General features: G+C 71.1%; 33 protein-coding genes and 2 tRNA genes. 10 read left to right on the plus strand and 25 right to left on the minus strand.

All coding sequences use genetic code 11. From position 1 onward, the window contains the following. Nucleotides 1-134: 134 nt before the first annotated feature. Together AB0G50_RS32480 and AB0G50_RS32485 are read right to left on the minus strand one after the other, a co-directional pair. Nucleotides 135-1,202 carry a D-alanine--D-alanine ligase family protein gene (locus AB0G50_RS32480; RefSeq protein ID WP_360116614.1) on the minus strand — a complete coding sequence of 356 codons (1,068 nt, stop codon included), beginning with the start codon at nt 1,200-1,202 and terminating at the stop codon, nt 135-137. 9 nt (nt 1,203-1,211) lie between these two features. Further along, nucleotides 1,212-2,597: a PLP-dependent aminotransferase family protein gene (locus AB0G50_RS32485; protein WP_360116617.1), complete on the minus strand. Its 1,386-nt coding sequence runs from the start codon at nt 2,595-2,597 to the stop codon at nt 1,212-1,214. Between the two features lie 67 nt (nt 2,598-2,664). On the opposite strand from AB0G50_RS32485, the gene AB0G50_RS32490 reads away from it, so the two are divergent. Further along, entirely contained in the window at nt 2,665-3,312 is a 648-nt protein-coding gene (locus AB0G50_RS32490; RefSeq protein WP_360116620.1) for a pyridoxamine 5'-phosphate oxidase family protein, read from the plus strand. Here AB0G50_RS32490 and AB0G50_RS32495 read toward each other — a convergent pair. From AB0G50_RS32495 to AB0G50_RS32515, 5 genes are all read right to left on the minus strand, one after another. Next, nucleotides 3,296-3,763 carry a cysteine dioxygenase family protein gene (locus tag AB0G50_RS32495; RefSeq protein ID WP_360116623.1) on the minus strand — a complete coding sequence of 156 codons (468 nt, stop codon included), beginning with the start codon at nt 3,761-3,763 and terminating at the stop codon, nt 3,296-3,298. The genes AB0G50_RS32490 and AB0G50_RS32495 overlap by 17 nt on opposite strands. Before the next feature lie 237 nt (nt 3,764-4,000). Next, the gene (locus tag AB0G50_RS32500) at nt 4,001-5,431 is read right to left on the minus strand and encodes a hypothetical protein (RefSeq protein ID WP_360116709.1); all 1,431 of its coding nucleotides are present in this window, start codon (nt 5,429-5,431) and stop codon (nt 4,001-4,003) included. Nucleotides 5,432-5,708: 277 nt separating this feature from the next. Next, nucleotides 5,709-6,770 carry a cystathionine gamma-lyase gene (locus tag AB0G50_RS32505; protein ID WP_360116626.1) on the minus strand — a complete coding sequence of 354 codons (1,062 nt, stop codon included), beginning with the start codon at nt 6,768-6,770 and terminating at the stop codon, nt 5,709-5,711. Next, on the minus strand, nt 6,767-7,774 hold the full coding sequence (locus AB0G50_RS32510; protein ID WP_360116629.1) for an NAD(P)H-dependent glycerol-3-phosphate dehydrogenase: 1,008 nt from the start codon (nt 7,772-7,774) through the stop codon (nt 6,767-6,769). The genes AB0G50_RS32505 and AB0G50_RS32510 overlap by 4 nt, the downstream gene beginning before the upstream one ends. Nucleotides 7,775-7,778: 4 nt before the next feature. Continuing rightward, on the minus strand, nt 7,779-8,480 hold the full coding sequence (locus tag AB0G50_RS32515; RefSeq protein ID WP_360116632.1) for a lysophospholipid acyltransferase family protein: 702 nt from the start codon (nt 8,478-8,480) through the stop codon (nt 7,779-7,781). Between the two features lie 82 nt (nt 8,481-8,562). Here AB0G50_RS32515 and cofC point away from each other — a divergent pair, with 82 nt between their 5' ends. Next, nucleotides 8,563-9,171: a 2-phospho-L-lactate guanylyltransferase gene (gene cofC / locus AB0G50_RS32520; RefSeq protein ID WP_360116634.1), complete on the plus strand. Its 609-nt coding sequence runs from the start codon at nt 8,563-8,565 to the stop codon at nt 9,169-9,171. A 25-nt stretch (nt 9,172-9,196) separates the two neighbouring features. Here cofC and AB0G50_RS32525 read toward each other — a convergent pair whose 3' ends face one another. Both AB0G50_RS32525 and AB0G50_RS32530 read right to left on the minus strand, forming a co-directional pair. After that, on the minus strand, nt 9,197-10,744 hold the full coding sequence (locus AB0G50_RS32525) for a hypothetical protein (RefSeq protein ID WP_360116637.1): 1,548 nt from the start codon (nt 10,742-10,744) through the stop codon (nt 9,197-9,199). 108 nt (nt 10,745-10,852) lie between these two features. Then, a complete protein-coding gene (locus AB0G50_RS32530) occupies nt 10,853-11,788 on the minus strand; it encodes a hypothetical protein (protein WP_360116640.1) in 936 nt (311 codons plus the stop codon). Between the two features lie 95 nt (nt 11,789-11,883). Between AB0G50_RS32530 and AB0G50_RS32535 the strand changes: the two genes are divergently transcribed. The 3 genes from AB0G50_RS32535 to AB0G50_RS32545 are packed head-to-tail and all read left to right on the plus strand — an operon-like array spanning nt 11,884 to nt 15,328. Next, nucleotides 11,884-12,078: a hypothetical protein gene (locus tag AB0G50_RS32535; RefSeq protein WP_360116643.1), complete on the plus strand. Its 195-nt coding sequence runs from the start codon at nt 11,884-11,886 to the stop codon at nt 12,076-12,078. A gap of 59 nt (nt 12,079-12,137) precedes the next feature. After that, nucleotides 12,138-14,402, plus strand: coding sequence for an RNA degradosome polyphosphate kinase (locus AB0G50_RS32540; RefSeq protein WP_360116646.1), 2,265 nt, complete (start codon nt 12,138-12,140; stop codon nt 14,400-14,402). Continuing rightward, nucleotides 14,399-15,328, plus strand: a complete 930-nt coding sequence (locus tag AB0G50_RS32545; RefSeq protein WP_360116649.1) for an NUDIX hydrolase — start codon at nt 14,399-14,401, stop codon at nt 15,326-15,328. The genes AB0G50_RS32540 and AB0G50_RS32545 overlap by 4 nt, the downstream gene beginning before the upstream one ends. A 1,227-nt stretch (nt 15,329-16,555) precedes the next feature. Here AB0G50_RS32545 and AB0G50_RS32550 read toward each other — a convergent pair. The 3 genes from AB0G50_RS32550 to leuC form a co-directional block, all read right to left on the minus strand. After that, the gene (locus tag AB0G50_RS32550) at nt 16,556-17,251 is read right to left on the minus strand and encodes an HU family DNA-binding protein (RefSeq protein WP_360116652.1); all 696 of its coding nucleotides are present in this window, start codon (nt 17,249-17,251) and stop codon (nt 16,556-16,558) included. A 211-nt stretch (nt 17,252-17,462) separates the two neighbouring features. Beyond that, nucleotides 17,463-18,065: a 3-isopropylmalate dehydratase small subunit gene (leuD, locus tag AB0G50_RS32555; protein WP_360116655.1), complete on the minus strand. Its 603-nt coding sequence runs from the start codon at nt 18,063-18,065 to the stop codon at nt 17,463-17,465. Between the two features lie 14 nt (nt 18,066-18,079). Beyond that, nucleotides 18,080-19,483: a 3-isopropylmalate dehydratase large subunit gene (gene leuC, locus AB0G50_RS32560; RefSeq protein ID WP_360116658.1), complete on the minus strand. Its 1,404-nt coding sequence runs from the start codon at nt 19,481-19,483 to the stop codon at nt 18,080-18,082. A 69-nt stretch (nt 19,484-19,552) separates the two neighbouring features. On the opposite strand from leuC, the gene AB0G50_RS32565 reads away from it, so the two are divergent. Next, complete coding sequence (locus AB0G50_RS32565) at nt 19,553-20,254, plus strand: IclR family transcriptional regulator (protein WP_360116661.1); 702 nt, start codon at nt 19,553-19,555, stop codon at nt 20,252-20,254. Nucleotides 20,255-20,361: 107 nt separating this feature from the next. On the opposite strand, the gene AB0G50_RS32570 is transcribed toward AB0G50_RS32565, so the two are convergent. From AB0G50_RS32570 to AB0G50_RS32585, 4 genes are all read right to left on the minus strand, one after another. Next, nucleotides 20,362-20,434, minus strand: a tRNA-Glu gene (locus AB0G50_RS32570). Between the two features lie 81 nt (nt 20,435-20,515). Beyond that, nucleotides 20,516-20,587, minus strand: a tRNA-Gln gene (locus AB0G50_RS32575). 102 nt (nt 20,588-20,689) lie between these two features. Then, entirely contained in the window at nt 20,690-21,427 is a 738-nt protein-coding gene (locus AB0G50_RS32580; RefSeq protein WP_360116664.1) for an HAD family hydrolase, read from the minus strand. Between the two features lie 104 nt (nt 21,428-21,531). After that, on the minus strand, nt 21,532-22,986 hold the full coding sequence (locus tag AB0G50_RS32585) for a glutamate--tRNA ligase family protein (protein WP_360116667.1): 1,455 nt from the start codon (nt 22,984-22,986) through the stop codon (nt 21,532-21,534). 89 nt (nt 22,987-23,075) lie between these two features. Between AB0G50_RS32585 and AB0G50_RS32590 the strand changes: the two genes are divergently transcribed. Further along, complete coding sequence (locus tag AB0G50_RS32590; RefSeq protein WP_360116670.1) at nt 23,076-24,317, plus strand: FAD-dependent oxidoreductase; 1,242 nt, start codon at nt 23,076-23,078, stop codon at nt 24,315-24,317. Here AB0G50_RS32590 and AB0G50_RS32595 read toward each other — a convergent pair. The 9 genes from AB0G50_RS32595 to AB0G50_RS32635 form a co-directional block, all read right to left on the minus strand. Further along, complete coding sequence (locus AB0G50_RS32595; RefSeq protein WP_360116673.1) at nt 24,314-25,084, minus strand: fumarylacetoacetate hydrolase family protein; 771 nt, start codon at nt 25,082-25,084, stop codon at nt 24,314-24,316. The genes AB0G50_RS32590 and AB0G50_RS32595 overlap by 4 nt on opposite strands. 190 nt (nt 25,085-25,274) lie before the next feature. Next, on the minus strand, nt 25,275-26,876 hold the full coding sequence (cimA, locus tag AB0G50_RS32600) for a citramalate synthase (RefSeq protein ID WP_360116676.1): 1,602 nt from the start codon (nt 26,874-26,876) through the stop codon (nt 25,275-25,277). Nucleotides 26,877-27,482: 606 nt separating this feature from the next. Continuing rightward, nucleotides 27,483-28,523 carry a 3-isopropylmalate dehydrogenase gene (locus AB0G50_RS32605; protein ID WP_360116679.1) on the minus strand — a complete coding sequence of 347 codons (1,041 nt, stop codon included), beginning with the start codon at nt 28,521-28,523 and terminating at the stop codon, nt 27,483-27,485. Between the two features lie 261 nt (nt 28,524-28,784). Continuing rightward, complete coding sequence (locus AB0G50_RS32610; RefSeq protein WP_360116682.1) at nt 28,785-32,108, minus strand: S8 family serine peptidase; 3,324 nt, start codon at nt 32,106-32,108, stop codon at nt 28,785-28,787. A 290-nt stretch (nt 32,109-32,398) separates the two neighbouring features. Beyond that, nucleotides 32,399-33,988, minus strand: coding sequence for a phosphoglycerate dehydrogenase (serA, locus tag AB0G50_RS32615; RefSeq protein ID WP_360116685.1), 1,590 nt, complete (start codon nt 33,986-33,988; stop codon nt 32,399-32,401). Nucleotides 33,989-34,673: 685 nt separating this feature from the next. Beyond that, complete coding sequence (locus AB0G50_RS32620; RefSeq protein WP_360116688.1) at nt 34,674-34,943, minus strand: DUF397 domain-containing protein; 270 nt, start codon at nt 34,941-34,943, stop codon at nt 34,674-34,676. A 69-nt stretch (nt 34,944-35,012) separates the two neighbouring features. Beyond that, on the minus strand, nt 35,013-36,026 hold the full coding sequence (gene ilvC / locus AB0G50_RS32625) for a ketol-acid reductoisomerase (protein WP_360116691.1): 1,014 nt from the start codon (nt 36,024-36,026) through the stop codon (nt 35,013-35,015). 31 nt (nt 36,027-36,057) lie between these two features. Beyond that, the gene (gene ilvN, locus AB0G50_RS32630) at nt 36,058-36,564 is read right to left on the minus strand and encodes an acetolactate synthase small subunit (RefSeq protein WP_360116694.1); all 507 of its coding nucleotides are present in this window, start codon (nt 36,562-36,564) and stop codon (nt 36,058-36,060) included. After that, nucleotides 36,564-38,402 carry an acetolactate synthase large subunit gene (locus AB0G50_RS32635; protein ID WP_360116697.1) on the minus strand — a complete coding sequence of 613 codons (1,839 nt, stop codon included), beginning with the start codon at nt 38,400-38,402 and terminating at the stop codon, nt 36,564-36,566. Before AB0G50_RS32635 ends, ilvN begins: the two co-directional genes overlap by 1 nt. 286 nt (nt 38,403-38,688) lie before the next feature. On the opposite strand from AB0G50_RS32635, the gene AB0G50_RS32640 reads away from it, so the two are divergent. From AB0G50_RS32640 to ilvD, 3 genes are all read left to right on the plus strand, one after another. Next, nucleotides 38,689-39,084, plus strand: a complete 396-nt coding sequence (locus AB0G50_RS32640) for a PH domain-containing protein (protein WP_360116700.1) — start codon at nt 38,689-38,691, stop codon at nt 39,082-39,084. After that, nucleotides 39,081-39,518, plus strand: coding sequence for a vitamin K epoxide reductase family protein (locus tag AB0G50_RS32645; protein WP_360116703.1), 438 nt, complete (start codon nt 39,081-39,083; stop codon nt 39,516-39,518). The genes AB0G50_RS32640 and AB0G50_RS32645 overlap by 4 nt, the downstream gene beginning before the upstream one ends. An 84-nt stretch (nt 39,519-39,602) precedes the next feature. Further along, complete coding sequence (ilvD, locus tag AB0G50_RS32650) at nt 39,603-41,447, plus strand: dihydroxy-acid dehydratase (RefSeq protein WP_360116706.1); 1,845 nt, start codon at nt 39,603-39,605, stop codon at nt 41,445-41,447. The last annotated feature ends 262 nt before the right edge of the window (nt 41,448-41,709 follow it).

Consider the following 41,709-nt stretch of genomic DNA (forward strand, 5'->3'; position numbering starts at 1 on the left):
TGTGGCGCCCCCGTGCCAAATGCGGTTGGGCTTCGCCCAGGCCATACGGGGAGAACACGAGGCCCCGGCGTTAAGGCAAGCGCGCCTTCGGCGCTTAAGGCCGGGGTGTCGGGTAGGACCGGGGTGTTGGGGTGTCAGCGTAGGCCGGTTCCCCTGGCGATTGCGGTTTCCACCAGCGTGGTGAGCAGGGTCGGGTAGTCGATTCCGGTTACCGACCACATTCTCGGGTACATCGAGATCGGCGTGAAGCCGGGCATCGTGTTGATTTCGTTGATGACCAGCTCGTCGTACTCCGTGACGAAGAAGTCGACTCGGCTCAGCCCCTGGCAGTCCAATGCCCGGAAGGCTTCCACGGCCATTTCCCGGAGGTTCTTCGCGACGCCCTCGTCCAGTTTTGCCGGGATGTCGAACTCGCACACGTCGTCCAGGTACTTCGCGTCGAAGTCGTACCAGTCGACCGCTCCGCCGACGACCCTCAGCTCCGCCGGCAGGGACGCCTCGAGCCGGCCGTCCGGGAACTCCAGGACGCCGCACTCCACTTCCCTGCCCGTGACGGCCGCCTCGATGATGACCTTCGGGTCGGTCTTCCTCGCCAGGGCCACGGCGCTGTCCAGGTGGGCCCAGTCCACGACCTTCGAGATGCCGACCGACGAGCCCGCGCGCGCCGGCTTCACGAAGACCGGCAGGCCGAGGGATTCCCTCTGGGCCCCGGTCAGCGTCTCCTGGTCGCGGCGCAGCACGACGAACTCGCCCACCGGCAGGCCGGCGGCCTTCAGGACCTTCTTGGTGAACTCCTTGTCCATCGCCATCGCCGACGCCAGCACGCCGGGTCCGACGTAGGGCAGGTCGGACAGCTCCAGCAGCCCCTGCAAGGTCCCGTCCTCGCCCCACGCGCCGTGCAGCACGGGGAAGACCACGTCCACGTCCGCCAGCACCTCGGACGGCGCCACGGGCACCAGCTCGGAACCCGACACGGGGACGAGGGAGTTCACGCTCGGCAGCTGACGGTCCCTGACCTCCAGCGCCTTCACGTCGTCGGTGCCGATCACCCACCCACCCTCCTGGGTGATTCCGACCGGCACCACGTCGAAGCGGTCCCGGTCGAGGTGGGAGAGGACGCTTCCGGCGGACAGGCAGGACACCGTGTGCTCGGTGCTGCGCCCGCCGAACACCACGGCGACCTTGGTCTTGCGCTGAGTCATGCGGCGACCCTACCCGGATGGCGTAACCCGGCGGAGGAGTCGCTCCAGCACCGGCAGCGCGCCCGTCAGCTGTTCCCGCGAGCACGCGCCGTACCCGATCAGCACGCCGTGCGTCCGCGCCCGGCCCGCGTGGTGCCGCGCCAGGCCGTCCAACCGCAACCCGACCTCCTCCGCCGCCTCCAGCACCTCCCGCTCGACCTGCGCCGACGGCAGCGGCACCACCACGTGCGCGCCCGCGTCGTCGCCCAGCACCCGCACGCCGGCGTCGGACAGCCGCGAGGAGATCAGCGCCCGGCGCTCGGCCATCTCCCGCCGCAGCTTCCTCAGGTGCCGGCCCAGGTCGCCGTTGCGGGCCAGTTCCACCAGCACCCGCTGCCCGGCCGCCGACGGGCTGGTCCCGGTCCGGTCCCGGTGCGCCAGCACCTCCGTCGCCACCGACTCCGGCGCGACCATCCACCCCGCGCCCAGCGTCGGGGTCAGGATCTTGCTCGTGGTGCCCAGGTGCACCACCACGTCCGGCGCCAGCGCGGCCAGCAGGGGCAGCGGCGCGACGTCGTACCGCAACTCGCCGTCGTAGTCGTCCTCGACCACCAGCCACCCCTCCTCCCGCGCCCGCTCGACCAGCGCCACCCGCCGCGCCGCGGACATCCGGCCGCCCATCGGGTACTGGTGCGCGGGCGAGCAGTACACGCCGCGCACGCCCGCGGGCACGCCCTCGACCAGCAACCCCTCGGCGTCCACCGGCGCCGGCACGACCCGCACCCCGGCCGACCGCAGCGCCCACACCGCCCGCTGGTACCCCGGTTCCTCCACCGCGACCGCGTCACCGGGCCGCCACACCGTCGCCGACAGCTCCACCAGCGCGGCCGTCGTGCCGCCGGTCGCGAGCACGACCTCCTCCCGCAGCACGGCCAACCCCCGGTGCCGCAACAGGTGCTCGGCCACCACCGCGCGGTACTCCGGCAACCCGGCCCGGTGCGGCCGGAACAACGGCAGCGAGTCGGCCGCCGCGCGCCACGCCCGCCGCCACGCGGCCCGGTCCAACCCCTCGGCCCACGGCGCGCCGGGCGCGAAGTCCACCACCTCCACCACCGGCGGCGTGGGCGCCGGCCGCCGACCCTTGCCCCGCACCGATCCCGGCGGCGTGGTCGTCACGTAGGTGCCGGAACCGTGCCGGCCCGCGATCCACCCCTCGGCGTGCAACTGCTCGTAGGCCGCCGCCGTCACGGTGCGGCTCACACCCAGCCGTTCGGCCAGCGCGCGCGTGGAGGGCAGCCGGTCGCCGCTGCGCAGCCGCCCGTCGGCCGCCGCCGCGCGCAGCGCCTCGGCCACCTGCACGGCCAACGGCTCGGTCGAGGACCGGTCGAGTGACACCGGCAACGCCGTCTCGGACAAGTGGTCTCCCGAAATACCCCAATAATTGGTACTTGTCGGATGCCACTTTACCCGAGAGGCTGACCGCATGACGTTGTCACCGACGCCCCGCAGCACCATCAAGCGCGGCAAGAACCGCGCGGTCACCGAACGCGAGGCGCTGCACGCCGTGCTCGACGCCGGAATGGTCTGCCACCTGGCCGTCGTGGTCGACGGCGCGCCGCTCGTCGTGCCGACCGGCTACGGCCGCCACGAGGACACGCTCTACCTGCACGGTTCCACCGGTGCCCGCAGCCTGCGCGAGGCCGCGACCGGCGTGCCGGTGTGCGTCGCGATCACCCTGGTGGACGGCGTGGTCTACGCGCGCTCGGTGTTCGACCACTCGATGAACTACCGCTCCGCGATCGTCCACGGCACCGCGCTGACCGTGACCGACCCCGACGAGAAGTCGCTCGGCCTCCAGGTGCTGACCGAGAACATCGCGCCCGGCTCGTGGGACTACGCCCGCCCGCCGTCGGTCAAGGAGCTCGCCGCCACCAGCGTGCTGAAGCTCGACCTGGCCGAGGCGTCGGTGAAGATCCGCAGCGGTCCTCCCGGCGACGAGGACGAGGACGTCCTGGCGGGCGAGCGGTGGGCGGGTGTGCTGCCGCTGCACACGTACTGGGGCACGCCCGAGCCGGACCCGACGCTCGTCGGCGACTGGGACGTGCCCGAGCACGTCAGCGGGCGGAAGTAGTCCCCTCGACCGGGTCGAAGCGCACCGGCCTGATGGTGCGCCCGCCGTCGCGGTAGACGTGGATCGTGACGGCGGGATCCGGTCCGTCGTTGCGCACCTGGTGCGCGTACGAGGGGCCGAACACCCGCGACTGCCCGGTGGTCAGGTTGTTGAGCACCTGGTGCCCGCCGGACGCGACCACCTCGGTCAGCGCACCGCTGACCACCGTGAACGCGCCTGTCGTGCGGCCGTGGTCGTGCAGGTCGGTGGACTGGCCGGGCAGCCAGGACATCAACCAGATCTCCTGCTGGTCGGTCCGCTCGACAAGAGCGGAGAAGCGGTGGTCGGGGTCGTAGCGCAGCAGGTGTGCCCAGCGCTCGCGCCGTGCCGCGACGTCCACCGCGATCCGCACCGGGTGCAGGACGGCGTGCGTCTGGGGCAGGGCGATCGTGTTCTCCGGAACGGCGAACATGGTTCCTTCTCGGGATGGCGATGCGGTGTGCGGGCGTCAGAAGCCCGTCGGACGCAGGTCGATCACCGAGAGAGACAGAGCGCGCTGGCGACCAGGCCGAGGTCGATGTGACCCCGCCCGGTGGACATGGCGCGGAAGGACATGGCGCGAAGGGTGGCAGTCGCCGAGGAGCCCTCGCAACCGCGTCCCACCCAGTGGACCCCTGCCCGGGAGCGGGGTCCACCGGGCGGGTGCGGGTCAGCCGGTGGCCGTGGTGATCACGGTGAACGTCGAGCCCTGGCCCGCGATCCGGGCGTCGAGCTCCTCCAGGATCGTGTCGATCGGCACGTAGTTGTTCTGCTCGCCCGCCCAGCAGGCACCGCCGCGCGACTGGAGGCTGCCCTCCAGGATGCCCAGCGCGGTGTGGTCGACCTGGCTGAACAGCGGGCTTCCGCTGTCACCCGGCCGCGCGCACAGGTCCGTGTTGATGCCCACGTCGGTGGACAGCACGCGGCCGCACCGGGTGCCCGGCAGGTAGCCGACGCCCGACCCGCTGTCGACCGAGTCGGGGTAGTTCGTCGCGTTCGAGCCGGAACCCGAGGCGCACACCACCCAGCCCGCCTTGACGTCGGCCAGCGGGTGGATGCCGGTGATCAGCTCGTCGGTCGACGTGGCCTGCGCGCCGCACGGGGTGTCCGCGTTGCTGTCCGTTCCACCGTTGCGGCAGTACTTGAGCACCCGGTTGTGCCCGGTCTGCGAGTTCAGCCAGGAGTTCTCGTCGGCCTGGGTGAGGTACCCCAGCGCCGCGTAGTCGTACGGGTAGGCGTTCTTCTCGATGCCGTGCTGGTTCACGACGCCGACGCCGTTGTGCCGGATCGGCGTGTTGTTGGTCTTGCCGACGACGCAGTGGCCCGCCGTGAGCACCCACGCCTTGCCCGGGAAGCCGCCGCCCGACGAGCGCAGGTTGAAGCCCGAGGTGCAGCCGCCCCAGGTCCCGTTGTCCCGCTGGACGTCCAGCCGCAGACCGCCGCGCCACGGGCCGTGCTGCGTGCAGTACAACGGGTGGCAGTAGCCCCAGTCCACGTTCGGGGTGCTGTACGGCGTGGGCAGCGCCAGCGGGCGCACCTCGACGTCCGGCTGCGCCGCGACCGCCGCGCGCGCCTTCGCGTCCTCGGCGCCCGCGGTGAGCGAGGTCTGCTTCACCCAGCCGCGTTCCCACACGACGACCTTGTTGTCCCGCTCGCTGACCGCCGGCAGGTACACCGCGTCGGGACCGGCGCCGACCTGCGCCGAGATCCGCGCCTCGGTCGCCCGCAACGACGCCAGCGAGTTCCGCACCACCTTCGTGCGCACGTGCGCGCGGTCCGGCAGCCGGGCCAGGAACGGCTCGACCGCCGCGGTCTTCGTGGCCTGCACGACGAGCACGCCGCCGGCCTCCTGGTCCAGGTACATGCCGCCGTACGCGGTCGACCCGCGCAGCGCGCCGTCGAGCGCGACGGCCGAGCGCTGGAGGTCGAGCCGGCGCAGCGCCTCCTGCTCGGTCACGCCGTACGTGCCGACCAGGTAGTCCACCGAGTCGCGCACCCCGTCCGGCACCGCGGTCCGCGCGGGCGCCGCCTCGGCGACACCCGACACCAGTCCCGCGCCCAGCGCCGCCGCGACCAGCGCGACCGCGATCTTCGTTCCCACCCTCGTCAAGACTCGCCCCTCCGTAGTCCGGACGACCCCCCGCCCGAATCGCACCCAATCCCTTTGCGCGATCCGGGATGAGGCCGACAACGACCCCGATGCTAGCGCCGGAACACCGGTCGCGGGAGTTGTCCGGTCGAACCGGAAAATTCCGCCCGAAATGTCCACAACCTGCCTGACCTGCCCGGGAGGGGCCGAATAGCAGATTCTTCCGACCTCCGCCGGCGCATTCCGGGCAGTTGAGTGGAAATACTCGGCCAACCTTCTCCGGGTGCGGTCAGAGCGCGCCGAGCACGTCCGCGACGAGGTCCGCGGTGTCCTCGCAGCCGGCCGAGAGGCGGGCCAGTCCGGGCGGCACCGGGTCGCCCCACTGCGCGCGCCGGTCGAGGCTCGTGTGCAACCCGCCGAAGCTCGTGCTCGCCGCGACGAGCCTCGACCGGGACAGGAAGGCCTCCACGGCGTCCACTCCGGCCAGTTCGAACGTCAGCACGCCGCCGAACCGGCGCATCTGCCGCGCCGCCACCGCGTGCGCCGGGTCCTCGGGCGCGCCGGGCCAGCGCAGCCCGGACACCGCCGGGTGCGTCCTGAGCACGTCGTACAGCGCGGCCGCGTTCTCCGCCTGCCTGGCGAGCCTCAGGTCCAGGGTGCCCAGCCCGCGGTGCGCGAGCCACACCTCGAACGGGCCCGGGATCACGCCGGACACGGTGCGCTCGGCCAGCAGCAGCTCCGCGAGCCCGGGGTCCGAAGTGGACACATGCCCCAGCACCACGTCGCTGTGCCCGGCGACCGCCTTGGTGTCACTGCTGAGCACCGCGTCCGCGCCGAGCTCCAACGGCCGCTGCCCGAGCGGGGTCGCCGTCGTGTTGTCCACCGCCAGCAACGCGCCCGCGGCGTGCGCGGCGTCGGCCAGCACGGCGATGTCGCACACGTCGAGCCCGGGGTTGGACGGCGTCTCCAGCAGCACCAGCCGCACGCCCTCGAACGACGGGTACGGCCCGGCGGTCGGCGCCTCCACCACCCGCACCGGCCGGCCCTTGATCAACTCCCGGACCAGGAAGTAGCCGTCCGACGGCAGCACCACGGTGTCGCCCGGCCGCAGCACCACCCGCAGGAACGTCGAGATCGCGGCCATCCCGGAGGGGAACAGCACGGTCGTGCCGCCGTCCAGGCCGCCCAGCGCGGCCTCCAACGCGCGCCAGGTCGGGTTGTGCGACCGGCCGTACACGTCGCCGCCGCCCAGGTGGTACGGCCCGGCGAACACCGGACCGGCCAGGAACGGCTCGCCCGGCACCGCCGGCGTGGAGTGCACCACGCGCGTCCCGTCGCCCCACTCGCTCACTGCCGTTCCGCCTTCCGCTCGCGCCCGAGGAGCGCCGCGGTCAGCTCCCGCGGGTCCAACCCCTCGTGGCACACCTGGTGCACGCCGTCGGTGATCGGCATGTCCACGCCGACCCGCGCGGCCAACGCCCGGATCGACGAGCAGGACTTCACGCCCTCGGCCACCTGGCCGTGCGCGGCCTCCTGCGCCCGCGCGAGCGTGTCGCCGCGTCCCAACCGCTCGCCGAAGGACCGGTTGCGCGACAACGGCGACGCGCACGTGGCCACCAGGTCGCCCAACCCGGCCAACCCGGCGAACGTCAGCGGGTCCGCGCCCAGCGCCGCGCCCAGCCGCGCCGTCTCGGCCAGCCCGCGGGTGATCAACGACGCCATCGTGTTGTCGCCGAACCCGAGCCCGGCCGACATGCCGCAGGCCAGCGCGATCACGTTCTTGCACGCGCCGCCCAGCTCGCAGCCGACCACGTCCACGTTGGTGTAGGGCCGGAAGTACCCGTTCGAGCAGGCGCTTTGCAGGTCGACGGCCCGGTCGTGGTCGGTGCACGCGATGACCGTCGCGGTCGGCTGCTCGGCGGCGATCTCACGCGCCAGGTTCGGCCCGGACACCACGGCCACCCGGTCCTCGGGCACCTCGGCGACCTCGCGGATCACCTCGCTCATCCGCTTGAGCGTGCCCAGTTCCACGCCCTTGGCGAGGCTCACCAGGGTCGCGCCGGAGGGCAGCGCGGGCCGCCACCGGGCCAGGTTCTCCCGCAGCGTCTGGCTCGGCACGCCGAGCACCACCGCGTGCGCGCCGTCCAACGCCTGCCCGGCGTCGCTCGTCGCGCGCAGGTTCGCCGGCAGCACGACACCCGGCATGTACCCGGAGTTGACCCGCGAGCCGGAGATCTCCTCGGCCACGTCGGGCCGCCGCGCCCACAGGACGGTGTCCGTGCCGGCGTCGGCGAGCACTTTCGCGAACGCGGTCCCCCAGGAGCCGGCGCCCATCACCGCGACCTTGACCGCCATCCGGTCAGGCCTTCTTCGCGTAGAAGCCGTCGGGCGCCTGCTCGCCGCGGACGTCCGCGAGCAGCGTCTTCACCTCGCCCATCAGCAGGTCGGTGACCTCGCGCAGCACCGCGATGTTCTGCGGGCGGTCCCGGTAGGACGAGAGGTCCACCGGTTCGCCCACCTTCGTCACCACGGTCTTGCGCGGGAACGGCCGGAACTTCTTCCGGTAGTGGTCGTAGAGGTCGCGGGTGCCCCAGCGGGCGGCGGGGATCACCGGCACGTCGTGCGCCAGCGCGAGCCGCGCCACGCCGGTGCGGGAGGTCATCGGCCAGCCGTCCGGGTCGCGGGTGATCGTCCCCTCCGGGTAGATCACCACGATCAGCCCCTGCTCCAGCGCGTCGTGCGCGGCGCGCAGGCTCTGCTGCGCGTCGGCGGTGCCCCGGTAGACCGGGATCTGCTTCGCGCCGCGCAGCACGGTGCCGAGCACCGGCACGTTCCACAGGCTGTGCTTGGCCAGGAAGTGCGGCACGCGTCCGAGCCTGCGGGTGAACACCGCGTCGTAGACCGGGTCCAGGTGGGACACGTGGTTCATCACGACCAGCGCGCCGCCCGTCCTCGGGATCCGCTCGCCGCCCTCGCCCCGCCGCCGCGCCATGAGCGCGGTCGTCGGGTAGAAGATCGCCGCGGCGAACCCGACCCAGAAGCCGCCCTTCTCCTTGGCCACCTGTTCTCCCTCTCGTCCGTGGACCTGGAGTCTTCCCCGGAGCCACCGGCCAGGTCCAGCCGGCATCGGGGAGTATGGCCGGGTGCGCACCGACGTGGACCTGGTGGTCCCGGTCAAAACCCTGGTCCGGGCGAAGTCGCGGCTGGTCGGCGTCACGGACGACCGTCCGGCGCTGGCGCTGGCATTCGCCCTGGACACCATCGCGGCGGCGCTGCCGGTCGTGCGGACCGTGATCGCGGTCACCGACGACCCGGCGGTGACCGCGGAACTGGCGGCACTGGGCGTGGAGTCCGTGCCGGGCCCCGAAGGGCTGAACGAGTCGCTGCGGCACGGCTTCGGTGTGCTGCGGGCGCGCGACCCGGGCTCGGTCGTCGGCGCGCTCCAGGCTGACCTGCCCGCGCTGCGGACGGCCGAGTTGGCCGCGGCGCTGGACGGGGTGCGCGGTCGCGCGTTCTGCCCGGACCGCCAGGGCACCGGCACGACGCTGCTGCTGTCCGCGCCCGGCGAGGACCTGGCGCCGTCGTTCGGGACGGGGTCGGCGGCGGCGCACGCGGCGTCGGGCGCGCGGGCGCTGCTCGGGCCGTGGCCGTCGCTGCGGCACGACGTCGACACGGCGGAAGACCTGGAACTGGCGTGCGCGCTCGGTCTGGGCGTGCGCACGGACTCCGTGCTGAACCCGGTGTGCGGCTGACCACCCGCACACCGGGTTCCGGCCGCTAGCAGCAGGCGGAGCCGCCCGCGCAGTCACGGCCCGCGAGCATCGGGCAGGCGTACCCGTAGTCCGGGTCCGGCGCGAGCGGCAAGCGCTTGCGCGGACCGTCGGTCGAGGACACCGACGCCGCGACGGGCGTCGTCCGGAGCTGCACGTTGGTGTGCGACGCCTGCGCGTCGTACGCGTCCTTCGTCAGCTTCAGCACCTCGACGCCGCGCGCGTAGTCCGCCACGAACACCCGGTCGCGGTGGAAGTACGGCGCCCACGACACCGCGCCGTCCGGACGCCAGTAGGCGACCTGGATCGGGTGCGCGGGGTCGGAGATGTCCAGGAACCGGGTGCCCTGCTCGTACCAGGAGTAGGCCACGATCCGCTTCCGCACGTCGAAGTAGTGCGCCGAGCAGAACGCGTCCGGACCGGTGTCGGTGCCCTCCTGGTCGTCGGGGCTCCACACACCGACCGTCTTCAACGTGAACGGCTTGTCCGGCGTGGCGCGCCACGACTCGCCGTCGGTCGAGCCGTCCAGCGACGAGATCACGAACCGGCCCTGGTCCTTGCACGTGGACGAGCCGAACGACTCCTCGGTGTGCAGCAGCAGGCTGCCCGCCGGGTGCTCGCGGGTCGGCTTCGGACCGTCGGCCAGCGTGCGGCCGACCGGGCGGAACGAGTTGTGCGAGAACGACGTCGGCATGTCCAGCTTGGGCACGCCGCCGCCCGCGTACGGGATCGGGTCGGTCGCGGTCGCCTGCCGGGTCTTCCCGGTCAGCGGGTCCTTGTGCCACCCGCGCGTCCAGTACCCGCGCGTCCCGCCGGTGCCCGCCACCCAGGCCACGCCCGCGGCGTCCACCTGGACGTCGTGGGTCATGTGCGTCTCGCCCTGGTCCCGGCCGAGGTCCACGTAGGTGGGCGAGGTCTTCGGGTTGCGCGGGTCGCGGATGTCGGTGACGAACACCTTGCCGGACCGGCGGTAGGTGTCCGGGTCGGTGGACGGCGTGCCGTCGTAGCCGGTCGTCCACAGGTACTGGCAGTCGTTGACGCACGTGGTGATGTGCCCGGTGCCCAGCGACACGAAGGTCAGGTTCTCGAGCCGGCCCGGGTCCTTCGCGGACACCACGTACACGCCGGTCGGGCGCTCGTTGCCGGGCTGGCGGCCCAGCGCGCTGCGCTCGCGCGCGAGGAACACGAGTTTGCGCACCGGGTCGACGGTGACGTCCTCGTTCTCCCAGAACCGCTGCGCCGGGTCGTCGCCGGGCAGCGCCAACTCCTCCTTGGTGAGGTGGTCGAGCAGCTTGGGCTGGTCGGTCCTCGTCACGTCGTAGGTCTTGAGCCCGAACGTGCCGCTGACGAACATCACGTCCTTGCGCCCGTACTGGACGAAGTTGATCGAGATGGCGCCGACGGTGTCCGGGATCAGCGACTTCAGCTCCACGTTCTTCGACGCCGCCTGGAAGCCGGCCTTCGGCGCGTCCGGGGTCTCCGGCTGCGCCTGCGCCGTGCTCTGGCCGGTGAAGCCGAGCAGCAGCGCCGCCACCACCCCTGCCAAAACCCTCATGCCCCACTCCTTCCGGTAGGCCCGGGGGCCATCGCGGAGCGTCGCAGGGTGATCACGCTCCGCACCACGGCCGATCGGAGGGGGCACCGGTCCGTCCCACATCGCGGGTCACCGGCACCGCAGCGGGCCGCCGCTCCTGGCGTCGGTGCCCAGCACGGTCCCGTCGTCGTCGATCGCGAGGTTGTAGACGTCCGTGCGGTCCAACGAGCGGACGCCGCCGTAGCCGTAGGGCAGCACGACGACCTCGCCGGTCTCCCGGTCGACGCCCACCCAGGTCTCGTCCGCGTTGTGGTCCTCGATCTCCACGCCGATCGTGCCCCAGGCCAGGTAGCCGCCCGCCGGGTCCCACGCCACCTCCACCAGGCCGACGTAGCCGAGCAGGAGCCTGCCGCGCAGCGTCTTCGTGCCGACGCGACCGGAGAACGTGCCGGTCGGCAGTGCGTCCCACCCGCCGCCGGGCAGTCGCACGAACCCCTTCGAGTGCAGGAAGTCCGGGTGACCGACGCCGACCAGCGTGCCGTCGTCGGCGTAGTCGGTGAGGTCGCTGTCCGGCAGCGGCGGCGCCACCTCCTCGAACCGGCCCGGGTCCTCGGCGGGCCAGCGCAGCCAGCGCGCGCCGTCCGAGCCGACGACGTCGCCCGCCACGCCGACCCGCAGCGCGGTCCGGTTCGCGGCCCAGCCCGCGGGTGTGGCCAGCGCGTGCCAGCCGTCGGCGCGGTGCACCACCGGCAGGTCGCCCGCCTGCGCCACCACGACGCCGGACCGGTTCACGTCGTGCACCCGGACGTCGCCGCCCGGCGTGCCGAGCCACCGCACCGCGCCGTCGTGCCAGAGCACCGCGCCCCGCCCCGTCGACCCGACCGCGTCACCCGCGTACGTGCCCTGCCCGGAGCCGACGACGAACCGGGTGCCGGTGACCCCCGGCGGTGTCGGCAGGTTCTCCCACGTGCAGAGCGGTTCCGGGGTCGGGTCGGCCGACGCGCTCGGCGCCACCACCAGACCCGCCGTCACCAGAACCGCCGCGAGCACGACTGTGCGACGCATGTGCGCCCCCCACTGCGTTCGTCCGAGCATCTCGACGTTCCCCCTGAACGCCACTGCGAACGTAGCGAGTCCGAGCATGGCTTAGCTTGGTGCGCATGGCCGAACAGGCGACCGTCTCGATCCACCACCCGGACGGCTCCGCGACCGTGCTGCGCGACGACGGCGTGCTGCTCGACGCGACCGCCGACGCGGTTGCCGCAGGGGGGTGGCGGACGCTGCGCGCGGGGCAGCGCGTCACGGTTGTCCGGAATCCCTCCGGCGCGGTGGAGGCGCTGGTCCGGCCGGTGTGACGCGGAGTTCACCTTCTCGACGGGCGCGATCGGGGCGAACCCGGCGGTTGTGGGGAACAATGCGGAATGTGAGCACGGATAACAACCCCGAGCAGCCGAAACGACGCACCAGGACGCCGCGGTCCACCCCGTCCGCGAGCGCGCCCCGGCGTCGCCCGCGCCCGGCCGTGCGCCGCGGCAGCACCCCGGAGGCGCCGCCCGCCGCCGAACCGCCGCAGCGGTCCTTCCCCAGTTCGCCACCCGCCGCGACCGTGGCGGACGCGCCGGCGGACCTGCCGGACGACCGGTACTTCAACCGGGAACTGTCCTGGTTGGACTTCAACGCCCGGGTGCTGGCGCTGGCCGAGGACGCCTCGCAGCCGCTGCTCGAGCGGGCCAAGTTCCTGGCGATCTTCGCGTCGAACCTGGACGAGTTCTACATGGTCCGGGTGGCGGGTCTGAAGCGCCGCGACGACACCGGCCTGACCGTGCGCAGCGCGGACGGCCTGACCCCGCGCGAGCAGCTGGCGGGCATCGTCAAGCGGACCAGGGAACTCGTGGAGCAGCACGCGCGGGCGTTCCTCGACCACGTGCAGCCGGAGTTGGAGAAGCACGCGATCGCGATCGTGTCGTGGTCGCAGCTGACCGACTTCGAGCGGCTGCGGATGTCCAACTACTTCAGCGACCAGGTGTTCCCGGTGCTGACGCCGCTCGCGGTGGACGCCGCGCACCCGTTCCCCTACATCTCCGGCCTGTCGCTGAACCTGGCCGTGACGGTGCGGGACCCGGAGGGTTCGGCCGAGCGGTTCGCGCGGATCAAGGTGCCGGACAACGTGCCGCGGCTGGTGCGCGTCGAGGACGACCGGACCAGCCCGACCGCGACGTTCCTGCCCGTGGAGGAGCTGATCGCGGCGCACCTGGGCGAGTTGTTCTCCGGCATGGAGATCCTCGAGTGCCACGCCTTCCGGGTGACCCGCAACGCGGACCTGGAGGTCGAGGAGGACCGCGACGAGGACCTGCTCCAGGCGTTGGAGCGGGAACTGGCCCGCCGGCGGTTCGGTCCGCCGGTGCGGTTGGAGGTCGCCGACGACATGACCGAGAACATGCTGGAGCGGCTGCTGCGGGAGATGGAGGTCGACCCGCACGACGTCGTCCAGGTGCCCGGTCTGCTCGACCTGTCGTGCCTGTGGCAGCTGTACAGCGTGGACCGCAAGCAGCTCAAGGACCCGCCGTTCGTGCCGGCGACGCACCCGGCGTTCGGCGAGCGGGAAACCCCCAAGAGCATCTTCGCCACGCTGCGCGAGGGCGACGTGCTGGTGCACCACCCGTACGACTCGTTCTCCACGTCCGTGCAGCGGTTCATCGAGCAGGCCGCCGCGGATCCCCGGGTGCTCGCGATCAAGCAGACGCTGTACCGCACCTCCGGCGACTCCCCCATCGTGGACGCGCTGATCGACGCGGCCGAGGCGGGCAAGCAGGTCGTCGCGCTGGTGGAGATCAAGGCGCGGTTCGACGAGCAGGCGAACATCAAGTGGGCGCGCGCGCTGGAGAAGGCGGGCGTGCACGTGGTCTACGGCCTGATGGGGTTGAAGACGCACTGCAAGACCTCGCTGGTGGTGCGCCAGGAGGGCTCGCGGATCCAGCGGTACTGCCACATCGGCACCGGCAACTACAACCCGAAGACGGCCCGGCTGTACGAGGACATCGGCATCCTCACCGCCGAGCCGACGATCGGCGCGGACCTCACCGACCTGTTCAACGTGCTGACCGGGTACGCCCGGCAGGACCACTACCGGAGCCTGCTCGTCGCGCCGTACGGCGTGCGCCGCGGAATAGTGGAGCGGATCGAGCGCGAGATCGAGCACGCGCGCGCCGGTGAACCCGCCGGGGTGCGCATCAAGGTGAACTCGCTCGTGGACGAGCAGGTGATCGACTCGCTGTACCGGGCGTCGCAGGCGGGTGTCCAGGTGGACATCGTGGTGCGCGGGGTGTGCGCGTTGAAGCCGGGCATCAAGGGCCTGTCGGACAACATCCACGTGCGCTCGATCCTCGGCCGGTTCCTGGAGCACTCGCGGGTGTTCCACTTCGTCGGCTGCGACGAGCGGTGGATCGGCAGCGCGGACATGATGCACCGCAACCTCGACCGGCGGGTGGAGGTGCAGCTGCGGGTGACGGACCCGAAGTTGGTGGCGCAGTTGGACGCGATGCTCGACTCGGCGCTGGAGCCCACGACGCGGTGCTGGGAGTTGCAGCCGGACGGCGAGTGGGAGGCGTGGCCCGCGGACGGTTCGCGGGTGCGGGACCACCAGACCGAGTTGCTGCGCTTCCACAAGGCGCTCGGGTGACCGTTCGCGCGGCGGGGGCCGTGGTGTGGCGCGGCGACGCGGTGGCGGTCGTGCACCGGCCGCGCTACGACGACTGGTCGCTGCCGAAGGGGAAGCTGGACGCGGGCGAAACCCTGCCCGCGGCGGCCGTGCGGGAGGTGCTGGAGGAGACCGGTTTCCGCGTGGAGCTGGGCCGGTTCCTGCGGCAGGTCTCGTACGAGGCGTTCGGGAAGCCGAAAACCGTGGACTACTACAGCGCCCGCGCGGTGTCGGGTTCGTTCGCGCCGAACGACGAGGTGGACGAACTGCGCTGGCTGCCGCCCGCCGTGGCGGCGGACCTCGTGACGAGGGACACCGACCGCCTGGTGCTGGCCGATTTCGCCGCCGCGCCCGCGGACCTCGCGACGGTCCTGCTGGTCCGGCACGCGAAGGCGGGCAAGCGGGAGGGCTGGGACGGCGACGACGACCTGCGCCCGTTGAGCCAGGCGGGTCTACGCCAGGCCGAGGGCCTGCGCGCCCTGCTGCCGCTGTGGTCGCCGACGCGGGTGCACTCGGCGCCGCGCACCCGATGCGTGGAAACCGTGCAGGCGGTGGCGGACGACCTGGCGACGGGCGTGCTGCTGGAGCCGAGGCTGTCCGAGGAGGGCTACTGGCCCGACCGCGACGCGGGTCTGGTCCGACTGCTGGAGATCGCCGACGGCCCGGGCGTGGCCGTGGTCTCCAGCCAGGGCGGCGTGATCCCGGACGTGATCGCCACCCTGGCGGGCCTGGCCAACTCCGGCCGGCCGACCTCGGCGCTGCCCGCGGACATCCCGTGCAAGAAGGGCAGCACCTGGGTCCTGTCGTTCCTCCGACCGGCGCCCTCGTGGTCCACTTCGGACTCACCGCTGTCCTGGCCGCGCCTGCTTTCGGCGCACTACCTGCCGACCCCACTGCCCGCGCCGTAACCGGCGGGTCCGCCACTCGGACAACGACGAGTACTCCGGTCCGGCACCCCGACTGCGCCACTCGGGGTGCCGGCCCCGTTCGACACCCCGAAATTCCGCCCCACACGCCCGTCGGCGGCCGAACCGCGGGCCCGGGCGCCTCTTGCCTCAAAGCCGCCGAGTGGCCGTCTCCGGGTGCCCGAACGCGCGATTCGCGACAACTCCTCGACCTCCGCCGAAGACAACCGCGACACTCACTTTCCGACCCGCGCGCGAACCGGCCGAGGCCGAACGGCGGCACGAAGCAGGGCGCCGCACCACCCGGGCCACCTCGCCCCGATCGCCTCGACCCCCCGAAGTGCCGACGCGACAGTGGTCCGGGAACACCCGGCTTTTCGCCCCTGGACGAGCGCGGCACGCCTGCACACACGATGACCCAGGCGCACAGGCGCTCCGGGCACGCGTGGTTTCCCTGGCACACGGGTGTCCACGCCGGCCCAGCGGCTCAGGCACGCCCCGGCCTCCCGGACGAACCGGATGGCCCAGGCTCGCACGGTTCTCCTGGCACACGCGGCGCCCGTGCCTGCCCAGCGGCTCAGGCAGGCCCGGGTCTCGCGGGCACACCCGATGCCCCTGGTGCACGCGGGCGGCCAGGGGCTCGCGGTTTCCCTGGCACACGCGGCGTCTACGCCTGCCCAACGGCTCAGGCAGACCCCGGTCTCCCGGGCGTGCCCGATGCCCCAGGCGCACACGGCGGTCCGGCAGCACGCGATTTCCCCGGCACACGCGGCGTCCGCGCCTGCCCAGCGGCTCGGGTAGACCCCGGCCCCCAGGCGCGCCCGATGCCCCGAGCGCGCGCGGCGGTCCGGCAGCACGCGATTTCCCTGACACGCGCGGCGTCCGCGCCGGCCCACTGCCCTCAGCCACGCCCCGGTCTCCCGGACGAACCCGATGGCCCAAGCGCACACCGCGGTCCGGCAGCACGCGGTTCCCCTGACACACGCGGCGTCCGCGCCGGCGCACTGCCCTCAGGCAGGCCCGGGTCTCCCCGGACGAACCCAGTGGCCCAAGCACACGGCGGTCCGGGAGCACGCGGTTTCCCTGGCACGCGCGGCGTCCGCGTCGGCCCAGCGCCCTCGGCACGCGCACTGCTCCGGGCATGCCTAGGCCCCGGTGCGCGTCCGCACCGGGGCCTGAGCCGAGTGGCTGTCGCCTGTGATTCCTCGCCGGTAGCAAGCCGGCTTCGGGTCACTTCTTCTTGGCAGGCGCCTTCTTGGCGGCGGGCTTGGCCGCTGCCGTCGTGGTCGCCTTCGCCGCGGTGGCCTTGGGGGCCGCGGCCTTCTTGGCGGCGGCGGCCTTGGGGGCCGCCGTCGTGGTGGCCTTCGCCGCCGTCGCCTTGGTGGCGGTCGCCTTGGCCGCGGTGGCCTTCGGAGCCGCCGCCGTGGTGGCGGTGGTGGCCGTGGTGGCCTTGGCCGCCGTGGTGCGACGCGTCGTCGGCGCCTTGGTGGCCGCCGCGGCCGCACGCGTGGTGGTGCTGCGCGTGGTGCGCGGCGCCGTGGTCGCGGCGGTGCGGGTCGACGCGGCGCGCGTGGCCGGGGCCTTCGCGGCGGCCGGCTTCGCGGCGGCCGCAGCCGTCGCGGGCTTGGCGGCCGTGACGCGCGGCAGCTTCTTCGTGCCCGAGATGACGTCCTTGAACGTCGAACCCGCGCGGAACGCCGGAACGTTGGTCTTCTTGACCTTCACGGTCTCGCCGGTGCGCGGGTTCCGAGCGGTGCGGGCCGCACGGGCGCGCTTCTCGAAGACGCCGAACCCGGTGATGTTGACCTTCTCGCCCTTGTGGACGCTGCGGACGATGACGTCGACGATGCCATCAACGGCGGCAGCGGCGTTCTTCTTGTCGCCAAGGCGCTCGGCGAGCGCCTCGATGAGCTGGGCCTTGTTCACCTTCAGTCCCTCCCAGGACGCTCACGGCCCTTAGAGACGGGCCGACTGAAGGCCACGGTAAGCCCATATGCAAGGAAATACCAATCGCCACGCCATATTTTTCGTTGTGGCGTGGGCAATTGCGCCCTGTCGAGGGACACCGCGGGGGCCGGTCCCGACCGGGCGGGGGCCGGATTTCCGCTGATAGAGGCGAAATCCGACCCCCGTGGGGTCACGTCGCGGGCACCGGATCGGTGGTGGGCAACCAGGAGGGCCGCCGCTCCTCGAACGAGGAGATCTCATCGGCGTGCCGCAGCGTCAGGGCGATGTCGTCCAAACCCTCCAGCAGCCGCCAGCGGGTGTACTCGTCGATGGTGAAGCGGGCGGTGAAGTCCTTGGCCACAACCGTGTTCGCGGTGAGGTCGACGGTCACCGCCGTGCCGGGCTCGTTCTCCAGGATCTTCCAGAGCAATTCGACATCGGACTGCTCCAACTGAGCGGCCACGAGCCCCTGCTTGCCCGCATTGCCGCGGAAGATGTCGGCGAACCGGGAGGAGAGGACCACCCGGAAGCCGTAGTCCATGAGCGCCCACACGGCGTGCTCGCGCGACGAGCCGGTTCCGAAATCCGGCCCCGCGACGAGGACGCTGCCCGCCTTGAAGGGCTCCTGGTTCAGCACGAAGTGCTCGTCGCCGCGCCACGCGGCGAACAGCCCGTCCTCGAACCCGGTGCGGGTCACGCGCTTGAGGTAGACCGCCGGGATGATCTGGTCGGTGTCCACGTTGGACCTGCGCAGCGGCACGCCGACACCGGTGTGGGTGGTGAACGCTTCCATCTTGGTGATCTCCCTCAGACCAGGTCGGCGGGCGAGGACAGGGTGCCGCGCACCGCCGTCGCGGCGGCCACGAGTGGCGAGACGAGGTGGGTGCGGCCACCCTTGCCCTGCCTGCCCTCGAAGTTGCGGTTGGAGGTGGACGCGCTGCGCTCGCCGGGCTTGAGCTGATCCGGGTTCATGCCAAGGCACATCGAGCAGCCGGCCTGCCGCCACTCGGCGCCCGCCTCCAGGAACACCTCGTGCAAGCCCTCGGATTCCGCCTGGGCGCGCACGCGCATCGAGCCGGGCACCACGAGCATCCGGACGCCCTGGGCCACCCGGTGGCCCTTCAGGATGTCCGCGGCGGCGCGCAGGTCCTCGATGCGGCCGTTCGTGCAGGAGCCGAGGAACACCGTGTCGACGTGGATGTCCCGCAGCGGCGTGCCGGGCTCCAGCCCCATGTACGCCAGCGCCTTCTCGGCCGCCACGCGCTCGTTCTCGTCCACGATCGCCTCGGGGTCCGGCACGGACGCCGCGAGCGGCAGGCCCTGGCCGGGGTTCGTGCCCCAGGTGACGAACGGGGTCAGCTCGTCGGCGTCGAGCACGACCTCCGCGTCGAACTCCGCGTCGTCGTCGGTGCGCAACGTCTTCCAGTACTCGACCGCGGCGTCCCAGTCGGCGCCCGACGGCGCGTGCGGACGGCCCTCGAGGTAGTCGAACGTGGTCTGGTCCGGCGCGATCATGCCGGCGCGCGCGCCCGCCTCGATCGACATGTTGCACACGGTCATCCGCGCTTCCATGGACAGCGCCTCGATCGCCGGGCCGCGGTACTCCAGGACGTAGCCCTGACCCCCGCCGGTGCCGATCTTCGCGATGACCGCGAGGATGACGTCCTTGGCGGTGACACCGGGCTTCAACGAGCCCTTGATCGTGATCGCCATGGTCTTGAAGGGCCTCAACGGCAACGTCTGGGTCGCCATCACGTGCTCGACCTCGGAGGTGCCGATGCCGAACGCCAACGCGCCGAACGCGCCGTGCGTCGACGTGTGGCTGTCGCCGCACACCACGGTCATGCCGGGCTGGGTCAACCCGAGCTGCGGGCCGACCACGTGGACGATGCCCTGCTCGAAGTCGCCCATGGGGTGCAGCCGCACGCCGAACTCGGCGCAGTTCTTGCGCAGCGTCTCCACCTGGGTGCGCGACACGGGGTCGGCGATCGGCAACTCGATGTCGACGGTCGGGACGTTGTGGTCCTCGGTGGCGATGGTGAGGTCCGGTCGGCGCAGCGGCCGGCCGGCGAGGCGCAGGCCGTCGAACGCCTGCGGGCTCGTGACTTCGTGCAGCAGGTGGAGGTCGATGTAGAGCAGATCGGGCTCCGCGCCACTGCCGTGGCGCACGGCGTGCGCCTCCCACACCTTCTCCGCGAGCGTGCGGCTCATCCCAACTCCCAGGATCTGGACATCCGATAGATCTGGACTTCCCAGACAGTGGGAAGTTAGTATCGGCTTGTGGGACAGCATAGCGGGATCGGCGTGCTGGACAAGGCAGTGGCTGTCTTGAACGCCGTCGCAAAGGATCCGTGTGGCCTCGCCGAGTTGTGCAACCGGACGGGATTGCCCCGTGCGACCGCGCACCGGTTGGCGGTGGGCCTCGAAGTGCACCGGTTGCTGCGACGGGGTTCCGACGGCCGCTGGCGTCCTGGCGCGGCGTTGGCGGAGTTGGCGGGCGGGGCCACAGACCCGCTGCTGGACGCGGCGTCCTCGGTGCTGCCGCGCCTGCGCGACATCACCGGGGAAAGCGTGCAGCTGTACCGGAGGGACGGCACACAACGCATCTGCGTGTCTTCGGCGGAACCACCCAGCGGTCTCCGGGACACCGTCCCGGTGGGCGCGCGCCTGCCGATGACGGCGGGCTCGGGGGCCAAGGTCCTGGCGGCCTGGGCGGACCCGGGAACGCAACGCGCGGTCCTGGCGGACGCCGTGTACGGCGAACGAACCCTCCTGGAAGTCCGCCGCCGCGGTTGGGCCCAATCGGTAGCCGAACGCGAGCCGGGCGTGGCCAGCGTCTCGGCCCCGGTCCGCGACTCCACCGGAGCCGTGGTGGCCGCCGTCTCGGTCTCCGGCCCCATCGACCGCATGGGCAGACGCCCGGGCGCAAGGTGGGCCGCAGACCTCCTGGCAGCCGCAGAAGCCCTCCAGTCACGCCTGTAAGCACAATGAACAAAGGGGGCCACCCACGGGTGGCCCCCTTTCTGCACACACGATCACGCCGGACAAAAGAACAGAGCCGGGTGCAGGTGCACCCGGCTCTGTCTCTGTAGCCCCGATGGGATTCGAACCCACGCTACCGCCTTGAGAGGGCGGCGTCCTAGGCCGCTAGACGACGGGGCCAGGATCTTGGTATTCAATTCTTGTTTCTTACTGTCCTGCGTTGCTCCGGTAGTCTAGCACATCTCTTTCCTACCGTTGCAGCTGGGGTACCAGGACTCGAACCTAGACTAACTGAACCAGAATCAGTCGTGCTGCCAATTACACCATACCCCATTGGCGTTCCCGATCAACTTCTCTCAGCCGGGGCTTCGAGGGGCTGTCCGTTCCGCCGGGAGGAATACTAGACCACGAGCCCGGCGGAACGGAAATCGGGGGTTACACCCTGGCCGCGGACAGCTCGCACACGAGGAGTTCGGGCAGCTCAGACAGGCTGCTGATGGCGGAGATGCCGGTCGGCAGACCACCCGTGCAGGGACCCTGGCGGTTGAGCCAGACGCCCTTCATGCCGGCGTCGCGCGCGCCTATCGCGTCCGCGTGGAGCCGGTCTCCCACGTGGACGGTGTCGCACAGCGGCACACCGAGGTCCTCGCACGCGGTGTCGAAGATCACCCGGTCCGGCTTCATCGCGCCGACCTCACCGGCGATCAGGACGGTGTCGAAGTACTGCGCGAGCCCGAGGTTCGCGATCTTCACCCGCTGGTGCCTACCGGAGGCGTTGCTCACGGCGGCGAGTGGCAAACCGGTGGCGCGCAACCACTCCAGGCAGGGCACGACGTCCGGGTACAGCCGCCAGCTCGCCGCCAGCACCTCCTGGCGCCGCAGCTCCCGACGCGTCGCCTCGTCCTGGTCCAGCTCCTCGCCGAGGGCGGCGAAGAACGCGCGCGTGCGTATGTTGCGCATGCTCTCGTACTGGAGTTCGCCCGCGAGCAGGCGCGAGCAGTGCTCGTCGGTGATGCGCTGCCACAACGGGAACGAGTCGTCGTTGCCGACCATCGCGGCCAAGGCGGCCCGGGACGACGTGCTGTAGTCGACGAGCGTGTCGTCCACGTCGAGGCACACCGCGCGGATCTCGCCGGTTCTCCGGGGGGTGAAAGTCGGGGCTGCGGTTGTCACCCAGTGAGGCTAGGTGCGCCCACCCCTCCGCCGACTCGACCAAGGAGGTGATATCTGAGGGTCCTTGCACGATCAAGCAGTACCGGACCCCCCGATAGCACCACTCAGATTGCGCCGAGCGCCCGACGCAATCGGCCGATCGAGCGGTCCCGACCCACCAGTTCCAACGATTCGTACAGCGGAGGCGAGACGGTACGGCCCGTCACGGCGACCCGCACGGGTGCGTACGCCAGGCGTGGTTTCAGTCCCAGTCCGTCCACAAGGGACGCCCTCAGCGCTTCCTCGATGGCGGCGGCATTCCAGTGCGCGACGCCTTCCAGCGCGGCCGCGGAGGCCTCCAGCACGGGCCGTGCCCCGGCGCCCACGACGGCCGCCGCCTCGTCCTCCGGCGCGAAGTCCTCTTCGGCCGCGAACAGGAACCTGACCATTCCAGACGCCTCGGACAGCACGACCAGGCGTTCCCGCACCAGCGGCGCCACGTCGGCGAGCAGGGCCAGCTGCGCGTCGGTCGGCACGGCGGGCAGCACGCCGTCGGCGATCAGGAAAGGCCGCACCCGCGCGACGAACCCGGCGACCGGCAACGCCCGCAGGCGTGCCGCGTTGACCGCCTCGGCCTTCTTCTCCGCGAACCGCACGGGGTGGGTGACGATCCGGTCCGGCGTGAATGCGCGGATCATTTCCGCCGCGCCGACCGCGTCCCGATCGTCCGGCGTGGACCATCCGAGCGAGGCGAGCGCGTCGCGCATTCCCTCGGGCAGGAATCCGCGTTCCCGATAGCGCGCGAGAAGGGCGACGGGATCGCGCTCGGACAACGGCCGACCGCCTTCGCCGAGCACCGGCGGGAGATGTCCGAACGACAACGGGGAATGCCCGAGCCCGATTCCGCGCAACGCCGCCGCGACCGCGAGCCGGCGCGGTGTCGAGGCCAGGAACTCCTCGTCCCGCAGCACGTGCGTCACGCCCAGCGCCGCGTCGTCCACCGCGTCGGCGAACGCGGGCGTCGGCTCACCGGTGGCCCGCACCACGACCGGGTCGGTCAGCACGCCACCGTCGACCGGACCGCGCACCAGGTCGACCCACTCGGTCGCCCGCTCCGGCATCCGCAACCGCAGCACGGGCTCCCGCCCCTGTGCCCGCAGCGCGGCCCGCCACGCGTCGGTGGAGTCGCGGTCGAACCCGTCGTAGCCGAGCTTGGCGTCCTGCCCGGCGGCCCGGCGGCGCGCCCGGACCTCGGCGGGCGTGGAGAACGACTCGTAGAGCGCGCCCGACTCGAGCAACCGCCGGGCGGCGTCGGCGTAGAGCCCGGTCCGCGCGGACCGCAGGTACGGCCCGTTCGGCCCGCCGACACCGGGGCCCTCGTCCCAGTCCAGCCCCAGCCAGCGCAGCAGGTCCGGCCACGCCGGGTCCGCGTCGTGCGTGACGAGCGACACGGCGCCGCCCGCGCTCCGGGCCAGCGCCCAGCCGAACAGGGCCGTGCGCGCGAGCCCGACGTGCGGTTTCCCGGTCGGGCACGCGTGCAGCCGGACCCGGACGTCCGACGGTGTCACCGATTCGCTCATGACCCGATCAGCCTATCCGCCTTGACCGCGCGCACCGCCCGGAGCATGCTCAGCTTTATTCAACTACCGTTGAAAACGAGGTGGGGATCATGGAGAGGACCACGGTCGCGGTCGTCGGCGGCGGACCGGCCGGGATGGTGCTGGGGCTGCTGCTCGCCCGGGCGGGCGTCGAGGTGACCGTGCTGGAGAAGCACGGCGACTTCCTGCGGGACTTCCGCGGCGACACGGTGCACGCGTCGACGTTGACGCTGCTGGACGAACTGGGCCTCGGCCCGTCGTTCGCCGAGGTGCCGCACCAGTTGGTGGAGCGGATGCAGGTGCTGCTGGACAGCGGGCCGCAGACGGTGGCCGACCTGACCCGGTTGCCCGGGGCGCACAAGCACATCGCGTTCGTGCCGCAGTGGGACTTCCTGGACCTGCTGGCCGACGCGGGCAAGCGCGAGAAGGCGTTCGCGCTGCGGATGAACACCGAGGTGACCGGGGTCGTCCGGCAGCACGGCAAGGTGACCGGCGTGCGCTACCGCGACGCCGACGGCGAGCGCGAACTGGCCGCGGACCTGGTGATCGCGGCCGACGGGCGCGGCTCGCGGGTGCGCGCCGAGGCCGGCCTGCCGATCCGCTCGTTCGGCGCGCCGATGGACGTGTGGTGGTTCCGGTTGCCGCGCCACGAGGGTGAGCCCACCGGCGGCCTGGGCCGGTTCGGTCGGGGCTCGGGCGTGGTGCTGCTGCCGCGCGGCGACTACTTCCAGGTCGCCTACCTGATCCGCAAGGGCAGCGACGCGGAGCTGCGCGCGGAGGGCGTGGCGGCGTTCCGCAAGCGGATCTCGGACCTGGTGCCGTGGCTGGCCGAACGGCTGGAGACGGTCGCGGAGCTGGAGGACGTGAAGCTGCTCGACGTGAAGCTGGACCGGTTGCGGCGCTGGCACGACGACGGGGTGCTGTGCGTGGGCGACGCGGCGCACGCGATGTCGCCCATCGGCGGGGTGGGCATCAACCTGGCCGTGCAGGACGCGGTGGCCGCCGCCCGGATCCTGGCCGCGCCACTGCGCCGCGGCGCGGTCACGCCGGCCGAGCTGGCGAAGGTGCGCCGGCGCCGGTGGTTCCCGACCGCGGTGACCCAGGGGATCCAACGCCTGGTGCAGGACCGCTTCCTGCGGCCGACCCTGGCGGGCGCGGCCGGTCCGGCGAAGGCTCCCGCGCCGATCCGCCTGCTCCAGCGCGTGCCGCTGCTCCAGGTGGTGCCCGCGTACCTGGTGGCGATCGGGTTGCTGCCCGAGCACGCGCCGGCGTTCGCACGGCGCGCGCCCGAGCGGATCGAACGCGGTGACTAGCGGTTCGCGACCGTGTTGGTCAACGTCCCGAGCCCCTCGACGGTGACCGACACGGTCTGGCCGGCGGTGAGCGGCCCGACACCGGCGGGCGTACCGGTGAGGATCACGTCCAGCGGCCGCAGCGTCATCACCGCCGAGATGTACTCGATCAGCTCGGCGATGTCGTGCAGCAGCAACGAGGTCCGCGAGTCCTGCTTGAGCACGCCGTCGACCTCGGTGCGGATCGCGACGTCGTCCGGGTCGAACTCCGTCTCCACCCACGGGCCGAGCGGGCAGAACGTGTCGAAGCCCTTCGCGCGCGTCCACTGCCCGTCGGTCTTCTGGAGGTCGCGCGCGGTGACGTCGTTGGCGATGGTGTAGCCGAGGATCGACTGCCGCGCCTTGGCGGCGGGGATGTCCCGCCCGCCGACGCCGACGACGACCGCCAGCTCACCCTCGAAGTCGACGCGCTCGGACACGGCGGGCAGCCGGATCTCCGCGTTCGGCCCGATGACCGCGGTGTTGGGCTTGAGGAACATCAGCGGCGCGTCGGGCACCTCGTGCCCGAGCTCCGCCGCGTGCTCCGCGTAGTTCCGACCGATGCACACGATCTTCGGCGGCAGGAACGGCGCGAGCAGCCGCACGTCGGCGAGCGGCCACCGACGACCGGTGAACGTGGGATTGGCGAACGGGTCCTCGGCGATCTCGACGGCGGTGAGGTCGTCACCGGAGCCTTCGATCGCGGCGAAGGCAAGACCGTCCGGCTGGGCGATTCGGGCGATGCGCACGACAATCACCCTAACCGCAGCCCACCCACCCGGCCCCCCGCGCCCGCCGGAAGCGGACGCGGACCCACACCTCACAACCCGACCTCAGCCCACACCGTCACCGACCCGACGCCCGACTCCACCGTCACACACCGGCACCCGAACGACGAACCCACACCCGAACCGCCCAACCCGACGCAACACCGTCCGCCTACCCCGCCTGACCCCTCGTCGTCTCCCTCATCGCCTTGTGCACCAGCGCGTCGCACAACGCGAGCCAACTGGCCTCGACGATGTTCCCGTGCACACCCACGGTGGTCCACGCCCGCTCGCCGTCGGTCGACTCGACCAGCACCCGGGTCACCGCGTCGGTCCCGTGCTGATCGGTCAGGATGCGCACCTTGTAGTCGTTCAACTGCACGCTGTCCAACCAGGACAGGTGCGGCAGCAACGCCTTCCGCAGCGCCGCGTCCAGCGCGTGCACCGGCCCGTTGCCCTCGGCGGTGGCGATCACCCGCTCCCCCGCCACGTGCACCTTGACCGTGGCCTCCGACCCAATGCCACCGTCCTTCTGGTGGTCCAGCACGACCCGGTAGGACTCCAGGGTGAACGGCGGGTTGTCCAATTCGGACAGTTCGTCCTTCAGCAACAGCTCCAACGACGCGTCGGCGGCCTCGAAGGACCAGCCCAGCGCCTCCAGTTCCTTCACCTTGCGCACCGAGTTGGTCAGCGCGTCAGGCCGGCGGGTCAGGTCGATCCCGAACTCACGTCCCTTGAGTTCGAGACTGGCCCGACCCGCCATCTCGGTGACCAGCACCCGCATGTCGTTGCCGACGGTCTCCGGAGCGATGTGGTTGTACAGCTCCGGATCGACCTTGATCGCGCTCGCGTGCAACCCCGCCTTGTGGGCGAAGGCCGACGACCCGACGTAGGCCTGGTGGGAGTCGGGTGCGATGTTGGCGATCTCGGCAAGGGCATGGGAGACCCGGGTCAGCTCGGCCAGCGACTCGCGCGGTAGCACGGGAAGGCCGAGTTTGGTCACGAGGTTCCCCACGACGGCGAACAGGTCCGCGTTGCCCGCTCGCTCGCCGTAACCGTTGGCGGTGCACTGGACGTGGGTAGCCCCGGCCTGCACCGCCGCGATGGTGTTGGCCACCGCGCAGGACGTGTCGTCCTGGCAGTGGATGCCGACGCGGAAACCCGTGCGGGCCACCACGTCGGCGACGGTCTCGGCCAACTTCAACGGAAGCTGACCACCGTTCGTGTCACACAGCACGACGACGTCCGCGCCACCCTCCACAGCGGACTCCAACGTGCGCAGCGCGGTGTCGGGGTCGAACGCGAACCCGTCGAAGAAGTGCTCGGCGTCGAGGAACACCCGACGCCCCTCCTCGACCAGGAACCGCACGGTGTCCCGCACCATCGCGAAGTTCTCCGAGACCTCGGTCCGCAACGCCCGCTCGATGTGCCGCCGATCGGACTTCGCGACCAACGTCACCACCGGCGCCTGGGAGTCGACCAACGCCCTGACCTGCAAGTCCTCGTGCACCTTCACACCGGCCTTGCGAGTGGCCCCGAACGCGACCAACCTGGCGTGCTTCAACACCAACTCCCCAGCCGCGGCCCGGGCGAAGAACTCGGTGTCCTTGGGCAACGCCCCAGGCCACCCGCCCTCGACGAACCCGACCCCCAACGAGTCCAACAACCCCGCCACAGCGATCTTGTCGGTGACGGAGTAGGAAATCCCCTCCCGCTGCGCCCCGTCCCGCAGCGTCGTGTCGTAGACGTGGAAGGAATCGCCGAGCGTGGTCACGATGGTCTCCTAGGAAGTTTCCGAACAAACAAAAAGACCCCCCGCAAGGTGCGAGAGGTCGGCGCGCCGGGTGCTTGGGGAAGCACTACCCGACGCGCTGGGAAATAATGACAACGGCATGGAGAGCCATACCTCGATGGTGCCACACCGCCGCCGGAGATACCAAGCCCCGGACCAACCTTCCCACGATCCGGTCACACTTAGCGCTCACTAGCAACGCACCGCAAACCCCCGATCACCCCACCAAACCCTCCACAAAGGACACACAGCCACCACCACCGGGGCGCAGCCCCACAGCCCAAGCCTGGCGTGCTCTCCCCGTATGGCCTGGGCGAAGCCCAACCGCATGTGTCAAGGGGGCGCATTAAGCGCTACCGCCGGCCGAAGAACGATCCGCCCCCTTGACGCATGTGGTTGCCTCAGGCAGGCCATACGGGGAGAGCACGCAACGCCCTTCCTCCCCGGAGGCGCTGCCCGTCCGGCGAGGACGCTTTTACGCCCTGAACCCAACCCACACCCCACCCCCAGCACCCAAAAAACAACGCCCCCGGAGCCAAAGCTCCGAGGGCGCCGCACCGGGCCAAACCCAGCCAAACCAGCCCAACCTCAGGACACAGTCCGAACGTTGGACGAAACCAACGCAGCCAACCGATCCCCCACCGCGTAGGTGGCCCCGGGCGAGGTGTGATCCCGAGTGGCCAGATCGAAGGCCACCGAAGCCTCGATCCGCCGAGCAGCCTCCGACTCACCCAGGTGATCGAGCATCAACGCCACCGACAACACCGCCGCGGTCGGATCCGCGATCCCCTGCCCGGCGATGTCCGGCGCAGACCCGTGCACCGGCTCGAACATCGACGGGTTGCGCCGGGTCACGTCCAGGTTCCCGGACGCCGCCAACCCGATCCCACCGGTCACCGCCGCGGCCAGGTCGGTCAGGATGTCCCCGAACAGGTTGTCGGTCACGATCACGTCGTACCGGGCCGGGTCCGTCACCAGGTGGATGGTCGCCGCGTCGACGTGCTGGTACGCCACCGTCACGTCGGGGTGCTGCAACGACACCTCCTCCACGACCCGCGACCACAACGACCCGGCGTGCGTGAGCACGTTGGTCTTGTGCACGAGCGTGAGGTGCTTGCGGGGCCGGTTCGCCGCCCGGGCGAACGCGTCCCGGACGACCCGCTCCACGCCGAACGAGGTGTTGATCGACACCTCGGTCGCGATCTCGTGCGGGGTGTCCTTGCGCAGCAGACCGCCGTTGCCCGCGTACAGGCCCTCGGTCCCCTCGCGCACGACGACCATGTCGATCTCGGGCGGATCCGCGATCGGGCTGCGCACACCGGGGTACAACCGCGCCGGGCGCAGGTTCACGTGGTGGTCGAGCTCGAACCGGAGCCGCAGCAGCAGGCCACGTTCCAGGATCCCGCTGGGCACCGACGGGTCGCCCACGGCGCCGAGCAGGATCGCGTCGTGCTGGCGCAGTTCGCCCAGCACCGACTCCGGCAACAGCTCACCTGTGGCGTGCCAGCGCGCTGCGCCCAGGTCGTAGCGGGTGATCTCCGCCGCCGGGACGACCTCGCCGAGCACCTTCAGGGCCTCGGCGACGACCTCGGGCCCGATCCCGTCTCCTGGGATCACTGCGAGCCGCATCCACACACCTCCCAGGTATCAGTCCCATTGCACGGGACTTGTTTTCCTTTGCGAAAGGCTACCGGCACCGAGCCCGTGAACCGCACTCGGAACACCCTTGAGAGGGCGAATCTCCCGGACTGCGGGACACCCGATCGGTCCAGTGCCCCCGATCAGGTGCCACCCGAAGGGCTTAAACGGCTCTGGCCGGCGGGGCAACCCCCCACCGGCCAGAGCGATCAAGCAGTGCCCACGCGCCGATCACGCGTGGAATCCGGCGGATCAGCCGGCCGAACCGGTGGCCTTCGGCCCCTTCACCTTGACCACGTCGGCGCGCTCGCCGGTGGCGTTGTGGTGGTTCAGCACGAGCAGACTGTCCGACTTGTCCAGTGCCAGCGCGTCCGCGTCGCGGTTGACCACGAGCGCGGTGCCCGGACGGGCCGAGTAGGACAGTGCCGGGTCGCCGCCGCCCTGCGCCCACAGGCCGGGCTTGAGCGGGTCGAACGACACGTCGGTGCCGAGCGAGTCGACCAGCGACGCGCCGGGCGCCTTGTAGAAGCCCGACACGCCGGCGGTGTACTTCAGCCGGGCGGTGGACCCCGACGGGTCGATGCCGAGCGCCGACAGCAACACGGGGAGCACGACCACGTTCGTGTCGAACACGTTCGTGTCGACGTCGCCGAACTGGCCGTTGACGCCCTGGATGTCCACGGTCGCCCCGGTCGCGAGGTCGACGGTGGTGGCCACCAGCAGGTCGGTGTCGGTCAGCTTGGACGCGTACGTCTCGTAGTCGTACTTGCCGTCGCCGTTGGTGTCGATGTCGATGAACGGCACAGTGTTGTTGCCCAGGTTGTACCAGTTGCCCCAGGTCGCGACACCGAACGCGAGCAGCGCGTCCGCGGGCTTGCCCTGCGCCTTGGCCAGCGGCGCGGTGGACGTGGCGCCCACGTAGCGCAGGTCGCCGCCCTTGGCGGTGTCGTTGATGGTGCAGTCGGTGGTGACCCGGCGGCCGCACTCGCGCAGCTTCGGCGAGGTCGCGCCCAGCTCCAGCACGCTCACGAGCGACTTGTAGGCACCCTGGTCGACACCGCGACCGGTGAGGTTGAGCACGCCCTGCTTGGCCTTGACGGTGATCGTCGAGGCCACGTTGATGTCCGACACCGGCTTGGGCGCCGAGTACACCGGCACCCGCAGCGCCACGGTGGCGCCGCTCTTCGGGGTCAGCACCACGCGACCGGACGCGTCGGCCAGGAACTGGCGCGGCACGTCGAGCTGCAACGGCACGATCGTCGGGTCGACGGTCTTGCGCAGCGCGGCCGGGTTGGCGATCTTCAGCGTCACCTTGACCTTGGCGACGCCGCGCGGCGAGAGCCGGACGGTGTCCGCCGACAGCTGGTACTCCACGCCCGGGATCGACGTGATGGCCTCGTAGCCGACCTTGTAGTCCACCCACTTGGTCGACTTGTTGACCACCTTGATGGTCTTGGTCAGCGACACCGGCTTGGCCACCTCGACGGTGCCGAACGACGCGGACACCGCGCCCGGGTCGTCCTGCACGTAGGCGAGCACCTGGTTGTCCAGCGCCGCCTTGCCGTCGACCCGACCCGCGCCGACCCGGTTGGGGCCGTAGGTCTTGCCGTCCTGCTTCACGTCGGCGCCCGCGCTGTTCATGATCGCGGCCTTGACCTCCTCCGGCTTCCAGTCCGGGTGGGCCTCGCGCACCAGCGCGACGATGCCGGTGGTGTGCGGGGTGGCCATGGAGGTGCCGCTGATCACCAGCGTCTTGTTGCCCGAGCCGACCAGCGCCGAGGCGATGGTGTCACCGGGCGCCGCGACGTCCGGCTTCACGATCGGGCCGCGCACGCCGCGCGAGGTGAACGTGCTGGGCGTGTCGGAGATCGAGTTGTCGTACGTCGGCAGCGCGGTGCGCAGCTCGCCCGCCTGGCGGACGACGAGGGTGCCGGCGGCGAGCGCCGGGCGCAGGGCCGCGGTGGCCGAGCCGGTGAACTGGAACACCGGGATCACCGGGCTGCCCGAGATGCCCGCGTTGAAGTTCTCCAGCGCCGAGGAGAAGACCGCGCCGGCCGCACCGGCGGCGACCGCGTTGCCCGACCGGCCGGCCGAGCCGCAGCGACGCGTGGCGTCGTTGTCGTCCCACTCCAGCCAGACGAACTTGCCCGCCACGGCGGCGGCGTCGGCGGCCGAGAACGGCAGGCAGCCGTCCTTGTTCGCCGGGTCGGACAGCGCGACGACCGGCTTGGTCACGTCGACGCCCTGGTAGTTGAAGCTCTGGCTGTACTGGCCGGGCTTGCGGCCGGCCGCGGCACCCGGCGCGGTGACCTCGGCGGCGTCCCGCAGCACGAACGAGTCGCGCACGCTGGCGACGGTCAGCGCCTCGGGCGTGGAGCCCGGCGAGCCGCCGACGTCGTACAGGTCGCCGCCGTTGCCCGCGGCGAACACCGTGACGATGCCGCGCTGGTTGAGCTTGCGCACGAACAGGCTGTCGGGGTCGTCCGGTGCGCCGTAGTCGGAGCCGAGCGACAGGTTGACCACGTCGAGGTGGTCGGAGAAGTCGCCGTCGCCGTCGGGGTCGAGCGACCAGTCGAGCGCCTGCGAGGTGACGTTGGTCGAACCCTCGCAGCCGAACACCTTCAGCGCGTACAGCAGGGCCTTGGGCGCGGTGCCGGGACCGATCCGCAGCGCGTTGAGCGCCTCGGGGGTCAGCTTCGTGTAGTCGCCCTTGAACGTGCTGCCGTCGGCGTTGACGCCGAAGCCCGCCGTCGTGCCCGCGACGTGCGTGCCGTGGCTGTTGCAGTCGATCGGGTTCGGGTCCGGCTTGGGGGTGTTGACCGCCGGGTCCTTGCTGTCGCCGTCGTAGCCGTTGCCCACGAAGTCGTAGCCGCCGACCACCTTGGCGGTCGGGAAGTAGGACTTGTCGACCTTGGTCTCGTCGATCGCCTCGAACGCCTCGACCGTGCCGGGACCGCCGAAGTCCGCGTGCGTGTAGTCGATGCCGGTGTCGATGACGCCGACGCGGATGTTCTCGCCGAGCTTGCCGTACTGCTGCCACGCGTTGAGCGTCTTGGTCAGCTGCACCGCGTTGGAGTTGGTGCGGGACTTCGGGACCACCGTGCGGATGGACTTCACGTCCGAGCGGTCGGCCAGCTCGCGCAGCTTGGCCGCGTCGGCCTGCACCACGACGCCCGGCACGCCGTTGGCGGTCCGGTAGACCTCCTTGGTGCCCGAGTCCTTGCCCTTGAGCGCGCCGACGACCTGGTCGGTCACCTTGGTCGTGTCGGCCTTGGTCGCCTTGGCGGCGTCCTTCGCCTGCTGCTTGGTCGCGCCCTGGTCGGTCTTCTCCTCGAACGTGTCGACGGCCGGCTTGGCCTCGAGCTCCACGAACGCGGTGACCTTGCCCTCGGCGGCGGAGAGCCGCTTGGCGACCTTGGTCTGCAACCTGCCCGCGTCCAGCCCGTGCGCAGCGGCGACGGACGGCGCGAGTGCCGGATCTTCGGCGGCCAGCGCGGTACCGGCGGTGGAACCCGCGACGAGAATCGCGGCCAGCACCGGTACGGCGGATCTGGCGACAACGCGAGATCGACTCACAACGTGCCCCAAATGAGGTCGGATTCGACCCGGACGGGCAGCGTCTTCATGCGGTAGGGGGACGTGCCCGCGTGGTGCCGTGCCCTCTACGGCACCGGGTCAACCTCGTGGGGGAAACCTAATCGAGTGAGCTTCGCGATCAATTAGGCCAAATGAGTGACGACAACCACAGATTTGACACTCAACCGTCAACCATTACAGCGCCGGGACCTGCGGTGATGGTGCATCCGCAGGCCCCGGGGCCAGGTTTGTCCTCGTTCGGGGTGTTGTGCCCCTGGGTTACCGAGCCGTCACTCGAAGTCGACCGCACGCACGGTGTGGGCACCCACGGACGCGCCGATCGGGTCCAGCACGGCGTTGTCGACCGGGCGGTCGACGCGCAGCAGCATGAACGCGTCCGCGCCGTCCTTGGTCTGGCTGATCTGCGCGGCCTCGACGTTCACGCCCGCCTCGCCGAGCAGGGTGCCGACGGTGCCCATGACGCCCGGGCGGTCCGGGTACTCCAGCAGCAGCACGTTGCCCTCGGCGCGCAGGTCGAAGCTGCGGCCGTTCACGCCGACCACCTTCTGGACCTGGTCCAGACCCGTGAGCGTGCCCGAGACGGTGATGACCGCGCCGTCGTGCTGGACCGCGCGGACGGTCACCAGGCTGCGGTGGTTCGCGCTCTCCGGCTCCTTCACCAGGTCCACAGTGACGCCGAGCGAGGTGGCGAGCGCCGGCGCGTTCACGAACGTCACCTGCTCCTCCACGACGCTCGAGAACACACCGCGCAGCGCGGCGAGCGGGAGCACCGCGACGTCCTCGTTGGACAGTTCGCCGCGGACCTCGACCGTGACGCTGGTGGGCGCCTTCGCGCTGAGCGCCGCGACGACCGTGCCGAGCTTCTGCACCAGCGGCAGGTACGGGCGGACCTCCTCGCCGACCACACCGCCGCCCTGCACGTTCACCGCGTCCGGGACGAAGTCGCCCTGGAGCGCGAGCAGCACCGAGCGGGCCACGTCCGTGCCGGCGCGGTCCTGGGCCTCGGTGGTCGACGCGCCCAGGTGCGGCGTGACGACGACGCCGGGCACGCCGAACAGCGGGCTCTCGGTCGTGGGCTCGGTGGAGAAGACGTCGATGCCGGCGCCGCCGACCCGACCCTCCCTGACCGCCTCGGCCAGCGCGGCCTCGTCGATCAGACCGCCGCGGGCGGCGTTGACGATGATCACGCCGGGCTTGACCTTGGCCAGCTGCTCGGCGCCGATCAGGCCCTTGGTCTCCGGGGTCTTCGGCAGGTGGATGCTGATCGCGTCGGCGCGCTCCAGCAGCTCCTCCAGCGTGACCAGCTCGATGCCCAGCTGCGCGGCGCGCTGCGGCGACACGTACGGGTCGTAGGCGATCAGCTCGGTGCCGAACGCGGCCAGGCGGGCGGCGAACAGCTGGCCGATCTTGCCCAGGCCCACGACGCCGACGGTCTTGCCGTTGAGCTCGACGCCGTTGAACTTGCTGCGCTTCCACTTGTGGTCCTGGAGCGTCTGGTGCGCGGCCGGGATCTGGCGCGCGACGGACAGCAGCAGGGCCACGGCGTGCTCGGCGGCGCTGACGATGTTGGAGGTCGGCGCGTTCACGACCATCACGCCGCGCTCGGTGGCGGCGGGCACCTCGACGTTGTCCAGGCCGACACCCGCGCGGGCGACGACCTTCAGCTTCGTGGTGGCCTTGAAGACCTCGGCGTCGACCTTGGTGGCGGAGCGGACCAGCAGCGCGTCGGCGTCGGCGACTGCTGCGAGGAGCGCCGGACGGTCGGTGCCGTCCACGTGGCGGACCTCGATGCCATCACCGAAGACGTCGAGAACGGACGGTGCGAGCTTCTCGGCGATCAGGACAACGGGCTTGGTCACGGACGTCGCTCCCGGAGGTGTGTTCGGGTGGGGAGCGCGGGCGGCCTGAGTGCAGCGGGATACCCGCGCCGCCCGGCCACGGCGATGTGTCCGGGTTGTTAACGAGCATAGTCGCGGTGGGTGGGACTCCCGCCACCTGGGTGCCCCATCCCACCTGCTGGTTTGCCCGGTGACCGCTTTGTCCGGGCGCGTCCTGGGTCTGCCGCTTGGGGGGTGGGGGCGGGTGGGTTGTCCACTTGCGAAGTTCGTGAGGCGGTGTGTGGCTGTGGGGTGCGGCTGTTGGGCGTGGCTCGCGGGTGGGGTGCGGCTGTTGGGGTGTGGCTCGCGTGTGGCGGGTGTCTGTTGGGTGTTGGCCTGCGTTTAAGGCGTCCTCGCCGGACGGGCAGCGCCTCCGGGGAGGTAGGGCGTCGTGTTCTCCCCGTATGGCCTGCCAGAGGCAACCACATGCGTCAAGGGGGCCGTTTCGTAGTTTGGCCTGCGGTAGCGCTGAATGTGCCCCCTTGACACATGCGGTTGGGCTGCGCCCAGGCCATACGGGGAGAACACGAGGCCACCGGCTTGGTCGGCGCGACCATGGCGCTGGGCTGCGTGCCCTGCGGTGTGTGGGTGGCGCGGGGGGCGTGTGTGGGGCGGGTGCGCTTGCGGGGGTTGGGGTGGGGCGGGTGAGGCTGCTGGGACTGGGTGGTCACCAGGGCTCGTCGAACTCGCCGTCTTTGACGCCCAGGATGAAGGCTTCCCATTCGGCCGGGGTGAAGACCAGGACTGGGCCTTCCGGGTGGGCCGAGTTGCGCATCGCGGTGTACGTGATGCCGTCCGTGTGTTCCACGAAGGCGATTTCCACGTGTTCTTCCTCGTCCTCCGCGCCCTCGTCGCTTCGGATCCAGGTGGCGGCCGTCAGGTCCAGGTTGCCACGGACGTGGGCCTTGTCGTCGTAGATCGGCGCGCTCTCGGTCATGGCTGATAGGTATACCGGAGTGTGCGGCGTGGTGGTACACCGCACACCCCGGTGGGAAAACCGCTGGTACTAAGCGGTTTCGGTGATCGGGCGGTCGACCCAGGACATCAGGCCGCGCAGCTTCTTGCCGACTTCCTCGATCGGGTGCTGTTCGCCTTCCTGCTGCAACTTCTTGTAGTTGCCGCGGCCGGCGTCGTCCTCGTTCACCCACTCGGTGGCGAAGGTGCCGTCCTGGATCTCGCCCAGGATCTTGCGCATCTCCTCCTTGACCGACGGCGTGATCACGCGCGGGCCGCGGGTCAGGTCGCCGTACTCGGCGGTGTCGGAGATCGAGTAGCGCATGCGGGCCACGCCGCCCTCGTACATCAGGTCGACGATCAGCTTCAGCTCGTGCAGGCACTCGAAGTACGCGACCTCGGGGGCGTAGCCCGCCTCGGTCAGCACCTCGAAGCCCGCCTGCACCAACGCCGACGCGCCGCCGCACAGGACTGCCTGCTCGCCGAAGAGGTCGGTTTCGGTCTCTTCCTTGAACGTCGTCTTGATGACGCCCGCGCGGGTGCCGCCGATGCCCTTGGCGTACGAGAGCGCCAGCGCCTGGGCGTTGCCCGAGGCGTCCTGCTCGACCGCGATCAGCGCCGGCACGCCCTTGCCGTCCACGAACTGGCGGCGGACGAGGTGGCCCGGGCCCTTCGGGGCGACCATCGCGACGTCCACACCGGACGGAACGGTGATCAGGCCGTAGCGGATGTTGAAGCCGTGGCCGAAGAAGAGGGCGTCGCCCTCCTTCAGGTTCGGGGCGATCGACTCGGCGTAGATGTGCCGCTGCGCGGTGTCCGGCGCCAGCACCATGATCAGGTCGGCCCACTCCGAGACCTCGGCGGGGGTGCCGACGACCAGGCCCTCCTCCTCCGCCTTGGCGCGGGACTTCGAGCCCTCCTGGAGGCCGATCCGCACCTCGGCGCCCGAGTCGCGCAGGCTGAGCGCGTGGGCGTGGCCCTGGCTGCCGTAGCCGATGACCGCGACCTTGCGCCCCTGGATGATGCTCAGGTCGGCATCGTCGTCGTAGAAGATCTCGACGCTCACTGGTGGTTCTCCCTTTCCTACGAACGAAAACTCAGCGCACCGCGGTCGCGGTGATCGAACGGGCGCCACGGCCGATGGCGACCATGCCGGATTGGACGATCTCGCGGAGACCATAGGGCTCCAGCATGCGCAGCAGCGCGTCCAGCTTCTCCGACGTGCCGGTGGCCTCGACCGTCACCGCTTCGGGCGACACGTCGACCACCTTCGCGCGGAAGAGCTGCACGGTTTCGAGGACCTGGCTGCGGACGGTGGCGTCCGCGCGGACCTTGACGAGGAGGAGCTGGCGCTGCACCGCGGACGACGGCTCCAGCTCCACGATCTTGATGACGTTGATCAGCTTGTTCAGCTGCTTGGTCACCTGTTCGAGGGGCAGTTCCTCGACCGACACCACGATCGTCATCCGGGAGATGTCCGGGTGCTCGGTGCGGCCGACCGCCAGCGACTCGATGTTGAAGCCACGACGGGAGAACAGGCCCGCCACCCGCGCGAGGACACCGGGCTTGTCCTCGACCAGAACGCTCAGCGTGTGCCTTGTCATCACTCGTCCTCGTCGAACAGCGGGCGGATGCCCCGCGCGGCCATGATCTCGCTGTTGCCGGTGCCCGCCGCGACCATCGGCCACACCTGGGCGTCCTTGCCGACCACGAAGTCGATGACCACCGGGCGGTCGTTGATCTCCATGGCCTGCGCGATGACCTGGTCGACCTCGTCGCGCGACTCGGCGCGCAGCCCGGCGCAGCCCATGGCCTCGGCCAGCAGCTTGAAGTCCGGGATGCGGTGCTTGTGCGTGCCCAGGTCGGTGCTGGAGTAGCGCTCGCCGTAGAACAGCGTCTGCCACTGCCGGACCATGCCCAGGTTGCCGTTGTTGATCACCGCGACCTTGATCGGGATGCCCTCGATGGCGCAGGTGGCCAACTCCTGGTTGGTCATCTGGAAGCAGCCGTCGCCGTCGATCGCCCACACCTGGACGTCCGGGACGCCCGCCTTCGCGCCCATCGCCGCCGGCACCGCGTAGCCCATGGTGCCGAGGCCGCCGGAGTTGATCCAGGTGCGCGGCGACTCGTACTTCACGAACTGCGAGGCCCACATCTGGTGCTGGCCGACGCCCGCGGTGTACAGGGTGTCCGCCGGGGTCAGCGCGCCGATCCGCTCGATGACGTACTGCGGCGACAGCGTGCCGTCCTCCGGCCAGTCGTAGCCGAGCGGGAACGTGTCGCGGATGTCGTTCAGCGTGTCCCACCACGGCGCGAGGTCGACCGTGCGCGTGGAGTTCTCCTTCTCCACCCGCACCGCCTCGATCAGCTCGGTGATGATCTCCTTGCAGTCGCCCACGATCGGCACGTCCGCGCGGCGGTTCTTGGAGATCTCCGCCGGGTCGATGTCCGCGTGCACGACCTGCGCGTCCGGCGCGAACGACGACAGCTGGCCGGTGACCCGGTCGTCGAACCGCGCGCCCAGCGCGACCAGCAGGTCCGCCTTCTGCATCGCGGCGACCGCGCCGACCGTGCCGTGCATGCCGGGCATGCCCATGTGCTGCGGGTGCGAGTCCGGGAACGCGCCGCGCGCCATCAGCGTGGTGACGACCGGGATCCCGGTGGACTCGGCCAGCTCCAGCAGCTCGGGCGAGGCGTCGGCCTTGATCACGCCGCCGCCGACGTAGAGCACGGGCCTGCGCGCCGCGGCGATCAGCTTCGCGGCCTCGCGGACCTGCTTGCCGTGCGGCCGGGTGGTCGGCCGGTAGCCCGGCAGGCGCAGCTCCGGCGGCCAGGAGAACGACGTCATCTCCTGGAGCACGTCCTTGGGGATGTCCACCAGCACCGGACCCGGCCGGCCCGTGGACGCCAGGTGGAACGCCTCGGCGATCGCGCGCGGGATCTCCGCGGCGTCCGTCACGAGCACGTTGTGCTTGGTGATCGGCATCGTGATGCCGCAGATGTCGGCTTCCTGGAACGCGTCGGTGCCGATCAGCGGCCGGGACTGCTGGCCGGTGATGGCGACGATCGGCACGGAGTCCATGTTGGCGTCGGCGATCGGCGTGACGAGGTTCGTCGCGCCCGGGCCGGACGTGGCCATGCACACGCCGACCTTGCCGGTCGCCTGCGCGTACCCGGTGGCCGCGTGGCCCGCGCCCTGCTCGTGGCGGACGAGGATGTGGCGCACCTTGGTGGAGTCCAGGAGGGGGTCGTACGCGGGCAGGATCGTGCCGCCGGGAATGCCGAACACCACTTCGCAGCCCACCGCTTCGAGCGAGCGGACGAGGGACTGCGCACCGGTCACGCGGACGGGGGCGCCGCTCGGCGGGGCCGGTTTCGGCCGCGGTCCAGGGCGGGGCGACGGCGGCTCACCAGGGGCCGGTCGCGAGGTTGCGCTGGTCATCTGTCTGCCTCGTGGGTAAGGAGAATGCACGGTCCGGGCACGAAAAAACCCTCGTCAACCCGAATGGGTCGCACGAGGGTCGCGCGTCGACGCAAGCTCGCTTGCTCAGGCGTCGACGCGCCGGCGAAGTACGAGAACGAGGTTGCGCTGCATGGCCGTGACGTTAACCGTCAACTACGCCGAGCGTCAACTGTGCGGGACGGCACTCCCGGATCGTGGACACCCGGTCCTGCGTGGACACCGCCCCGGATCACCTGCCCGAGGGAGCGGTGGCAGCATCTCCCACGTGCCGAAAGTCGTGTTCCGGATCCCCACCCCCGCCCTCCTCGCCGCGGCCTCCGTCGTCGTGTGCGCCACCCCGGTCGCCTGGGCCGCGCCCGGTCTCCAGGTCATCTACCTGCTACCGCTGGGTTACGCGTACTGGGTGCTGCGCAACCGGACCGTGGTCGACGGCGAGCGCATCAGGGCGCGCGGCACGTTCGGCGCGCGCGAGGTGCCGTGGACGGACGTGAAGGCCGTGAAGGTCGTCACGAAGGGGTGGTTGAGCGTGCAGCTGAACGACGGTTCACTCGTTCGACTGCCCGCCGTGCGCGCCGGCCACCTGCCGATGCTGGCCGCGGTGTCCAACGGCCGCGTGCCTGACCCGAACGCAACACCCGACTCCGTAGAGTCCGACGAGTGAGCACCGACACGCAGGTACGCCCGTGGGTCAAGGTCACGAGCCTGGTGCTGGCGCTGGCCGGCCTGGCCGTCTCGGCCTACCTCACCGTGACGCACTTCTCCGCCGAGGCGCTGCTGTGCTCGGAGGGCGCGGTCCTCGACTGCGGCACCGTCACCACCTCCGAGCAGTCCACGCTGCTGGGCGTCCCGGTGGCGATCCTGGGCCTGGTGTTCTTCGTCTTCGTCACCGCCCTGTGCCTGCCGTTCGCGTGGCGGGACCCGCGACTGCGCTGGCTCCGCCTCGGCTCCGTCGCCGTCGGGGTGCTGTTCGTGGTGTACCTCGTCACGGCGGAGTTCGCCCTGATCGGCAAGATCTGCCCGTGGTGCACCGTCGTGCACGTGGTCACGCTCGCCCTCGCCGGCGTCCTGGTCACCGCGGAGTTGCGACGGGGGTAATCTGAGGGGCACCGCTCCCGCCTCTCCCGGCGCCCACGACAGCGCCGTTCGCGAACACCTGCGACACCCGATCTTGGAGGAGCCGTGCCACCGCTCCGTTCCCGCACCACGACCCACGGCCGCAACGCCGCGGGCGCCCGAGCCCTCTGGCGTGCCACCGGCATGACCGACTCGGACTTCGGCAAGCCGATCGTGGCCATCGCCAACTCGTACACCCAGTTCGTGCCTGGTCACGTGCACCTGCGGGACCTCGGGGACATCGTGGCCGAGGCGATCCGCGAGGCGGGTGGCGTGGCGCGCGAGTTCCACACGATCGCGGTGGACGACGGCATCGCGATGGGCCACAGCGGCATGCTCTACTCGCTGCCGTCCCGCGAGATCATCGCGGACTCGGTCGAGTACATGGTCAACGCGCACCAGGCAGACGCGATCGTGTGCATCTCGAACTGCGACAAGATCACCCCCGGCATGCTGAACGCCGCGATGCGCCTCAACATCCCGGTGGTCTTCGTCTCCGGCGGTCCGATGGAGGCCGGCAAGGCGGTCGTCGTGGACGGCGTCGCGGTCGCCCCGACCGACCTCATCACCGCCATCTCCGCCTCCGCGTCGCCGAACGTGGACGAGGCCGGCCTGGCCGAGGTCGAGCGCTCCGCGTGCCCGACGTGCGGCTCGTGCTCCGGCATGTTCACCGCGAACTCGATGAACTGCCTGACCGAGGCGCTGGGCCTGTCGCTGCCCGGCAACGGCTCGACGCTGGCCACCCACGCCGCCCGCCGCGAACTGTTCTCCGAGGCCGGCCGCACCGTCGTCGAACTGTGCCGCAAGTACTACGCCGAGGACGACGAGTCCGTCCTCCCCCGCTCGATCGCGAACCGCAAGGCCTTCGAGAACGCGATGGCCCTGGACATGGCGATGGGCGGCTCGACCAACACCGTCCTGCACGTCCTGGCCGCCGCCCAGGAGGGCGAGGTCGACTTCACCCTGGCCGACATCGACGCCCTCTCGCGCCGGGTGCCGTGCCTGTCGAAGGTGTCGCCGAACTCGGACTACCACATGGAGGACGTCCACCGGGCAGGCGGAATCCCCGCCCTGCTGGGTGAACTCTGGCGAGCGGGCCTGCTGAACGAGGACGTCCGCACCGTCCACAGCGAGGACATCGCCTCGTGGCTCGGCACCTGGGACATCCGCGCGGAGTCCCCGTCGGAGAAGGCCGTGGAACTCTTCCACGCCGCACCCGGCGGCGTCCGCACCACGCAGGCCTTCTCCACGGAGAACCGCTGGTCCTCCCTGGACACCGACGCCGCGGGCGGCTGCATCCGCGACGTGGCCCACGCGTACACGAAGGACGGCGGCCTCGCCGTGCTGCACGGCAACCTCGCCGAACGCGGCGCCGTGATCAAGGCAGCCGGCATCGACGAGGACCTCTGGCACTTCGAGGGCCCGGCGAGGGTCGTGGAATCCCAGGAGGAAGCCGTCTCGGTCATCCTGAAGAAGGAAATCCAGCCAGGCGACGTCCTGGTCGTCCGCTACGAGGGCCCGGCCGGCGGCCCGGGAATGCAGGAAATGCTCCACCCCACCGCCTTCCTGAAGGGCGCGGGCCTGGGCAAGAAGTGCGCCCTGATCACCGACGGCCGCTTCTCCGGCGGAACCTCGGGCCTCTCGATCGGCCACGTCTCCCCGGAAGCCGCAGGCGGCGGAGTCATCGGCCTGGTGGAAGACGGCGACAAAATCGTCATCGACATCCACACCCGCCGCCTGGACCTCCTGGTCAGCGACGAGGTCCTGGCAGAACGCCGCGCCAAAATGGACGCCACGGAACGCCCCTGGCAACCACAGGACCGAGTCCGCCCAGTGACCGCAGCCCTACGCGCCTACGCCAGAATGGCCACGGACGCCTCAACGGGCGCAGTCCGAGACGTCAACAAGTAACACAATTGCCACAAAGGCCCCCCGACCACACCGGTCGGGGGGCCTTTCAGCGCGCCAGGCGCGCACGCCTAACGCAGCGGCCTCGTGTTCTCCCCGTATGGCCTGGGCGAAGCCCAACCGCATGTGTCAAGGGGGCACATTCAGCGCTACCGCCGCCCAAACTCAAAAACCGCCCCCTTGACGCATGTGGTTGCCTCCGGCAGGCCATACGGGGAGAACACGACGCCCTAACCCCCGGAGGCGCTGCCCGTCCGGCGAGGAC

Origin of the sequence: Actinosynnema sp. NPDC020468 (assembly GCF_040642015.1) — a bacterium.
GTDB lineage: Bacteria > Actinomycetota > Actinomycetes > Mycobacteriales > Pseudonocardiaceae > Actinosynnema.

Bases quoted from the DNA above. Each gene is read 5' to 3' on its own strand.
- AB0G50_RS32480 (WP_360116614.1), bottom strand. From the start codon at position 1,202: ATGACTCAGCGCAAGACCAAGGTCGCCGTGGTGTTCGGCGGGCGCAGC.
- AB0G50_RS32490 (WP_360116620.1), top strand. From the start codon at position 2,665: ATGACGTTGTCACCGACGCCCCGCAGCACCATCAAGCGCGGCAAGAAC.
- AB0G50_RS32495 (WP_360116623.1), bottom strand. From the start codon at position 3,763: ATGTTCGCCGTTCCGGAGAACACGATCGCCCTGCCCCAGACGCACGCC.
- AB0G50_RS32510 (WP_360116629.1), bottom strand. From the start codon at position 7,774: ATGGCGGTCAAGGTCGCGGTGATGGGCGCCGGCTCCTGGGGGACCGCG.
- AB0G50_RS32525 (WP_360116637.1), bottom strand. From the start codon at position 10,744: ATGAGGGTTTTGGCAGGGGTGGTGGCGGCGCTGCTGCTCGGCTTCACC.
- AB0G50_RS32530 (WP_360116640.1), bottom strand. From the start codon at position 11,788: ATGCGTCGCACAGTCGTGCTCGCGGCGGTTCTGGTGACGGCGGGTCTG.
- AB0G50_RS32535 (WP_360116643.1), top strand. From the start codon at position 11,884: ATGGCCGAACAGGCGACCGTCTCGATCCACCACCCGGACGGCTCCGCG.
- AB0G50_RS32540 (WP_360116646.1), top strand. From the start codon at position 12,138: ATGCGGAATGTGAGCACGGATAACAACCCCGAGCAGCCGAAACGACGC.
- leuD (WP_360116655.1), bottom strand. From the start codon at position 18,065: ATGGAAGCGTTCACCACCCACACCGGTGTCGGCGTGCCGCTGCGCAGG.
- leuC (WP_360116658.1), bottom strand. From the start codon at position 19,483: ATGAGCCGCACGCTCGCGGAGAAGGTGTGGGAGGCGCACGCCGTGCGC.
- AB0G50_RS32585 (WP_360116667.1), bottom strand. From the start codon at position 22,986: ATGAGCGAATCGGTGACACCGTCGGACGTCCGGGTCCGGCTGCACGCG.
- AB0G50_RS32590 (WP_360116670.1), top strand. From the start codon at position 23,076: ATGGAGAGGACCACGGTCGCGGTCGTCGGCGGCGGACCGGCCGGGATG.
- AB0G50_RS32605 (WP_360116679.1), bottom strand. From the start codon at position 28,523: ATGCGGCTCGCAGTGATCCCAGGAGACGGGATCGGGCCCGAGGTCGTC.
- AB0G50_RS32620 (WP_360116688.1), bottom strand. From the start codon at position 34,943: ATGACCGAGAGCGCGCCGATCTACGACGACAAGGCCCACGTCCGTGGC.
- ilvN (WP_360116694.1), bottom strand. From the start codon at position 36,564: ATGACAAGGCACACGCTGAGCGTTCTGGTCGAGGACAAGCCCGGTGTC.
- AB0G50_RS32635 (WP_360116697.1), bottom strand. From the start codon at position 38,402: ATGACCAGCGCAACCTCGCGACCGGCCCCTGGTGAGCCGCCGTCGCCC.